Genomic DNA, 55,854 nt, shown 5'->3' on the forward strand with positions numbered 1-55,854 from the left:
TGGCGCTCGCCGGCCCGGTCGCCGACGGCGACGTACCGGCCTGGGCGGTCGGCCTGCTCGCCCTGATCGGCTGGCAGGTGGCATACTCCCTGGACTGCGCCGACGGGCAGCTGGCCCGGGTGACCGGCCAGGGCAGCGCGGCCGGCGCCCGGATCGACATCCTCTGCGACGTGGCCGCGCAGATCGCCCTGGTGGCCGCGCTCGCCGCGACCGCCGTGGCGCAGGAACCCTCCACCCCGACCTGGCTGGTGGCGACCTTCGCGGGCACCTGGATGGTCAACCTGGTCACCTCGGTGATGCAGGCCGGCCCGAACGCCGCCAGCATGGTCACCTCGACCTCGCTGCCGGTCCGCCTGGTGAAGCTGATCCGCGACTACGGCGCGGTGATCTTCGTGGCCGCTCTGGTGCTGGCCGTGGCCCCCGCGCTGGTGCTCTGGGTGATGGTCGCGTTCACCATCGTCAACGGCGGCTTCCTGCTGGCGAGCATCGCCTTCTCCGCCCGCGCCTCCCTGCGCTGACCGCCACCGCCCAGAACCCGTCCGCACGCGCCACCCGCGCCACCCGCGCCGCTCGCCCGCACAGGCGCGCCGCTCGCGCCGTTGGCCCGCTCGCCCGCACGTCGCACGCCCGCACGCCCGCACGCCCGCACGCCCGCACGCCGCACGCCGCACGCCGGCACGCCGCACGCCGCACGCCCGCACGCCGCACGCCGCACGCCGCACGCCGCAAGATCCACCCAACTTCCCCGAAGTTGCTGCCTCGGACTCGCGTGACACCCCAACATCCCTGATGTTGCGCGGATCTTGCCGGCAGATCCGCCCGCTTCTACGGTGCGGCGCGGTGCGGCGGGGTGGGGTGCGGCGGGGTGCGGCGCAGCGCGGCGCGGTGCGGCGGGGTGCGACCCGGCGCGGGTCCCAAGATCGTGCGGAAGCGTCAGGTGCAGGAGCGTCAGGTGCGGCGGTTCAGACGTGGTTGGGGTTGCGGGCTACGCCCGCGTAGATGTCGATGAGCTGCTTGGTGACCACGTCGGGGTGGAAGGTGCGCTCGTAGCGAGCGCGGGCGGTCAGCGCCAGCCCGGGGCGCCGGCCCGGGCGACCGGCAGGGCGGCGGCGAGCGCGGCGGGCTCCGGTGCGACGACCCAGCCGGCATCGCCCAGACCGATCCCGTCCGGCATCGGCGACCCACCACCACCGCCGGCGACGGCGGAGGCGACCTGCGCCGGGCCGGTGCCGGCGGGCTCGTGCGGGGCGTCGGCTCCGACCAGGTAGGGGATGCCGCCCAACGCCGTGCCGAGCACCGGCCGGCCGCTGGCCAACGCCTCGATGATCACGGTCGGCAGTACGTCGTGCCACATGGAGGCGGCGATCACCACCGCACTCGCCTCGACGGCGGCCCGCACCCCGGCACGGTCGAGTTGACCGAGGTAGACGACGTCGGCCCGCTCGGCGGCGGCTGCCTCCACGAGCGGGCGCAGCTCGCCGTCGCCCGCCATGCGCAGCGTGCCCAGCGCACCCACCGGGTGCCGGCGCCAGGCGTCGAGCAGCAGGTCGACACCCTTCTCCGGGGAGAGCCGGGCCATGTAGAGGAACCCGTCACCAAGCGGCGTCGGCCGGCCCGGGTCGGGCACCGAGTTCGGCTTCACCACGATCCGTTCGTCCGGTATGCCGTAGTCACGGAGGTGATCGGCGATCGCCGAGGTGAGCGCGACGTACCGGTCGACGGAGCGCCAGGTGCCCCGGTGCACGGCAAGGGTGGTCGCCATCAACGCGCTCTGGGCCGCCGAGTCGCGGTAGCAGCGGTGCTTGATCGCCGGCACACCCAGCGCCCGGCCCTTGCAGTCCTGGCAGATCACGCCGTCACGGAAGTAGATCCCCGAGGAGCAGACCTGCCGGTAGTTGTGCACCGTCTGCACCACCGGCACGCCGTGGCGGTGCGCGGTCCGCACCACCCACGGCGACAGCAGGGGGTACGGGTTGTGCAGGTGCAGGACGTCCGGTCGGTGCTCGGTGAGCAGTCGGCTCAGGTCGTGCTGGGCGCGCGGCGCCCAGATCGGCGAGATCGGCAGCAGCGCCTTCGCCACCTTCGACATCGACGGGATCTCGTCCGAACTGCGGATGAACGGCAGCACCTCGACGCCGGCGGCGGTCAGCTGAGCGATCTCCGAGTCGACGATCGTGTTCTCGCCGGAGGGCTGTGCTTCCCGGTACCGGTTGTGCGCCACCACGATTTTCACGGAGCCTTGCCTTTCGTTCGCGGCCGTGCCGGCTTCTGCCCCCCGCCTGCGCGAAGGCTCGCTAGATCACGTCTGCGGGGCTCGCAGGCTCACGCCTCGCGCTCGCGACAGGGACTCGCGAGCTGATTCCGCACGCTCACCGGAAAGAAGGCTACCGTTGTGTCGTGCCCGAGCTACCGGAGGTTGAGGCGCTCGCGGGTTACCTGCGACAGCGCGCGGTGGGGCGGCGTGTCGACCGGCTGGAGATCGCCGCGATCAGCGCCCTGAAAACGTACGAACCGGCACCGACAGCGGTTGCCGGTCGAGCGGTGGTCGATGCCAGCCGGCACGGCAAGTTCCTCGACGTGCTCTTCGAGGGCGACCTGCACCTGGTGGTGCACCTGGCACGGGCTGGCTGGCTGCACTATCGGGAGGCGTTCCCGTCCACCACCCCGTTGCGTCCCGGCAAGGGCCCGATCGCGGTGCGCGTACGCCTCGACGACGGGTCCGGCTTCGACCTGACTGAGGCCGGCACCCAGAAGAAGCTGGCCGCATACCTGGTCAACGACCTGGCGACGGTGCCCGGGGTGGCCAAGTTGGGCCCGGACGCGCTCTCTGCGGACCTGCCCACCTTCGCCGAGCGGCTGCGGAGCCGGCGGGGGCAGGTCAAGGGGGTGCTGACTGACCAGTCGGTGCTGTCCGGGGTGGGCAACGCGTACTCCGACGAGATCCTGCACGCCGCGAAGCTGTCCCCGTTCGCGATCACCAACCGGCTCACCGACGACCAGATCGCCACCCTGCACGCGGCCACCCGGCAGGTCCTCGGTGACGCGGTCGAGCGGTCCCTCGGTCAACGGGCGGCGGAGCTGAAGGGCGAGAAGCGGTCCGGGTTGAAGGTGCACGCCCGCACCGGGCTGCCCTGCCCGGTGTGTGGGGACACCGTGCGTGAGGTGTCGTTCGCCGATTCGAGCCTTCAGTACTGCGCGACGTGCCAGACCGGCGGCAAGCCGCTCGCTGACCGACGGTTGTCCCGTCTCGTACGGTGAGTAGCCCCACTCGGCGACTACGGAGCGGAATCGCCCTTACTGAGCGGAAGCTCCGGTCCGCCATTCTGGCCACGCGCGCATCCATCGGTATAGTGGCCCGGTCCCCGGCTTCTGAAATGGTGCGGAGCCGGCCAGATCCCGCCGGCACCATCGGTCGCCAATCTCCTTCGGGGCGGCGACCGGTCGGAGCCCGCGTGGGAGACTGGGACGGTGGGCGACCCGGGCCCTCACTGCGAGTGAGCGGCCCGTGTCATGCGGGAGGACATGGGTGAGGTGACGGCAAGCCTCCAGCGCCCGGTATCCAACGAAGGCCGGAGCAGACTCGTGCGGCACGTCGACAGCTTCGAGATCCAGCCGCCGACGCCGTCGTCACACAACGGCGTCCCCCGGTCGGCGTGGACCAGGGCGCGACGTCGTGTCTCCCGTTGGCACCGCCCCTACATCGCGATCCTGCTGCTGCTCGACTTCGGCGCGGCGGCGTTCGCCAGCTGGATCGCGATCCAGCTGTTCGACCAGGCCGCCTCCGGTTTCTCCGGCACCCAGCAGGACCCGACCTGGTTCCACACGGTGTCCTACCTGCTGCTCCCGCTCGCCTGGGTGGTCATCCTCTGGAGCAACCGGGCGTACGACCGGCGCTACCTGGGGCTCGGCCCGGACGAGTTCAAGCGGGTGATCCGGGCGTCCGTGACCGTCGCCGCGACCGTCTCCTTCCTCGCCTTCTACACCAAGACTGAGCTGTCCCGGTACTCCGTCGGCACCGCGTTGCTCGGTGCGGCGCTGCTGATCCTCTGGGGCCGGTTCGTGGCCCGTTGGGCGCTGCACTACATCCGGCGGCGGGCCGGTCAGGCCGCTCACCGGATGGTGCTGGTCGGCACCCTGCCGGAGTGCCTGGAGGTCTACGCGGCGGTCACCCGCAACCCGAACGCCGGGCTGGTGCCCGTCGCCATCCACATCACCGACGGCTATGCGGCGGCCCGGGGCATGCCGACCCCGGTTCCGATCTACGCCGGTCGCGACGTTCTCGCCCTGGTCCGGGAGGTCGGTGGCGACACGATCGCCGTCTGTGGGTCGGCCAGCGCCGAGCCGGGCGAGCTGCGCCGGCTGGCCTGGCAGTTGGAGGGCTCCGGCGTCGACCTGGTGGTCGCACCGCAGTTGACCGACATCGCCGGCCCCCGGGTGCACATCCGGCCGATCGAGGGTCTGCCGCTGCTGCACGTCGAGGAACCGACCCTCTCCGGGCCGGCGCTGCTTGCCAAGAACCTGATGGACCGGGTCGCCGCCGGCCTCGGCCTGCTGCTGCTGATCCCGCTCTTCGCGGGCATCGCCGTGGCGATCACGATCTCCGACCGGGGTCCGGTCTTCTTCCGCCAGCCCCGGGTGGGGCACGAGGGGCGCACGTTCCGGGTGTGGAAGTTCCGGACCATGTACGTCGACGCCGAGGACCGGCTGGCCAGCCTTGTCGACCGCAACGAGACCGACGGCATGCTGTTCAAGATGAAGCAGGACCCGCGGGTCTTCCCGGTCGGTCGCTTCCTGCGGGCCACGTCGCTGGACGAGCTGCCGCAGCTGATCAACGTGCTCTGGGGTGAGATGTCGCTGGTCGGGCCCCGCCCGCTGCCGGCCGACGACGGCGACTTCCTGGGCGACGTGCGCCGCCGCCTGCTGGTCCGCCCCGGCATGACCGGGCTGTGGCAGGTCTCCGGCCGCTCCGACCTGTCCTGGGACGAGTCGGTCCGACTGGACCTCTACTACGTCGACAACTGGTCGCTGGCGTACGACCTCAGCATCCTGTGGCGCACCGTCGGCGTGGTGCTCGCCCGCAAGGGCGCGTACTAGGGGCTTGGCGCGCAGGCCCGCAGGGGCAAGGATCGCTGCGTGGCTGCCAACCTCTCCGCCGTGGTCGGCGTCGTCTCGCTCGTCACCGCGCTGACCGCCGCCCTGTTGGCGGTGCTGCGTCTCCGGGCTCGCCGGGGCATCGCCACCGCCACCCAACGGGCCACCTACGAGGTGCTGCACACCGCCGGTCTGGCCGCCGAGCCGCTGCGAGCCGGGCTGAGCGAGGCGGGCGCGGCGAAGGCCGTACGCCATCTGCGGGCTCTGGTGGGCGCGGCCGGGCTGGCGCTCGCCGACGCCGACCGGCTGCTGGCCCTCGACGGGCGCGGCACGCACCACGGCGAGCAACTGCTCGCGGCGGCCCAGCGGACGGTGGACACCGGCCGCTCGACGGTGCTCGGTGAGCAGGAGCTGCACTGCGACCGGGTCGACTGCCCGATCCGAGGGGCGGTGGTCGCGCCGTTGCAGGGGGCGGACGGCCGGGTGGTCGGCGCGTTGGTTGCCATCGCCGACGGCCCACCACCGCCGGGGTTGGTGCAGGCCACCCTGGAGACGGCGCACTGGGCCGGTAACCAGCTCGCCCTGGCCGAGCTGGATTCGTCCCGCGAGCGGCTGGCCCGCGCCGAGATCCGCGCGTTGCGGGCGCAGATCAGCCCGCACTTCATCTACAACGCGCTGACCGCGATCGGGTCGTTCGTCCGCACCGACCCGGAGCGGGCCCGGGAGTTGATCCTGGAGTTCGCGGAGTTCACCCGGTACTCCTTCCGGGCGCACGGGGAGTTCACCACCCTCGCCGAGGAGCTGCGCTCGATCGACCGCTACCTCACCATCGAGCGGGCTCGATTCGGCGACCGGTTGCAGGTGCGGTTGCAGATCGCCCCGGAGGTGCTCCCTGTGACGTTGCCGTTCCTCTGCCTGCAACCGCTGGTGGAGAACGCCGTTCGCCACGGGTTGTCCCGCAAGCCGGGCACGGGCATGGTGAGCATCGAGGCCCGGGACGCGGGTGCGGAATGCCACATCACGGTGGAGGACGACGGAGTGGGAATGGATCCGACCACGCTGACCGCCGGCATCGCCGAGCTGGCCCGCGGCACTGGCGACCCGGGCGACGACACGGGCCAGCACGTCGGTCTTTCCAACGTCGACGAGCGGCTGCGGTCGGTCTTCGGGGACCGGTTCGGCCTGGTCGTGGAGACCGGGCTGGGCTCGGGCACGAAGGTGAGCATGCGGGTGCCGAAGTTCCACCCCGGCGTACGGGCAGGGTCGTGAGCGAGCGAAGCGGGACGGGTGCGGTGAACGCGTCCGGTTTTCTGCGAGTGCTGGCGGTGGACGACGAGCCGCCCGCACTCGACGAGCTGGCGTACCACCTGCGGGCCGACCCCCGGGTGGCCCGGCTGCACACGGCCGGTGACGCGACGGAGGCGCTGCGGCTGCTCCGGGACGGTGACGTGGACGTGGTCTTCCTGGACATCCGGATGCCCGGGCTGGACGGGATGGAGCTGGCCCGGGTGCTGCGCCGGTTCGCCCGGCCGCCGGCGATCGTCTTCGTCACCGCGTACGACGACGGCGCGGTGGATGCCTTCGACCTGGGTGCCACCGACTACGTGCGCAAACCCGTTCGCGCCGACCGGCTGGCCGAGTCACTGCGTCGGGTGATCGGGTCGCGGGTGGTGCCGTCGCACCCGGCGGCGCTGGCCCGCGCCGAGGAGGACCCGACCATCCCCATCGAGTTGGCCGGCACCACGCGGATGCTGCCCCGCTCGGCGGTGCGGTGGGTGGAGGCGCAGGGTGACTACGCCCGGTTGCACACCGCCGAGGGGTCGCACCTGGTGCGGGTCTCGCTGGCCACACTGGCGGAGCGTTGGGCGGATGCCGGTTTCGTCCGGGTGCACCGGTCGTACCTGGTGCAGTTGAAGTTGATCGCAGAGCTGCGGCTGGTCAACTCCGGCTACGTCGTGGTGATCGACTCCACCGAGCTGCCGGTGAGCCGGCGGCACACCCGGGAGCTGAAGGACAAGCTGGTCAGGGCCGCGAAGCAGGACTGGAGTCGCTGATCCGGGAATGAGACGACAGCTGCCGTACGTTGTACGCTAGTCCGTACGACTTCCGGAGGCTGCCGTGACTGATTCCCCGTTCGACGCCGAGACCGAGTTCGACCGTCAGGTCGACCGACTGGTCCAGCTCGGCTACCCCGCCCTCGCCGGGCTGCCCGAGAGCGCCTTCCGCGAGAGGGTCGCGCCGCTGCGCGCGAGGGCGATCGAGGGTGCCGACGGGCTGTCCGCCCCCACCGACGCCCGGGTGCCCTTCCTGCTGGTCATCACCCGCGACCTGGTCGGTGTGCAGGAACGACTGGAGCTCACCACGCTGGCCGGCAAACGCAAGCCAGGCGTCCTGGACCGCCACTACGCCGAGGACGATCTGCCGCGCTTCGACCCGATCAAGGAGCTGGAGGTGCCGGCCGGACCGGCGTACCTGCTCTTCGACGTCGACCGGGGCGAGGAGTTCCGCAACCTGGCCCCGGCCACCGCCATGGAGGGGATCACCGCCCAGGGTCGGCTGCCGCTCACCATCGACGAAGGTCTGGCCTTCGTCACGCTGCACCCGGCCGCGCTGGCGAGCAACCGGTGCTTCTCGCTCGTCGGGTCCCGCTGCGGCGACAAGCGGGTGCCTGCGCTCTGGATCAGCCAGGGCGCGCCGAAACTGGGCTGGTGCTGGTACGGCAACCCGCACACCTGGCTCGGCTCCGCGTCGGCTCGGCCGGAGCGAGTCGGCCTGGAGTGACCGTCCGCTGAGGAGGGATGACCGGCCGCGCGGTTCCGCCTGACCGGCCCTCCCGGCTGACATAGCCGATGGCCTATTCTCCGAGTGCCGATTCCGTTACGGGGCGCAGGGTCGGTGTGGGCGGAGCCTGCTCAGGCCGCCCCGCCACCCTCACGTGGGGAAATCCATGAAGCTGTTCCCAGCCCGCCGCGCCCTGCTGGCCGGTGCCATCGTGGCGGCACTCGTGCTGCCCGGTGCCACACCGGCACAGGCCGCGGCAACGGGTGCCATCAGCGGACGACTGACCGCCAGCACCGGCACACCCGCCGCCGAGGTCCAAGTGCTGGTCTACGAGACTGAGAGCTGGAACTACGTCGACGACACCAGCACCAACGCCGACGGCAACTACACCTTCTCCGGGTTGCCCGCAGGCTCGTACCTGGTGGGCTACTTCCCGCTCGAGCAACCTGGGCAGTATTACCGCCAGCATTCGACGATCTGGGACGCCACCCCGGTGACCGTCACCGCCGGTGGCACCGCAAGGGCCGACGATCAGCTCTTCAGCACGGGCACCATCAGCGGCCAGATCGTCAACGCCGCAGGTGACCCGTTGCCCGACCTGGCCATCGACGCCCGAGAGGTCGACACGGACGCCTTGGCCGGGGGTCGCACGGACGACCAGGGTCGGTTCACCTTCGTCACGCGGCCGGGCCGCTACATCCTGAGCCTCCAGCCGATCCAGGGCTCCGACCAGGTGCAGTACGTGCCCGGAACGACCGACCGGGAGAGCGCCAGCGTCTTCGACGTGAAAACGGACGAGACGACCGTGGTGAACGAGACGGCGCTGCCGGCGGGCGGCCTCAGCGGCCGCTTCACCACTGCCGCCGGTGCCCCGCTCGCCGACGCCCAGGTCATCGTCAGCGCCACCACCGGTGCCAGCGGCGCCTACCTGCAGACCGACGCGAACGGTGAGTTCAGCGCGCAACTGCTCCCGGGCTCCTACATCGTCGGCCTGTTCGCCGGCGACCGGCAGCAGTACTACCGCGGCAAGTTGACGTCCGAGGAAGCCGACCACATCGAGGTGCGGGGCGGTCAGCAGACGACGATCACGGACTCACTGCTGGGCACGGGCTCGGTCACCCTGCAGGCGGTCGACTCGGTCACCGGCGCGCCCATCGCCGACTTCTGCGCCGAGTCGGTGTGCAGCAACGGCACGGGCACGGTGACCGTCACCGACCTGCCGCAGGGTCGCCACACCCTCTACCTGGACGCACCGGACCGGCTCCACTTCAACCGCGAGGTGACCGGGGTGCGGGTGAAGGCGAACGGCGACACCAAGCTGACCGTGAAGATGCGGCCCGGCGCGGTCATCAGCACCACCATCGTGGATCGGCAGAGCGGCGCACCGGTGGCGGACATCTGCCTGGACACCTTCCTGCCGAAGCAGGCGTCGCTCGGGGACGGCTACGGCGACTGCAGTGACCGCAACGGCAAGATCCAGGTGGGACCACTCGCCGCCGGCAACTACAAGCTCCTCGCGGTGCCGCGTAACGACACCTACGGCCGCCAGTGGGTCGGTGCCGACGGCGGCACCGGCGACGAGCGGCAGGCGGTGGCGGTCACCGCGACCGCTGGCCAGGTCGTCACCGGGCCGCAGGTCAAGATGGACCGGGCCGGCACGATCACCGGCACGGTCACCGATCCGACGGGGCAGCCGGTGCCGAACGCGGGCGTGTCGGTGTTGACCGCTCACCCCGGTGTCGGCGCCGAGGACGCCACCACCGACGAGCACGGCGTCTACACGCTCAAGCGGCTTGGCCCGTACGCGTGGCCGCTGGTGGTCGCCGCCAACCCGTACGCCAGTGAGTGGTCCGGTGACAAGACCAGCCGGTTCACCGCCACCCCGGTGACGGTGACCGCCGGGGCGGCCGCCACCCACAACGTTCAACTCGACCAGGGCGTCGAGCTGACCGGCACCTTCCGTACGCCGGACGGCACGCCCTTCACCAGCGGTTTCATCATCGCCCGCAGTGCCGACACGGGCGACATCGCGGGCAACGTGTGGCTCACCGACGGGCAGTTCAGACTGCGCCTCAAGGGACCGCAGCGGATCTTCTTCACATACAACACATCGCTCGGTGAGAAGCAGTTCGACGGTCGCTACCTGGTCACCCAGCCGGACGGCACCCGCAAGCTGGGGCTTTTCACCGTCCCGGCCAGCGGCAGCATGTCCGTGGACCTGGTCGTACCGACCAGCTGACGGTTCGACGTGGCGGGGCCGGCGGCGCGTGCCACCGGCCCTGCTCCGTGCCCGGGGAAGGCAGGTTCTGGCAGCGGCCAGCCGGCATGGTGGCGGAGTTATCCACAGCCGTGAACCGTTCTCCACAGGTTATTCACAACGCCACCCACTGATCTCCACGGCGGCTCCCTACAGTCGAGACCCATGACGCAACGCCGGGTACTGGTGGTCGAGGACGAACGGACCATCGCCGAATCCATTGCCGCCCGCCTCCGCGCCGAGGGCTTCAGCGTGGAGATCGCGGCGGACGGGCCCAGCGCGGTCGAGCAGTTTCGCAGCGGCCAGCCGGACCTCGTCGTCCTGGACGTGATGCTGCCCGGCTTCGACGGCCTGGAGGTGTGTCGGCGGATCCAGGCCGACCGTGCGGTGCCGGTGCTGATGCTCACCGCACGCGACGACGAGACGGACCTGTTGGTGGGGCTCGCGGTCGGTGCGGACGACTACCTCACCAAGCCTTTCTCGATGCGGGAGCTGGCCGCGCGGGTGCACGTCCTGCTGCGCCGGGTGGATCGGGCCGCCACCCCCGCGCCGCCAGCTATCCGCCTCGGCGACATCGAGATCAACGAGGCTGAGCGGCGGGTCCGCCGCGACGGCGCGGACGTGCACCTCACGCCGACGGAGTTCGACCTGCTGGTCCACCTCGCCGGGCGGCCCCGCACGGTGCTTCCCCGCGAACGGCTGCTCGCCGATGTCTGGGGATGGGTCGACGGGAGCGGCACCCGCACTGTGGACAGCCACATCAAGGCCCTACGCCGCAAGCTGGGCGCCGATCTCATCCGCACCGTGCACGGGGTCGGCTACGCCCTGGAGCTGCCGTCGTGACCGCCACCCTGCCCACCCGCCTGGACCGGGTGCTGGAACTGCTGCCCCGCCCGCTGGATCCGGTGCGCTCGATCAAGCTGAAATTGGGCGTGCTGCTGGTCGTCTCCGGTGCGGCCGGCCTCGGGTACTTCTCGTACGGCATCGGCTGGCCACCACCGGTGACCTCGGCGACCGCCATCGCCGTCGCCCTGCTCACCTCCCAGGTCCTCGCCCACGGGATGACGTCGCCGCTGCGGGAGATGACGGCGGCGGCCGGCGCGATGGCCCGGGGCGACTACACACGACGGGTCCGCGCCACCTCCCGCGACGAGGTCGGTGAGCTGGCCCAGGCGTTCAACAAGATGGCCGCCGACCTCCATGCCGCGGACCAGCGCCGGCGTGAGCTGATCGCCAACGTCTCGCACGAGCTGCGTACGCCGATCACCGCGTTGCAGGGCGTGTTGGAGAACATGGTGGACGGGGTGGCCGATCCCGAGCCCGCGGCGCTGCGCTCGGCGCTGGCCCAGACCGAACGGCTCGGACACCTCGTCGCCGACCTGCTCGACCTGTCCCGCCTCGACGCCGGGGTGGTGCCGCTGCGGCGGGTGCGGATGGGCGTGTGGGACTTCCTCGACGAGGCGGTGGAGCACGCGACGGCCAGCGCGTCCGGCGCCGGCATGGACGTGCACTTCGAGCTTCGCGAGTTGCTGACACCGCTGACGGTCGACGCGGACCCGTGGCGGTTGCACCAGGTGTTCGCGAACCTGCTCGACAACGCGGCGCGGCACAGCCCACCCGGCGGCGTCGTGCGGGTCAGCGCCGAGGAACACGGTGACCAGCTCCGGTTCGAGGTAAGCGACGAGGGCCAGGGCATTCCGGCGGACGAGCGTTCCCGGGTCTTCGAGCGGTTCACCCGCGGCGACCGGGCGGCCGGCGGCGGGACAGGTCTCGGTCTGGCGATCGCGCGATGGGTCGTCGAGTTGCACGGCGGCCAGATCCGGGTCCTCGATCCGGTCGGACCGCACCGGGGAGACCAGCCCGGCTGTCGCATCCAGGTCACCATCCCGATCGACGGGCCACACCGAAAAGAGGCCGCATGACCAGCCCTGGCAGCGTTCCCGTTCCGGCCACCGGGCCGACCGGAGCGCAGATCCCCCCACCCGTCAGACCCGGCACGGTTGCCCCGGCGGCCACCGGTCGGCCCCAACCGTGGCCGGTCACGCCGGCCCTGCCCAGGCCGCCGTCACTGATCGCGCGCCGCTGGCCAGGGCCGTCCGGCTCCGCCCGACCTCTGGTCCTGGCGGCCTTGACGGCAGCGACCGTCGTCGGCGCGTCCACGCTCACGATGGTTCGTCCCGGTCTCGGCTGGCTGGTGGCCGCGCTGGCCAGCACCGCCGCCCTCGTCACCGCCGCGCTGAACACCACCGCCACGCCTCCGACGAACACCCCCACGGCCGCGGTGCCACCCGGGCCGACGAACACCCCCACGCCTGCGGCACCATCCGGGCCGACGAGCCCCGGGACGGTCGCCGCGACACCGACCGCCACGCCGGCTCCGCCAGCCGCGGCGACCACCGCCCGTCCCGGTGCCACGGGGGCACCGGGGCGGGCGGCACAGGTCGCCTGGGCTGCCGCGACGGTCGCCTTGGTCGCCGTCGGCACGGTCCGGGCCGCCGGCTGGCTCTTCGCCCTCTGCCTGCTCGCGGCCGCGGTGACCGGGACGCTCGCGGTGACCGGTGGGCGAAGCCCGCTCGGGATGCTGGTCGCCGCGACGCTGCCGCCCGCCGCGACGGTACGGGCGCTCCCCTGGGCGGTACGCGGGCTGCGGTTCGGACAGCCGGCCACCTCCGGTATCGCGGTCGGACGCATCCTGACCAGCCTGGCGATCTCGGCCGGCCTGCTGCTGCTGTTCGGTCTGCTCTTCTCCTCCGCCGACGCGGTCTTCGAGAACCTGGTCACCGGCCTGCTGCCGGACGTCTCGTCGGTCGGAGTGCTCGGCTGGCTGGCGCGGCTGGCGCTGATCGGCGGAGCCCTCCTCGGTGGCGCGTTCCTGGTCAGCCGTCCACCCGATCTGGAGGGGCTGCGCACGACACCACCCCGACCGGCTCACCGGTTGGAGTGGACCCTCCCGCTGGTGTTGCTGGTCGCACTGTTCAGCGTGTTCGTGCTGGTCCAGCTGACGGTGTTGTTCGGCGGAGCGGGGCACGTCCTGCGCACGGCCGGGCTCACCTACGCCCAGTACGCCCGCGGCGGGTTCTGGCAACTGCTCGCCGTCACCGCACTCACCCTGCTGGTGATCGCGATCGCCGCCCGCCGGGCACCGAAGGCCACCCGGGCGGACCGCCTGCTGGTGCGCGTCCTGCTCGGCACGCTCACCGGGCTCACCCTGGTGATCGTCGCCTCGGCGCTGTACCGGATGCAGGTCTACGCGGACGCCTACGGCGCCACCCGGCTACGGCTCGTGGTGGCGACCATCGAACTCTGGCTCGGGTTGCTCTTCGTGCTGGTCGGGGTGGCGGTGGTGCGGTTGCGGGCCGACTGGCTGCCCCGGTTGGTGATCGGCACGGCGGTGCTGGCCCTGCTCGGACTGGCCCTGGTGAACCCGGACCGGTTGATCGCCGACCGGAACGTCGACCGGTACCTGCAGACCGGCCGGCTGGACGTCACCTACCTGTCCGGGCTGTCGGCGGACGCCGTACCGGCACTGGCCCGGCTGCCCGAGCCGATGCGCGTCTGCGCGTTGGGGCAGATCGCCGCCGAGCTGCCCTCGGACGGCCTGTGGGGGACGAACCTCGGCCGGGATCGGGCGCGGCGTGAACTCAGCAGCATCCCGCTGACCGCGCGGGCCGACTGCAACGGTGGCCGGTCCTGGTGACCTTCGCGGCTTGACAATCCCGCGCGGCGGGCGAGACTGCCGGGGTGGCCAAGCAACTCCCTGACGTGGGGTCGGGCGGTGCGGTACCGCCGCCCCGGCGGGCTCGGATCGTGCTGGCCGAGATCACCCGGCAGGACACCCGCGCCGAACGGACCCGCGCCGAGCTGGCCCAGCAGACCCAGGTCGGTGAGGCGCTGGTCCGCGGCCTGGTCCGGGCCCAACTCGCGCTGGCGTTGCGGCTCTCGCTGGTGGTGGTCATCGGGTTGGGTGGGCTGCCGTGGCTGTTCGCCATCGCGCCGTCGCTGGGCCGGACCACCATCGCCGGCGTCAACCTGCCGTGGCTGCTGCTCGGGGTTGCCTCCTTCCCGTTCCTGATCGGGGTGGGCTGGGCGTACGTGCGGCTGGCCGAGCGCAACGAGCAGGACTTCAGCGACCTGGTGCAGCGGCCGGAGCGCTGAGGTGAGCAACGATTTCGTGGTTCCGGCCATCGTGGCGGTCACCCTGGTCACCGTCGGGATCGGCTTCTACGGGCTGCGGCTGGCCCGGACCACGTCGGACTTCCTGGTCGCGTCGCGGGCGATCAGCCCGACGTGGAACGCGGCCGCGATCGGCGGGGAGTACCTGTCGGCGGCGAGCTTCCTGGGCATCGCCGGCCTGGTCCTCAAGGACGGCGTGGACGTGCTCTGGTACCCGGTGGGGTTCGCCGCCGGCTACCTCGCCCTGCTGCTCTTCGTGGCGGCACCGCTGCGCCGCTCCGGCGCGTTCACCCTGCCCGACTTCTGCGAGCTGCGGCTGGGGTCCCGCCGGCTGCGCATCCTGGCCACCGCCTTCGTGATCTTCATCGGTTGGCTGTACCTGGTGCCGCAGCTCCAGGGCGCCGGGCTGACGCTGGCAACGGTGGCCGGCTCCCCGTACCCGGTGGGCGCCCTGCTGGTGGCCGCCGTGGTCACCGCTAACGTGGCGCTGGGCGGGATGCGGGCGATCACCTTCGTGCAGGCGTTCCAGTACTGGCTCAAGCTGACCGCGCTCGCCGTACCGGTGATCTTCCTGGCGTTGCAGTGGCAGGCCGACGGCCGCCCGGCGGTGACCCCGCCCGACGGGCCGACGTTCCGGGTCGCGACCACCGTCGTGGTCGAGCACCGCGCGACCCTCACCCTGCCCGACGGCGAGATCCGGGAGGTACGCCCCGGCGACGAGCTGACCTTCGCCGCCGGCGACCCGGTGCCGGACGTGTCCGGGGTGGCCGCCGACGCCAGCGACTGGTTGCTGCCCAGCGCCGCGGGTGACGACGACCGGGGGCTCTTCGGGACGTACTCGCTGATCCTTGCCACGTTCCTGGGCACCATGGGCCTGCCGCACGTGCTGGTCCGCTTCTACACCAACCCCGACGGCGCGGCGGCCCGCCGGACAACCCTGGTCGTGCTGGCCCTGGTCGGTGCCTTCTATCTGCTGCCCACCCTGTACGGGGTGCTCGGCCGGATCTACACCCCGCAGTTGCTGGTCAGCGGGCAGACCGACGCGGTGGTGGTGCTGCTGCCCGGCGCGGCCCTCGGCGACGGGACGGTCGGGCGGCTGCTCACCGCGCTGGTCTCGGCGGGCGCGTTCGCGGCCTTTCTCTCCACGTCGTCCGGGCTGCTGACCAGCGTCGCCGGGGTGATCTCGACGGATGTGCTCGGCCGCGGCTCGGTACGCGGCTTCCGTCTGGCCACGGTGATCGCCGGAGCGGTGCCGACGGTGCTGGCGCTGCACGTCTCCGGACTGGACGTGTCGCAGGTGGTCGGGCTGGCCTTCGCGGTCGCCGCGTCGAGCTTCTGCCCGCTGCTGGTGCTCGGCATCTGGTGGCGTGGCCTGACCGACCTGGGCGCCGCCGCCGGTGTGCTGGTCGGCGGCGGGGCGGCGATCGGCGCGGTGCTGGTGACGGTGCTGGGCCCGCCGCTGTCCGGCTGGCCGGCCACGCTCACCACCCAGCCGGCCGCCTGGACGGTGCCGTTGGCCTTCACCGTGATGGTCGCGGTGTCCATGGCCACCCGCCGCCGCGCCCCCGCCGACGTCGCGGCGACCATGCTCCGCCTACACACACCGGAAGCCCTCCGGATGTAGAGCGCTCTGAGGTGCCTGTCCACCTCGGGGATGATCTCGGGTCCGCCCGTCGCGGGACGACAGAGCTGCCGATCGGCGGATAACGTCGGCGCATGACTGTTGAGCACCCCGCGCTCGCACTGCGTGGCCTGGCCAAGCGGTTCGACGGCACGATCGCGGTGGCCGGCGTCGACCTGGACGTCCCCGCCGGCTCCTTCTACGGCCTTCTCGGCCCGAACGGCGCCGGCAAGACGACGACCCTGTCGATGGCGGTCGGGCTGTTGCGCCCGGACGCCGGCTCGGCCCGGGTGCTCGGGCAGGACGTCTGGCAGGACCCGGTGGCCGCCAAGCGGCTGCTCGGCGTGATGCCCGACGGTGTGCGCCTGTTCGACCGGCTGACCGGTGCGGAGCTGCTGGCGTACAACGGTTTGTTGCGGGGGATGGACCCGGCGGTGGTCGACCAGCGGGCCGCGGAGCTGCTGGACGTGCTGGCGCTCGGCGACGCCGGTCGGACGCTGGTGGTGGACTACTCGGCGGGCATGAAGAAGAAGATCGGCCTGGCCTGCGCGCTGCTGCACGGCCCTCGGGTGCTGGTGTTGGACGAGCCGTTCGAGGCGGTCGACCCGGTCTCCGCCGCGCTGATCCGGGACATCCTCACCAGGTACGCGGCCGGCGGCGGCACCGTGGTCTTCTCCAGTCACGTGATGGAGGTCGTCGAACGGCTCTGCTCGCACGTGGCGATCCTGGCCAGCGGCACCATCAAGCGGGTCGGGACGATCGGCGAGGTCCGTGGTGACCGCTCGCTGGAGCAGGTCTTCGTCGAGGTGGTCGGCGGGCGCACCGCGACGGGTGAGGAGCTGTCGTGGCTGTCCCGGTGAGCACGGACGCCGCTCCCGTACGCACGGTCTCCGCCCGGCACTTCGTACGACTCAAGCTGCGCGTGATGGGCAACAACTTCCGTGGCCAGGGCTGGCGGATCGCGTTGTTCATCGGTGGCGTGTTCCTCGGCCTCTGGTTCGCCGCCAGCGGCTTCTTCCTCTTTGCCCTGCCCGGCCTGACGGGTGACGGCCAGTACGCGGTGCTGGTCGCGGCGGCGGGCGGTGGGCTGCTGGTGCTCGGTTGGCTGCTCCTGCCGCTGGTCTTCTTCGGTGTGGACGAGACACTGGACCCGGCCCGGTTCGCGCTGCTGCCGCTGCCCCGCCGCACCCTGGTGACCGGCCTGTTCGCGGCAGCTCTGGTGAGCGTGCCGGTGTTGGCGGTGCTGATCGCGTCGTTCGGGCTGGTGCTCACCGCCTGGTCGTTGGGCGGTTGGTCGGCGGGGCTGGTGGCGGTGGTCGGTGTGATCGCCGGGCTGCTGCTCTGCGTGGCCGCCAGCCGGGCGGTGACGAGCGCCTTCGCGACCATGTTGCGGTCCCGTCGGGTCCGCGACCTGGCGGCCGTGCTGCTGGCGGTGACCGCCGCGCTGCTCGGTCCGTTGCAGGTGTTCGGTCTCGCCGCGTTGCGGGAGGCCGACTGGACCCGGTTGACCGGCGTGGCGACGGTGATCGGTTGGACGCCGTTCGGCGCGCCGTGGACCGCCGGCATCGACGTCGCCCAGGGGCGGGTGTGGGCGGCCCCGGTCAAGTTGCTGATCACGGTGGTGGCGCTCGGCGCCCTGCTGGCCTGGTGGTCACGGTCGCTGGAGTCGGCGATGGTGGGTGCGGCGAGCGCCGGTAAGGCTCCGGTGCAACGCGGTGTCACCGGCGGCGCGATCGCCCAACTCTTCCCCAAGGTCGCCGGCTGGGCCCGTCGGGACCGGTTCGGCGCACTGGTCGCCCGGGAGGCCCGTTACTGGTGGCGGGACGCCCGCCGCCGGGCCAACCTGATCACGATCGCGGTGGTCGGCATCTTCGTGCCGGTGTTGATCAACGTTACGGGCGGGGACTTCGCGTTCGAGGACGGTGCCGGGGTCACTGCGGCCGCCAGCGACAGCTCACCGGTCGTGGTCACCATCTCCATGCTCCTCGTGGGTGTGCTCGCCGCCGTCACCCTGGCCAACCAGTTCGGCTTCGACGGCAGCGCGTACGCGACGAACGTGGTGGCCGGGGTGCCCGGCCAGGTCGAGTTGCGGGCCCGGATGACAGCCTTCTCGCTGTACGTGCTGCCGATGTTGGGCGTCGTCGCGGTGGTGTTGTCGTTTCTGCTCAGCCGACCGGAGTGGATCGGGCTCACCATCGGCGGCCTGGTCGCCACCTACGGTGCCGGGCTGGCGGTGAACAGCCTGATCTCGGTGCTCGGGGCATACTCGCTGCCGGAGACGAGCAACCCGTTCGCGATGAACAGCGGCGCGGGTATGGCGAAAGGGCTGCTCACCCTGCTGGCCATGCTCGCCTCGGCGGTCGCGGCGGTGCCGATGGTGGTGGCCGCTGCGCTGCTCGGCGACGCCTGGCTCTGGCTGGCCCTGCCGGTGGGTGCGGCGTACGGGCTGGGGGCGGCGCTGCTGGGCGCGTACCTGGCCGGTGACGTCCTGGACCGCCGCCAACCGGAACTGCTGGCCACGGTCACCCCACGCCGCTAGCCGGTCTGCCGGCTGGGGGCCAGGGCAGCGTCGGCGACGAAGCCACGCCAGGCGGCCGGAGCGAAGGTGAGGGTCGGGCCCGAGCGGTCCTTGCTGTCCCGAACCAGCACGACGCCGGGCAGATTGTCCGCCACCTCGACGCAATTGCCGCCGGAGTCGGTCGACCGAGTGGAGGTGCGCCAATGTGGTTCGTTGAGCGTCATGGTGTCACCTTCAGCTTCCGGATCAGATCCATTGAGGCGCTTGTGGAGAGTGCTTCGCCGAGGAGGCTATCCCATTTGCGATCAATCAATCGGAGTATCTCCGGGTCGTCAATAACGTGTCCGCGAGCGGCATTCTCCAGGTAGAGCACCCTGTCCCCGTCTGGCAGATCGGCGAACACGAAGCCGCCCCCGAAGCCGACATGCTCCCCGACGCTCAGTGGGATGACGTGCAACCGGACGAACGGCAGGTCGGCCACCTCAAGCAATCGGCCAAGCTGGGCATCGAGCACGGCCGGGCCGCCCACCGGCCGGTAAAGGCCCGTCTCGTCCACCAGGAAAACGCAATACGGCGGCATACTCCGGGACAGCAGCAGTTGGCGTTCCAACCGAACCGCAACAAGCTCGTCGACCACAGCCGGCGGATGCAGTCCACCGGCCGAGATGACAGCGCGGGCGTATTCCTCGGTCTGGAGAAGACCGGGCACGAGGCATGCCTCGAAGGCACGTAGGCGCGTCGCCTGCTGCTCGTATCCGCGCCACGGGACGAACCAGGATGGGCCGCGCTCCTGGTCCGCAGCCTTGAGGAGTTCGGCGAGGAGGCCGCCGGTGGCGAGGGCCTCGTCGGCGGCGACCGCGAATTCCATTGTCGGCCGACGCCGCCCGGTCTCGATGGCGGCCACCGTGGACGGACTCCACTTGGTCAGCGAAGCCATAGCCTCCTGGGACACCTCGGCACCGGCTCGGGCGGCCTTCAACGCCCGTACCCACATCTCGACGTTCATCCTTACCTCTCCGGTAAGTACGTGACCCCGCTGCGTAGTAAGCCCTGGCATCCTCCCCTCTCCGCGCCTCTCGGTCCAGGGTGGATGACACGCGGCCCGGCCGGTGGAGGCGATGTCCCGGCGTCCGGTCCTGCGTTCGGGCCGCCCTGGTCATCCCCCCGATCGGGGCGGCCCTCGTCGATCGGGAGGAGATCCGCCATGTTCGGGTTCATCCGTGGCAGGAACGGGCACGGCGCCGTCCGGAAGCGTCGTGCCACCGGCGCGGCCGCCCGCGCCAGGTGCTCGTGGCCAAGATCCGCGCAACATCAGAGTTGTTGGCGCCTCCCGCGTGTCGGAGGCAGCAACATCCGGGAAGTTGCTCGGATCTTGGAGCGTGACGTGGAGCGTCACCGGTGAGCCGCCCGCACCTGCCGATGCGGCCGCTGTGGCGGTGTCGGGGCTGCGGCGCGCTCTGGCCGTGCCAGCCCGCCTGGCGCTGCTCGCCGAGTACCGGCACGACCGTGTGGGGCTGCTGGTCTACCTGGGCTCGGCGATGGCGGAGGCGGGCGATCAACTCGCCCGCCTCAACGAGCGCCCCGCCGACCTGCACGAGCGCTTCCTTGGTTGGGCGAGGGCCCGGGGCGGCACAATGTTTCACGTGAATCATGAGCCGGGCGCCGAGATCCATTCCACCGATCCGTTCGCGGTGCCGAGCGGGCAGCGATCGCCGGTACGTCGACTGCGCGGCCGGCTCGCCGCGCCGGTGACTCTCTGGACGGCCCCCGGCCCGGCCGGGCTCACGGTGTCGTCCACCCTGGTCGCCGAGGGGGAGCCGGACCGGCTGGTCGGGCTGATCGACGCGGAGTCCGACTTCTGGGCGGCAGCCGAGGAGGCGGGCCGGTTCGCTGTCACGCCGCTCGGACCGCCGCACCGGCAGCTCGCCGACCGGTTCGCCGGCCTGTTCCCCTCTCCGGGCGGGCTCTTCGCCGCGGACACCTGGATCGAGACGCCCTACGGGCCGGTGCCGGCGGACGCGGGCGGTTGGGCCGCGTGCCGGCTGGACACCGCCCGGGAGTACGGCTGGGGCCTGCTGGTGGAGGCCACCATCGAGGCTGTCGACCTGGCCGAGGAGGCCGCTCCGCTGCTGCACTATCGCGGTCGGTACCACGAGCTGCCGAGCTGAACGGGCGACCCCCGGGGACCGACCGGTCACCGGGGTGATCTGAGTCACTCGGCGCAGCCAGGCAACCGCTCGGCGCACTCGACGACCGACGTCGATCTCGGCCTTCCCCGTCGGGGAGCGCGCTCTTTACGGTGCGCGAAACTCCCTCTGACGCCTGTGAAGGTGGTGATCCACAGATGTCCACGGACACACCCGCTCCGGCCGCTTCCCAGTCGGACAAGTACCTGGCCGTACAACGGTCGGACGAGTTCGCCGGGCTGCGGCGTGCGCTGCGCGGCTTCGTCTTCCCGATGACCGTCGCGTTCTTCCTGTGGTATGCGCTCTACGTCATTCTCTCCGCGTACGCCCGGGACTTCATGGGCACGAAGCTGTTCGGCAGCAACATCAACGTCGCGCTGGTCTTCGGCCTGCTCCAGTTCGTCTCCACGTTCCTGATCGCCTGGCTCTACTCCCGGTACGCGGACCGGAAGATCGACCCCATCGCCGACCGGATCCGCGCCGAGATCGGGGAGGTGACCCGTGAAGACGGTTCACGCGGTTGAGACGTTCCTCGCGGCTGAGGCGGGCAATCACACCGCCCGCAACCTGACCATCACGCTGTTCCTGGTCTTCGTGGCGGTGACCCTGGCCATCACGATCTGGGCCAGCCGGCAGACCAAGACGGCAACCGACTTCTACGCGGGCGGCCGGTCCTTCTCCGGTTTCCAGAACGGCATGGCGATCGGCGGCGACTACATGTCAGCCGCGTCGTTCCTCGGCATCGCCGGCATCATCGCGCTCTACGGCTACGACGGCTTCCTCTACTCGATTGGCTTCCTGGTCGCCTGGCTGGTGGCCCTCCTGCTGGTCGCGGAGCTGCTGCGTAACTCGGGCCGGTACACCATGGCCGACGTGCTGGCCTTCCGGATGCGCCAGCGTCCGGTGCGTACGGCGGCGGCGGTCTCCACCATCACGGTGTCGATCTTCTACCTGCTGGCCCAGATGGTGGGCGCCGGCGCGCTGGTCGCGCTGCTGCTCGGCATCAAGCCGGGCACGACCTTCCTCGGCATGGACGCGGCCACCGCGAAGATCGCCACCATCATCATGGTCGGCGCTCTGATGATCATCTACGTCACCGTGGGTGGCATGAAGGGCACCACCTACGTGCAGATCGTCAAGGCGTTCCTGCTCATGGGCGGCGCGCTGCTGATGACGATCCTGGTGCTGGCGAAGTTCAACTTCAACCTGTCGGCACTCCTGGGCCAGGCCGCCGAGGCGTCCGGCAAGGGCAGCGCGTTCCTCGAACCCGGGTTGCGGTACGGGGTCGAGGTCGCCGGCAACTCGACGCAGACCTTCTACAACAAGGTGGACCTGCTGTCGCTGGGTATCGCCCTGGTGCTCGGCACCGCCGGTCTGCCGCACATCCTGATCCGCTTCTACACGGTGCCGACCGCGAAGGCGGCCCGTAAGAGCGTGCTCTGGGCGATCGGCATCATCGGCACCTTCTACCTGCTCACCCTGGCCCTCGGCTTCGGTGCGGCGGCATTGGTGGGCAGCGCGGCGATCACCGCGCAGGACAAGGCCGGAAACACCGCGGCGCCCCAGCTGGCCGAAGCGCTCGGAATCGACTTCTTCGGCGGCGAACTGGGTGGTGCGGCGCTGCTGGCGATCATCGCGGCGGTCGCCTTCGCCACGATCCTGGCGGTGGTCGCCGGCTTGACGTTGGCCTCGTCGTCCAGCCTGGCGCACGACTTCTACGCCAACGTCATCAAGCGGGGTGACACGTCGGAGCGGCAGGAGGTACGCGTCGCCCGGATCTCCGCCCTGGTGATCGGCGCGGTGTCGATCGCCCTGTCGATCTACGCACAGAACCTCAACGTGGCGTTCCTGGTGGCGCTGGCCTTCGCGGTCGCCGCCTCGGGCAACCTGCCGGCGATCCTCTACAGCCTCTTCTGGCGGCGGTTCAACACCTCCGGCGCGGTGTGGGCGATCTACGGCGGTCTGGTCTCGGCCGTGCTGCTGGTGTTCTTCTCGCCGGTGGTCTCCGGCGCGGCGACGTCGATGTTCCCGGACCACGACTGGCAGTGGTTCCCACTGTCCAACCCGGGCATCCTCTCCATCCCGTTCGGTTTCCTGTGCGGGTGGATCGGCACCGTCATCTCCAAGGAGCACGACGAGGACAAGTACGCGGAGCTGGAGGTGCGGGCCCTCACGGGCTCCGGCGCCCACTGATCCGAGCGCTCGTCACGAGAGGCCCCCTGTGCTCAACAGGGGGCCTCTTCGTGCAAACGGGGGTCGGTAGGCTGACCGGCATGAAGGTTGCTGAGCGCTTCGGTTCCGGTCACCGCGTTCTCGTCACCGGCGGCGCCGGTTTCGTCCCGTCGCACCTGGTGGATTCCCTGATCGCCCGGGGCTGCACGGTGGTGGCGCTGGACAACTTCGTGACCGGCTCCAAGGAGAACGTCGCCCACCTGCTGGACCGGCCCACCTTCACGCTCGTCGAGGCGGACCTCTCCGACGGCCTGCCGACCGACCACCCGGCGCTGGCCGAGCGGTTCGACGCGATCCTGCACATGGCCTCGCCGGCCAGCCCCACCGACTTCGCGCAACTGCCGGTGGAGATCCTCCGGGTCGGCTCGGTGGGCACCCTGCACCTGCTGGAGCGCGCGGTCGCCGACGGCGCCCGGTTCCTGATGGCCTCCACCTCCGAGGCGTACGGGGACCCGAAGGAGCACCCGCAGCGCGAGACCTACTGGGGCAACGTCAACCCGATCGGGGTCCGCAGCGTCTACGACGAGGCCAAGCGCTTCTCCGAGGCCGCGACGATGGCGTACCACCGCTACCGCGGGCTCGACGGGGCGATCGTCCGGATCTTCAACACGTACGGCCCGCGGATGCGCCCGGACGACGGCCGCGCCATCCCCACGTTCATCTCCCAGGCGCTGCGCGGGGAGCCGATCACCGTGCACGGCACCGGCAACCAGACCCGTTCGATCTGCTTCGTCGAGGACCTGGTGCGGGGCATCCTGCTGCTGCTCGACTCGACCGAGACGGGCCCGGTCAACTGCGGCACCGAGCACGAGCTGACCATGCGGCAACTCGCCGAGTTGATCGTGTCGCTCTCCGACAGCAGCTCCGAGGTGACCTACGTCACCCGCAGCTCGGACGACCCGGAGATGCGCCGCCCCGATCTCACGCTCGCCCGTGAACTGCTCGGATACGAGCCCACGGTCGCGCCCGAAGATGGCCTGCGACGCACGATTGAGCACTTCCGGGCACGGCTAGGGTAACCAGTTCACCGCGTACCGCCTGCCGCTGAGTGTCGCCTGAAGGCGGCGGTGGCTCCCGCTACGTACCCTGAGTTACATGTCCGCGACTTCGTCTGCCGGCGTCCCGCATCCGTACCTGCACCGCAGCGCCGGGCGCGCGTCGGTGCCCGGCCCCGACCGGGGCGCCTCCGGGCGTGCCCGTCCGACCGAGGCACGCTTCTACCCGTCGTACGACGAGGAGGAGCCGAGGCCCGGCGGCCCGACGGGGCCACGTGGGCCCGGCGGCCCGGGTGGTGCCGGCGGCTCCGGGCGGCGTGGCCCGCGACCGCGCTGGGGTCGGATCGCCCTGGTGGCCGGGGTCGCGGTGCTGGTGCTGGCGTTGCTCGGCAGCGTGGGGGCCTGGCTCTACGCCCGCAACCTCAACAACGACCTGGCCCGCACCGACCCGTTCGCGGAGATCACCGGTGGCCGGCCGGTCAAGGCCGTCGACGGCGCGCTGAACATCCTGCTGGTCGGCAGCGACTCACGGGACCCGGACGCGCCTGTCGACACCAGGAGTGAGTGGCGCGCCGACACGGTCATCGTGATGCACATCCCGGCCGACCACCAGGAGGCCTACCTGGTCTCCATTCCGCGTGACCTCTACGTGCCGATCCCGGAGAGCGCCGGCGCGGACTGCGACTCCGGTGAGCGCGCGAAGATCAACGCGGCGTTCGCCTTCGGCGGGCTGCCGCTGGCGGTGCGCACCGTGGAGTGCTTCACCGACGTGCGGATCGACCATGTGATGGCGATCGACTTCGGCGGGTTCAAGGAGGTCACCGACGCCCTCGGCGGGGTGGACCTGAAGGTGGAGCGGACGGTCACCTCGATCCACAAGCCGTACCGGACGTTCACCAAGGGCACCAACCACATGGACGGCGCGGAGGCTCTGGACTGGATCCGGCAGCGTAAGCAGTTCCCGGATGGGGACTTCGCCCGGATGCGGCACCAGCAGGAATTCCTTCGGGCGCTGATGGACAAGGCGGCGAGCAGCGGCACGCTGGCGAACCCGAAGAAGCTCAACGATTTCCTCCAGTCGGTGACCGCGGCCGTAACCGTTGACCAGGGTTTCTCGGTTACAGACATGGCGCTGCAGTTCCGCAACCTGCGCGGCCAGAACCTCACCTTTGTGACCAGCCCGAACTCGGGCAGCGAGACGAGAAACGGCGAGTCGGTGGTCGTCTCGGACCGGGAGAAGGCGCTTGCCATGTACAAGGCCATGTCGGCGGACACCATGGCGGACTGGGTCAAGGCCAACCCGCCGAAGGGCAACGCCGGCGGCTGACCGTGACGGGCACCCCGCTGCCGACGGCCCGGCGGCGAACCCGCCGTTCGGGTCATCGAGTGGCGACGATCGACTGAATCCGGGAAGATCGACATCCGATTGATCCGAGATGAACTCGCCAAGTCGTTTTCATGTCCGTACAGTGGTGCCGCCCCCTCCTGATCACGAGCTGGAGCACGAATGCCGGTTCAGGCCAGTCGTCGCCCTTCCTCCTCCGGGTCTGCCGCGCCCAGCGGCCGGATCTCTGCGGCCATACCAGTGCAGCCACGCCCCGCGGGCGGTGGACCGGGCGGTCGTCCACCCGGCGGTGGCGACGGCGGCAGTTCGGGTGGGGGTGGCGGCCGCGCGGGTGGCGGTGGGTCGGCGAAGAAGGGGACCAAGCGCAAGGACCCCCTCTGGGCCCGGCTGACAGTGGTGTTCGGGGCGGTGCTGATGCTCAGCAGCGGGGCGGCCATCGTCGGCAGCAAGGTGGTGATCGGGCAGGCGACCGGCGGCATCGCCCAGCGCGACCTGCTGGGTGGGGCCGGCAAGTCCGACGCCGAGGGCGGGGCGAGCCTGGACGGGCCGATCGACATGCTGCTGCTGGGCGTGGACGCCCGGGAGCGCTGGGCCGCCGACGACGTCCGCTCGGACAGCATCATCATCCTGCACATCCCGGCCACGCACGACCAGGCGTACCTGATCTCCATCCCCCGGGACACCGAGGCGCAGATCCCGGCGTTCCCGAAGAGCGGCTTCACCGGCGGCACCGACAAGATCAACGCCGCGTTCCAGGCGGGTGCCCGCAACGGTGGCGGCTGGGAGGGTGGCGCGCAGTTGATGGCCCAGACGATCAAGCGCCTCACCGGGATCAGCTTCGACGGCGCGGCGATCATCAACTTCGGTGGCTTCAAGAACGTCATCGACACCCTGGGCACGGTGCGCATCTGCGTCAGCCAGGAAGTCAAGTCGCTGCACATGTCGTACGTCGACGGCAAGCCGATGTGGAACGCCGACGCCAAGAAGACCGGCAAGGCGCGCACCCCGGTGGTGCACAAGAAGGGCTGCCAGGAGATGGAGGGCTGGGCTGCACTGGACTACTCCCGGCAGCGCAAGACCCTCCGCAACGGCGACTACGACCGCCAGCAGAACCAGCAGCAGCTGATCAAGGCGATGGCCAAGAAGGCCACCGACCGCGGGATGCTGACCAACCCGGCCAAGATCAAGCAGTTGATCAAGGCGGCCGGCGAGGCGTCCGTGCTGGACACCGGCGGCGTGCCGATCGAGGACTTCATCTTCACCATGCGCGGGGTCACCGGCAACGAGCTGACCATGCTCAAGACCAACAACGGCACCTTCCACGCCAACGGCAACAACACCGAGGGTCTGAACGAGGAGACCAAGGAGATGTTCCGGGCGGTCAAGCAGGACAAGCTCGCCGAGTTCGTCTTCACCCACCCCGAGGTGATCTCCAACCGCAAGTGACGGCCGGGAGTCGCGAAAACCCAGCGACGGCATCGTCACCGCCCGTAGCCTGACGTGAGCAGGTTTCACGTATCGGCTGCGGGGAGGCGGTCACGTCCAGGTGGGGACGGAACGCGGCGGACCGGGCCGGAGCGGCCCCGTCGGCCCGAGCACACCGCGCCCGCGGGTCGCGGATCATGCTCGGCGTCGGCCTGGTCCTCGTCCTGCTGGCCGGGCTCGCCCTGGCCGGGATCCGGACACTGAGCAACCGGTACGAGCGAACGGTGAGCAAGGAGCAGTTGCTCGACGCCGACTCCCGCACCGACCGCACCGACCTGGACGGGCCGCTCAACTACCTCCTGGTCGGCTCCGACCGCCGCCCCGGAGGCAGCGGGCCGGACCAACGCTCCGACACCATCCTCATCGTGCACGTACCCGCCGGCCAGCGGGAGGCCTACCTCGTCTCCATTCCCCGAGACCTGCTGGTCCCCATCCCCGCCGGGAACGGCTTCGGCGGCGGCCAGGACAAGATCAATGCGGCGTACGAGCACGGCGGCGGTGGGCAGGCCGGCGCCCAACTGCTCTCCGCCACGCTGACCCGGCTCACCGGCATCCGGTTCGACGGTGCCGCACTGATCGACTTCTCCGGCTTCCGCAAGGTCATCGACCTGCTCGGCGGGGTGCAGATGTGCGTGGACACCGAGGTCCGCTCGATCCACACCAACCGGGTCTTTCCCGTCGGCTGTCAGCAGATGGACGGGGCACAGGCACTGGACTACGTCCGGCAGCGCTACGACCTGCCCGGCGGCGACTACGACCGGCAGCACCACCAGCAACAGTTGCTCCGGGCGATGCTGGACAGCGCCGGCAGGGCGGACCTCCGCAGCAACCCGATCAAGCTCGACCAGGTGCTCCGGGCGGTCGGCGGGTCGTTGACCGTCGACACCAACGGCGTACCCCTGGAGGACCTGCTCCTCGCGCTGCGCGCGCTGCCGCCCGACGGGATGCGCGGCGTCCAGGTGCCCTCGTCACCGCAGACCATCGACGAGGTCTCGTACGTCGTGCTGGACAACGGGGGCAACGGGCTTTTCGAGGCGGTTCGCGGCACCCGGGTGCCCTCCTGGGCGCAGGCCAACCCCCGCTGGGTGACCCGGTTGTGACGGTGTCGTCGGCCGGGTCGGTGCCGAACCGGCCGACGAGGATCTAGTGTTGCTTCCTGTGTTCGGACCCCAGGTTCCCACCGTGCCCGTGACCGAGATCGCCGACGAGACCTACGTGCTGGATGTGCGGGAGGACGACGAGTGGGCGGCCGGCCACGCCCCCACCGCTCACCACCTGCCGATGATGGAGTTGCCGGCACGGCTGGCCGAGGTGCCCACCGACCGGGAGGTGGCGGTCGTCTGCCGTTCCGGCGGCCGCTCCGCCCAGGTCGTCGCCTACCTGATCAACAACGGCTGGGAGCAGGTGCGCAACGCCGACGGCGGGATGCGCCAGTGGGCTGCCGTCGGCCGACCGGTGGTCGACGCGAACGGGCAGCCCGGCCAGGTCATCTGAGGCGGACGGCATGGGCGGGCCACTGGTCTTCGCGCACCGCGGCGCCTCGTACGACCTTCCCGAGCACACCCTCGCCGCGTACCTTCGCGCTCTCGACGAGGGCGCCGACGGCCTGGAATGCGACGTCCGGCTGACCCGGGACGGGCACCTGGTCTGCGTACACGACCGCCGACTCGACCGCACCAGCAACGGTCGCGGTCTGGTCAGCGCGCGTACGCTCGCCGAGCTGGACGCACTGGACTTCGGCTCGTGGCATCCGGGCGGCGCACCGAGCGGCGACCTGCCGCCGGACGACTCGCACACCCGGCTGCTCACCCTGGCCCGGCTGCTGGACGCGGTGCTCGACGCCGGCCGGCCGGTCCGGCTGCTGGTCGAGACGAAGCACCCGTCCCGCTACGGCTCGAACGTGGAACGCCGACTGGTCAGCCTGCTGCGACGCTACGGGTTGGCCGACCCGGCGCCGGACGACAGGGTGCAGGTCACCGTGATGTCGTTCTCCCCGCTGGCGGTCCGCCGGGTGCGCGAACTCGCCCCGACGCTGCCCACCGTGCTGTTGCTGGAGGTGTTGCCGCCCTGGCTGCGATTGGGCCGGCTGCCGTTCGGCTCCCGTATCGCCGGGCCGGGCATCGGCCTGGTCCGGGGCCGTCCGCAGCTGCTGCCCGCGCTCCAAGCGGCCGGCAACGAGGTGTACGTCTGGACGGTCAACGAGCCCACCGACCTGGAGCTGGTGCTGTCCGCCGGGGTGGACGGGATCATCACCGACCGGCCGGCGTACGCCCTCGCCCGGCTGGGCCGCTGACGGGCGGGGGTGCCCAAATCCGGGCCGACGGGGCAGACTCGCCCCATGCCGGAGCGTATTGACTTCCCCGCTCTCCTCGCCGGCCACACCGTCGTGATCGAGATGATCAATTCTGGGGACGCCGGCCTGCCGGTCCTCACCCAACTCCTCCGGGTGGCCCAGCCGGCACTCGGCGCGACCGGTATGGCGTTCGTCGAGTTCGGTCCGACCGGTGGTCGCGTGATCTCCGCGACCGGCGCGGCGGAATGGGCCCTCGGTCGTCCGCTGGCCGCCGACGACCCGGACACCGTCTGTCTGCTCGCCGGGCCACGGGTACGCCAGGTACGGGTGGACCACCTCAACGGCAAGCTGGCCGGCGAGCTGAGCGGCAGCGACCTGCACTGGATGGTGGTCTCCCGGGCGGAGATCGGCGGCCACATCGTCGGGAGCATGCACGCGCTCTACTCGGACGACGACGAGCCGGGCCCGGACCAGCAGGCGGTGATCGGCTACCTCGCCTCCTGCGTCGCGCACACGTACGGCGACCAGAGCGGCCTGCCGGTGCACGGCGACGGCCCGGTGGTGGCGGCACTCGCCGACGGGCTCGCCGTCGTCGACCGGGACGGGCACGTCCGACTCTGGAACCCGGCCGCCGCCCAGGTCACCGGGCGGTCGGTCGAGCAGGCGCTGAGCGCGCCGTTGCCGTTCCCGCTGCCCCCCTCCGGCCAGGTCCGGGACCACCGGATGCCGGACGGCCGCTGGCTGCGGATCACCTCCGGCGAGCTGCCCGGCCCGGGCACGTTGCGGGTGGTCACCTTCCGCGACATCACCGACCAGCAGCGCCGCGACCACGACCGGGAACTGTTCGTCGCGGTGACCAGCCACGAGCTGCGCACTCCGGTCACCGTCATCAAGGGGTACGCGGACACCCTCACCGACCACTGGGAGTCGCTCACCGAGGTGGACCGGCGGCAGGCCGCCCGGGTGATCGGGCAGCGTGCCAACGAGTTGGCCCGGTTGGTCGACCGTCTCCTCTCCTCGGCCGCCGAGACGGGGCCGGGGGACGACCCCGCGACCCCGTTCGACCTCGGCGAGGCGCTGCGCTCCTCCATCGGCGACCTGCCGGCGGACCTGCGTCGCCGGCTGGTGCTGCTCGTCCCTACCGACCTGCCCAAGGCGCTCGGCCACCGGCCCAGCCTGGCCACGGTGTTGACCGAGCTGACCACCAACGCCGGCAAGTACTCGGCACCGGACTCGCCGATCGAGATCACCGCCTCGGTGGACGGTCAACTGGTGGCGTTCCGGGTCAGCGACCGGGGCATCGGCATCCGACCGGAGCACGTGGAGCGGGCCTTCGACCGATTCTGGCAGGGCGAGTCCGGCGACCGGCGCGGCTATCCGGGGGCAGGGCTCGGCCTCTATCTCGTCCGCCGGATCGTTGAACAACAGAATGGATGGGTATCCCTACGTCCGAGGACCGGCGGCGGTACGGTCGCAGAGGTGCGGCTACCACGCGGTTGACCGAGGTGGCGCGACGTGGAGGCGACGGTGGCAGCGGCAGCGAGGGAGCGGGCGTGGTGCGTGGTGGTTCCCCACCACCCGGTCGGGGCACGGCTGGCCCGGCACCGGCTCGCCGGCGAGTTGGCGGACGTCGTACCCCCGACGCTTCTCGCGGATCTGATCGCGGTGCTCGCGGAGCTGGTGGGTAACGCCGTGCGGCACGCCCGGCCGCTGCCCGGCGGAGTCATCCGGGTGGCCTGGCACCTACGCCCCTCGGCCGAGGGCGCCCTGATCCAGTTGCGGGTCACCGACGGCGGTGCGAGCACCGGGCCGCGGATGCGGACGGCCAGCCTCGACGCGGCGGACGGGCGAGGGCTGCACATCGTGGCCGGTCTGGCCACCCGTTGGGGAGTCGAGCGCGACGGCATGGGCCAGCGCGTCTGGGCCGAGTTCGACCCGGTGCCGGCACCCCGACCCGACCTGGTGCCGGCACGCTGACCGTCCTTGATCCTGACCTCGTCGCCGGGACCGGTGCTCGACGGGCTCGGGATGGGTGGGTCCCGCCCACGGAAAGCCGGTCGGGGCTCTAGGCTGTGACGCCGTGAGCAAGCGTCGAAAGAGCCAGCGCACCGCAGCCGACACCACCCCCCGCCGGGAGAAGGTGCGGGACATCTTCGTGCCGCGTCCGTTCGACGGGCTCGTCGACGAACCCGAGTGGATCGCCCTGCGCGAGTTGGTGCCGGCCGCCTCCGCGCCGCTGCGACTGGCACCCGCCCTGGTCGAGGAGTTCGGCGACCGGTCGGCGACGCTCGCCACGGTGCTGCCGATGGCCGCCCCGGCGATCAGCAAGCCGGACGGTCGGGTGCTCATCGGCCTCCAGCGCCACCAGCAGTCCGGTGACGTCTCCCGGGACCTGGCCGAGGCGCTGCTCTGCGCACTGCGGACCGAGCCGGGTGGCCAGGTGGCCGTGCCGCCGCTGCCCGGCCCCGGCCCACGCCTCCAGGACATCCTCGCGGACGGTCCACTGGACATCACGATGCACGAGGGTTTCGAGTTCTGGCTCGACCCCGGGGCCGGCGATGATCCGACCGTCCAGGCGTCTCTGGAGCGGGCGAACGCGGCCATCTACCCGACCGTGCGGTTGACCGCCGCGAAGGCCGCGTACTGGTGTCAGGTCCCGGAGAAGGCACACGTGCGCTGGGTGTTGCCCGAGGACGAGGACGCCGCCCTGGACGCGCTGGCCCGCCTCGGCGCGGCCGGTTCGCTGACGCTCGGCGAGCAGACCAAGTTCGCCGGCATGTTCCGCGCGCACGGCCGTCTGGTGCCGGTCTGGGACCTGCCGGAGGAGACTCCGGCGGCCGACTGGGAGGACCCGGTGGCGCAGTTCGCGAAGCGGTACGCGGAGGCGCTCGCCGCCACCGACCCGCTGGACGCCGCCGGCCGACGCGCCCGTCAGGGGCTGCTCGGCCGCCAGCTCACCCTCCGCTGAGCCCGGCCCGGCCCGTTCCGGCCGGCAACGGCTCGCGGGTGATCGGGCAGGACATGCAGCGCGGCCCTCCCCGGCCGGACCCCAGCTCGGAGCCGGCGATCGGGATCACCTCGATGCCGGCTCGCTCCAACTGTGCGTTGGTCTCGGTGTTGCGCTCGTAGCCCACGCAGAGCCGGGGCGCCAGCGCGAGGGTGTTGTTGCCGTCGTCCCACTGCTCGCGTTCCGCGGTGACCGGGTCCAGCCCGGTGTCGATGACCCGGAGCAGGTCGAGGTCCATCGCGTCGGCGGCGGCCCGCAGGAACGGCGCCGGCCCGTCCACCCGCGGGTCCTCACCGTCCGCGCCGGCGATGACGGTGTACGCCGACAGCGTGCTCGCGATGTTGGGGTACATCAGCACGGCGTCGACGTCGACCATCGTGCAGACGGTGTCGAGGTGCATGGTGGCGCGCTTCTGGGCGATCGGCACCACCAGGATGGTGTGGGCCAGGCCGGCGGCGAAGACCTGCCGACCGAGGCGTTCGGCGCCGGCCGGTGTGGTCCGCTCGCCCACCCCGACCGCCAGCACCCCGGGTGCGAGCAGCAGGACATCCCCGCCCTCGAGGTGTTCGAGGTTGGGGCGGTAGACGAACTCGGTGCCGGCGAAGCGCGGGTGGTGCCGGTAGATGGCGTCGGTCAGCGTGGTCTCGCGGCGGCGGGCGGGCATGGCCAGGCTGGTGACGCCGACCCGGTCGCCGATCCAGAGCGACGAGTCTCGGGTGAACAGCAGGTTGGGCAGCGGGTCGATGACGAAGTCGTGCCGATCCATCAGGGTGTAGACCAGCCCGCCGGGCCGCTCCGAGCTGATCCGCAGTTCCTCGTGGGCCAGCCCGGCGGTCAGCACGTCGGCCAGGGCCGCCGGGTCCAGGTAGGAGAGGTGGTCGGCGACGCGGGCCCGCAGGGTGTCGCCGAGCCGTCGGGAGCGCAGCACCTGTTCGGTGAGCTCGGCGCGGGCGTCCGCGACGGCAAGCGTCTCGGCCAGCAGGGTGGCCAGGTAGAGCACCTCCACCCCGCGCTCGCGCAGGGCGGCGGCGAACGCGTCGTGCTCCTCCTGGGCCCGCCCGACCCAGGGGATCGCGTCGAACAGGAGCGAGTCGTTGTTGCGTGGGGTGAGCCGGGCCAGTTCGGGGCCGGGCCGGTGCAGCAGTACGGTGCCGAGCCGCCCGACTTCACTGTCGACGTAGTGGGTCACTCCCGCAGCGTAGGGCAGGGTTTGGCGGCATCCGAGAAAAGAACTGTGGATGAATATGGCATTCATCCACAGTCATTCCGGCGCTCCGGCTTGCCGAACCCCGGTAGTGGCAACGTAGGGTAGTGGGGACATAACTTCGAGGGACCTTTTGCCGGAGGTCGACGACGATGACTGTCTTTCCCGCACGACGAGCCGTACCGTCCGCTCGGGCACTGCCGCCCGTCGCGGTGCCACACCCCCGTGCCGAGTCGACGGGGGTTCTCGAACCAGTCCGTCCGACACCGCTCGAATGGGCCCGCCGCCGTCGGGCCGAGCGGGGGGCGCGCCGCCTGGAGGCGGCCGGGGCGCGGGCGCTGGGGCAACTCGATCACCTCGGGCCCGCCTGGCACGTGATCGAGTGGCCGCGCACCGACGTGACAGACATCCTCGACCGCGGTCAGGACGAGCGCGCCGGGTTCCTCGCCATCGGGCCGAGCGGCCTCTTCGCCGTGACCATCGCCGACCACGGCCGGGCCAGAGTGCTCGTCGCCGGGGACGTCGTGCAGATCAACGGCAAGCGACCGCCGTACGTGGCGGAGTCCCGCCGGGACGCCAAGCGGGCCAGCAAGGCCCTCTCCGACGCGGTGGGGCTGCCCGTCCCGGTGACGCCGGTGCTGACCTTCGTCGGCTCCGGCGTTATCAGTGTCTACGGCCTTCCGAAGGACTGTCTGATGGCCACCCACCGCGAGCTGGATCGGCTTCTCGTGGCCGGTGGCAGTCGGATCAGCCCTGCCACGGCCGAGAAGCTGTCCCGGGTCGCACAGCACCCTGGCACCTGGCTGAACGGCACGTACCGTCCAGCTGCCGACTACCGGTGGTATGACGAGGGCCGAACGGCCGCTGACAAGCCGGCCAGTCGCCGGTAACGTCACCGGCGACGCCACGCGGCTCCGGTCCCCCCGTCCACCTCACCGGCTTCCCGCGCCGTCACCGGCCGCCTCGGTTCAGGCTGTGCGGCCAGGGTGACCAGGTGCGCTCGGTGATTCGTCGGCGACCCGCTAGCGTGGACAGTCGATCGGTGCACATAGGAGGCGCGGTGGCCCACGTCGAACTTTCGCTCTCGGAAGCGTTCGTGCCGGCGGCGCGGGCCTCGACAGAGCCGGAGTCCGACAATGTCGGCCAATGGTCCTCGACAGTGTCCCGGGCGGACGAGCCGTGTCTGCTGATCGACGCCGACACGAGGGTGGTGGCGATCTCCACGGCCGGCTGCGAGCTGCTCTGTCTGGGCGAGCCGGGCGCTCTGATCGGGCGACCGCTGCTCGACGGAGGGCTGCGCCTGCTCGATTTCACCGCCAACCGGGGCGAGCTGACCGAGGCCGAGGCCGACAAGATCCCGCCCCTGCTGGCGCTCTCCTCCGGCCGACTCGCTCGTGGGCTGCTCCGGGTGCAGGCCGCCTCGGCCGACAACTCCGACGCGACCGTCGACGCGATCTCCACTCCGGTGCTCACCGACGGCACCGTCGCCGGTTCGCTCACCTTCTTCTCTGAGGTCTGACCTGCGGCGGAGTGTGTTGTTCACCGCACGCGGCGTTGCTGGGATGAGCCCGCGCGCAGGCCGTAGGGTGCCCTCATGCTCGATATCGCGCTGCTGCCGGGGGACTACGCCGTGTGCCGTCTGGCCGCCGGCACCACCCTGCCGTACGCGTTGTCCAACGGGCTTCGCGACACCGACGTGGTCACGGTGAGCTGGACCTCCGACGGGATCTCCGTGATCTGCCCGACCGACCGGGCTCCGGCACAGGCCGTGGTGGAAACCGTGTGGCGCTGTCTGCGGGTCACCGCCCCGGTGGGGATGGCCGCCATCGGCAGCCTGGCCGCGCTGGTCGACCCGCTGGCCGAGGCACGGGTCAGCGTGGTCACGTTCTCCACCTTCGACACCGACTATCTGCTGGTGCCGGCCGTCCGGCTGACCGAGGGCACTGCCGCGCTACAGCGCGCCGGGCACCGCGTCACCGGCTGAGCTTCACCCCCACCGGCCGCTCACCCTACGATGGGCTCGGCCACCCCGGCCGCGACGAATTCTCCGATGTCCCGAGGATCGGCCCGTGCCGTTCACCCCACCCCGCCCCGCGTCTCCCCCATCGCGGGCGACGATCCACATCTCACCGGCGACTCGTGGCCGGTCGACCGGTCGCGTCCCCGTGCGGACCGCCGCCCGGGTCCTGCCGGTCGCACTCGCGGTGTTCGTCGTCACGGTGCTGGCCGGCTGTGGCGCCCCACCCGAGCTGAGTGAGCCGACCGCCCTGCCCACCCACACCGCAGCACCGACGCCACCTGGCGCGAGCACCGCTCCCGCCACCCCGCAGGTGACCGCACCACCGCCCGTCGCGGTCGCGCCCACCGCCGATGCCGGTCTGGTCGCGACCGCATGCCGCAACGGGCCGACCGGGCAGCGGGTGGTGCAGCTGTTGCGCGGGCGGGCGGGAGTCCTCCCGGCCAACGTCCGGGTCCAGGTCCGCACCGGCCCACTCTGCGCCGCCGATTGGCAGTTCACCGTGCTGGAGGTGACCGGCCACGAGGAACTCCAGGTGGTAACCCGGGGCCAGGCGGCCGCACCGACGCTGGTCACGGCCGGCACGGACGTCTGCACCATCGAGGTACGCGCCACCGGCCCCGCCGGGATCCGCGCCCTCGCCTGTGAGGCCGGTCCGGCCGCCGGCCCGGGTGCGTAGGCTGATCGGCATGCCGGGAACACCGCCGACACGTTTCGTCTACCTCGGGCCGGAGGGCACCTTCGCCGAGCAGGCCCTGCGTTCCGTCCCCGCCGCCGAGCGCGGCACCCGTACGCCCGCCCGCAGCGTCGGTGAGGCACTGGACAGCGTCCGTGACTCCGACGCCGATGCCGCGCTGGTGCCGCTGGAAAACTCGATCGGCGGCGCGGTCGGCGTCACGCTCGACGAGATGGCCGAGGGCGAGCCGCTGGTGATCACCCGGGAGGTGATCCTGCCGGTGGAGTTCGTGCTCGGCGCCCGACCCGGCACGTCGCTGACCTCGATCCGGACGGTGGCGGCCCACCCGCAGGCGTCCACCCAGTGCCGGGGCTGGCTACGCGACCACCTGCCCGACACCGTCGTGGTCGACGTGCTGTCCAACGGCGCGGCTGCCGCCGGCGCCGGTGCCGGCGAGTACGACGCGGCGATCTGCGCACCGATCGGGGCGACCCGGCACCGGCTCGCGATACTCGCCGACAAGATCGCGGATCATCCCGACGCGGTGACCCGGTTCGTGCTGGTGTCCCGCCCAGGGCCGCCCCCGCCGCCGACCGGCGACGACCTCACCTCGCTCGCGGTCTACATCGCCCACGACCGTGTCGGCGCGCTGCTGTCGGTGCTGATGGAGCTGGCCGTCCGCGGAGTCAACCTGACCCGCATCGAGTCCCGCCCGACCGGGGAGGCGCTGGGCCGGTACGTCTTCTTCCTGGACTGCACCGGTCACGTGGCCGACGTACGCCTGGGCGAGGCGTTGCAGGGGCTCCGCCGGGTCTGCGCCGACGTCCGGTTCCTGGGCTCGTATCCCCGGCACCGGTGGGCCGAGTCGGCGGGCGAGCGGCCGGTGCCCGCACCGGCCGGCCTCTCCGACGTCGACTACGCCGACGCGGCGGCCTGGCTGGCCCGACTGCGCACCGGCGAGTTGACCTGACCAGGCGCGGGACGCCCCCAAACTCGGGAGCGCCCGCACCGCTGCGTCAGCTCAGCAGACCGCCGAGCAGACCGCCCTCCTGCTGCTGCTGGCCACTGCCCAGGACCGGCGGCTCCTCGGACGGCTGCACCACCACGAAGCCCTGGCCGGCGAAGCTCATCGTGAACGACTCACCGGTGCGTCGGCCGAGCAGCGTGCCGAGGCCCATCTGCTCGGCCCGGTGGTAGCCGGTCTGGAGGTTGGCCGACCAGCAGACCGCGGCCTGCGGGTCGACGTACGTCGGGGCGTCCACGTTGAGCACGACCGGCGTGCCCTTGGTGGTGATGGCGATCCGGCCGTAGCCGCTGAACACACAGTTGAACAGGCCGGACGACGAGGCCATCCCGGCGCCGCCGACCATCCTGATGTCGTACTGCAGGGTCGAGTCGAAGGCGAGCACGCTGGAGCCGTTGATGGAGAGGGCGTCGCCCGGCTCCAGGTCGATGATGTGCACGTCCTTGGCCAGCTCGGCGAGGAAGACGTCACCCTGGCCGGAGACCTTCATCAGCGGGACGCCCTCGCCGGTGAGCTTCTGCTTGAGGAACTTGCCGAGCCCACCCGAGCCCAACGCCTGGAACTGCACATTTCCCTGGTAGGCGACCATCGACCCGACCCGGGCCATCGCCTCACCGTTGAGCTCGATCTTCAACATCTTGGAGTTCTGCAGCCGCATGCCGGGCTGTGCGGACTCCTTTTCCAGATTCTCCGAGGAGAACAGCTCGCTGCGCATGAAAGGGTGCCTCCTGACAGGGTTGCGGTCGCTGCACCGAAGGTAGGCGACCCGGGCAACCACGTGCCAGCGGCCGCGCTGCGAGGACCGGCTGCCGCTGATCGGCGGCGCTCAGCCCCAGCCCAGCGCGTGCAGCCGCTCGTCGTCGATGCCGAAGTGGTGGGCGATCTCGTGCACCACGGTCACCGCCACCTCGTCGATGACGTCGTCGTCGTTGTCGCAGATCCGCAGGATCGGGTGTCGGTAGATGAAGATCCGATCCGGCAGGACGCCGGAGTAGTCCCAGCCGCGGCTGGTGAGGGCGTGACCCTCGTAGAGACCGAGCAGATCGGCCTCGCCCGGCGGCGGGTCGTCCTCGACGAGGATCACCACGTTGCTCATCAGGCCGAGCAGTTCCTCGGGCACCTCGTCGAGGGCATCGCCGACCAGTTCCTCGAAGCGCTCGCGGGTCATCTCCACCGGCACCTCACCCATTCTGCCCGATGCGGGGTGCGCCCGGCCCGGTCAGTTGGAGCACCGCAGGGATCCGCGGGGCCACGGAGAGAGTGATTCCCGAGGTGGGCGAGGACTCTCTCCGTGGTCGAGCGGTTCGTGGGGTCGACCGGCTCAGGAAGCCAGGCGGGCGTTGAGGGTGATCTCGGCGCCCGGCGAGAGCAGGCGGGAGATCGGGCAGTTGGCCTTGGCGGCCTCGGCGAGCTTCTGGAACTCCGCGTCGTCGATGCCCGGGACCTGGCCGACGGTCTCCAGGTCGATCCGGGTCACGGTCATCCCGGCGTCGGTCTTGTCCAGGTGGACCTTGGCGGTGGTCTCGACCGAGGTGGCCGTCGAGCCCGCGTCGGCGAGGGCCTTCGAGAACGCCATCGAGAAGCAGCCGGCGTGCGCGGCGGCGATCAGCTCCTCGGGGTTGGTGCCCTCGCCCTCCTCGAAGCGCGACTTGAACGAGTAGTTGCCCGACAGGCCGCCCTTACCGGTGCGGACGGTGCCGGCGCCCTCGGTGAGATTGCCCTGCCATTGTGCTGAAGCGGTACGGATAGGCATGGGGAGAACGCTAGCGGAAAGGTGACCGCCGAGCGACCGACCGGGGCGGACGCCCGCCCTGCGATCCCCGTCACGCACAGCTGGCTGTGCCATGATGCGACCCAGGTCCGTGACCGGACGGAAGGATGACCGATGTCCGAGGAGCTTCCCATCCCACGGCAGGGCGACCGCTCCGACGGTCTGGCCGTGATCGAGTGGGGTGCCGACGACGACCCGGCCCCGCGCCGCCGGTTCGGTTGGTCCCTGGCCGGGCTCACCCAGGACCCTCGGCTGCCCCTGCTACTCGCCGGTCTGGGCGCGGTGGCCGGGGTCGCCTCGATGGTCGGTGAGTGGCTGGTGATGAGCCTGCCGAACGGCGGGCCCGAGGGGGACGCCACGATCGAGGTGCCCGCCGGGGTGTCCGAGGTCGGCGGCTTCGGTGTCGGCTACCTGGTGGGGCTTCTCGCACTGGTCTGCACCGTGGTGTTGGCACTTCGCGGCACCGCGTCCGTGCGGTCGAATGCCCGGCTGACCGGCCTCACGCTGGCCGGTGCCCTGCTGGCGTTGCTGATCGCCGCCACGGCCACCCTCAACGATTCCGGTCAGCGGACCTTCTTCTACTCGGCACAGGACGGCTTCAAGGCCGAGTACGGTCGCGGCCTGATCATGGCCTTCGCCGCCTGTGTGCTGCTCGGTGCGGCCCTGCGGCTGGCCCCGGCCGGGACGCCGGAGGACGACCAGCCCGGGGACGCGCCGGCGGCCCGTGCCTGGCGCCGTCGCCGGGACCGCGACCCGGTGCAGGAGGACGGCCTGCCCGCACCGGCCGACCTGACGGTCACCCCCGCCGCGCCTTTCGCGCGCCCCGACACCCCGTCCTGAGCTGCGCGGATCCCGGCAACGGCTGTCCTCGCCGCGCCGCGACCGACGGACACCGGAGGGGTGCCGCTCGTTGGCGTCCGATTCGCCTGGAAGCCATGGATGCGACCCGTTCCGCGAGGTACGGTTGCTGCCCGCCGTTACGCCGGGCCTCGGCTTTTCCGACCGCACGGCAGGCTGCGACGGCGGCGGGCGAAGGAGGAACGATGACCCGCCCGGGACTACCCAAGCTGATCGCGACCGACCTCGACGGGACACTGGTCCGCGGCGACGAGACCGTCTCCGCGTACACCCATGGGGTGCTCGACCGGGTGCGGGCCGCCGGAATTCCGGTGGTCGGCGCGACCGGTCGCGGCCCCCGGTTGACCGAACTGACCCGAAACGACATCCGCGCCGCCGACTTCCTGGTGATGGCCGGCGGCGGACGGGTGGTCGACCAGAGTGACCCCTCCGGCCCGCTGGTGCTCCGCGACGAGCGGCTGCCCGCCGAGGTGCTGGCCCGGCTGCTCGCCGACCTGGAAGCCGAGGTCGGCCCGCTGACGGTGATGGTCGAGGCGTCCGACGAGCATGACGCGCCGCTCTGGGGTGACTACCACGAGAGCTGGCCCTACCAGGACCGGTTCGAGGCGCGGACCCGCGCGGAGTGCCTCTCCTGCGATGTGATCAAGGCGTTCGCCCGGACCGCCGACCACCACGTGGACGAGCTGCTGGCGGTGGCCCGCCGGATCGTCTCACCGCAGGTCGCCACGCTCACCCAGGCCGGGCTCGGCTTCATCGAGATCTGCCCGCCCGGCGTGGACAAGGCGAGTGGGCTGACCGTGGTGGCGCAGACCCTCGGGGTCGACCCGGCCGACGTGCTGGTCTTCGGTGACATGCCCAACGACCTGCCGATGTTCGAGTGGGCCGGCTGGGCGCGGGTGGCGGTGGCCAACGCGCACCCGGACGTCCGGGCCGCCGCCGACGAGGTGACCCTGCGCAACGACGACGACGGAGTGGCGGTGTACCTCGACCGGCTACTGTCCCGGTGATGCAAGAGACACCCCGCCTGATCGCCACCGACATCGACGGCACGCTGATCCGCGACGACCACACCGTCAGCCCACGCACCGCCGACGTGCTAGCGCGGATCTCCGCGCAAGGCACGCCGGTCGTCCTCGTCACCGGCCGTCCGGTCCGCTGGCTCAAGATGGTGTACGACCAACTGGCCGAGCCTCTGCCGGCCGTCTGCGCCAACGGGGCAGTGGTCTACGACCCGTTCTCCGACGAGGTGCTGCGGGCTGACCCGCTGGCGCCGCAGCACCTGGCCGAGGTGGCCCGGAAGCTGCGCGCCGAGGTGCCCGGCATCAGCTTCGCCGTCGAGATCCTCAACAGCCGGGAGATGCGACACGAGGCGCACTACCCGCTGCGTTGGGACGCCGACGCCGCCGGCATCCGACCGGTCGAGTCTCCCGAGGAGCTGCTCTCGGCCCCGGCGGTGAAGCTGCTGGCCCGGGCCGGCGAGCAGGACCCGGACGCGTTCGCCGAGCTGATCGCGGCAGCGGTGGCGGGGCTGGCGGAGGCCACGCACTCGTCGTCGTCCGGCCTGGTGGAGATCTCCGCCACCGGGGTGACCAAGGCCGCCGGCCTGGACTGGTACTGCGATCGACTCGGGGTGAGCGCCGCCGACGTGCTGGCCTTCGGCGACATGCCCAACGACGTGCCGATGCTCACCTGGGCGGGGCGGGGCGTGGCGGTCGCCAACGCGCACCGCGCCGTCCTGGCGGTCGCCGACGACGTGACGACGGCGAACACCGAGGACGGCGTGGCGGCGTACCTGGAGAAGGTCTTCGGTCTGGACTGAGCGGGCCGCGACCGGTCGGTCAGAGGTACTGACCGGTGTTGTGGCCCTCACCGCCGCCCGGCTGGGCGATGCCCGGCATCCCGGGGACCATCCCGCCGGGGCCGCTGGGCAGCGCCTGCCGGCCGCCGCGCATCTGCTCCAACTGGACCCGGGCGGCCATCTGCTGGGCCACCAGGGCCGCCTGGATGCCGTGGAACAGGCCCTCCAGCCAGCCGACGAGCTGGGCGTGCGCGATCCGCAGCTCGCCCTCACTGGGGGCCTTGTCCTCGGCGAAGGGCAGCGAGATGCGCTCCAGCTCGTCGCGCAGCTCGGGGGCGAGGCCCTCCTTCAGCTCGACGATCGACCGCTCGTGGATCTCCCGCATCCGGTTGCGGCTGGCGTCGTCCAGGGGTGCGGCCTTCACCTCCTCCAGCAACTGCTTGATCATGCTGCCGATCCGCATCACCTTGGCCGGCTGTTCGACCAGGCGGGTCGGGTCCTCGCCCTGGCCCTCGTCGGTCTGCATCGTGCCGATCGGCCGGCCGTCCGGGCCGACCACCACAACGGTGCCGGAGTGGCCGGAATCGTCGGGGCCGGGCTCGTCGTCTTGTCCAGCGGAGCGCGCTTCGGTCATGGGGTCCATCTTTACCCAGCGAGCGCGACCCATGCCGCCCGGGACCTACTCCCGGAGCCGAAACACCCGGGCGGGGCGCGCTACCGTCGCGCCATGCCTGTCGACCCGCGCGCCGTGCTGACCCGACCCGCGCCGGAACCCGACCGGACCATCGCGTACGGCGACCACCCGGATCAGGTGGCCGACCTGCGCTTCCCGGCGGGGACCGGCCCCGCGCGACCGCTGGTCGTCGTGGTGCACGGCGGTTTCTGGCGGGCCGAGTACGACCGGCGGCACACCGGCCCGCTGGCGGCCGCTCTCGCTGCCTGCGGCTACCCGGTGGCGCAGCTGGAATACCGGCGGACCGGGCAGCCGGGAGGCGGTTGGCCGGGCACGTTGACCGACGTGCTGACCGGCGTGGCCGAGCTGCCGGTGCTGGCCGCCGAGGCGCTGCCCGGCCGGGTGACCCGGGGCGCGCCGATCCTGCTCGGGCACTCTGCCGGCGGCCACCTGGCGATGTACGTGGCGGCCAGCGCCCCGGCGACGGTGGCCGGGGTGCTCGCCCTGGCCCCGGTGGCCGACCTGGGCGAGGCGTACCGGCGGGACCTGGACGCGGGCGCGGTGGCGGCGTTGCTCGGCGGCGGCCCGGCGGAGGTGCCGGACCGGTACGCGGCGGCGGATCCACGAATGTTGGTACCCATTCGAACACGCACCGTAGTCATTCACGGCTCGGAGGATCAACAGGTTCCAACGGAGATGAGCCGCGACTTTGTCACAGCAGCCCGTGGCGCAGGATCCGATATCTCCCTTGTTGAACTGCCCGGATGCGAGCATTTCGGGCTGATCGACCCTGAGTCGTCCGCCTGGCCTCAGATTCTCGACGCTTTGCGGGCCCTACACGATGATCTATAGCCATTGACGCAGCGTCGCGGAGCAGGTAGAACGCCGGAGGGGCGGTGTTCGGCCCTGCAACGCTCCTTGGAAGGAACTCGGTGTCGCAGATGAATCGCAGGCGGGCGCTCCAACTGTTGGCCGCGCTCGGTACCACCGGGTTCGTCGCCGGGTGTGGCTCCGACACCGACGCCCAGCCGGCCGCCGACCGCAGCCCGGTCAAGATCGGGTTGATCACGCCGCAGGGCGGCGGGTTCAAGAGCATCGGCGACGACATCACCAACGGCTTCCAGGTCTTCCTCGACCTGCACGACCAGCGGCTGGGCGGCCACCCCGTCAACCTGCTGACCGCCGACGAGGGTGACACCGCCAAGACCGGCAAGGCCGCCGTCGAAGGCCTGCTCAAGCAGGGCGTGCTGGCGCTCACCGGCGTGGTCAACTCCGCGGTGATGGTCGGCATCCGCGACACCGTCGAGGAAGCCCGCGTCCCGCTGATCGGCTCCAACGCCTCACCGAGCAGCCTGCAGAGCGTCTTCTACATCTGGCGGACGTCGTACGTGCTGGACGAGGCCGGCCGGGCGCTGGGCCGCTACCTGCGCGACCAACTGCCGGCGAACGGCCGCGTCGCGATCATCATGCCGGAGAACGTCGGCAGCCCGGACGTGGTGCGCGGCTTCCGGCAGGAGTTCGGCGCGACCGACCCGCGCATCTCCGACCCGGTGACCTACACGAACGCCACCAACAACCCCGGCAAGACGACGTACGCCTCGGACATCACCAAGGCACTGGCCAAGAAGCCCACGGCCGTCTTCTGCTTCTTCGCCGGGGCTGCCGCTGTGGAGTTCATCAAGCAGCTTCGGGAGAAGTTCGCCGGCCCGGTCTACGCACCCGGCTTCCTCACCGAGGGCTCCGTGCTGGAGAACCTGAGGGACAACGCGCTGGGCATCCAGACCGCCCTGAACTACTCGGCCGACCTGAACAACACGTCCAACCGGGTCTTCGCCTCGGCCTACCGCAAGAAGTATCAGGTCACCCCCACCACGTACGCGATGGCGTCGTACGACGCCGCGCAGGTCCTCGACCAGGCCATCCAGCTGACCGGCGGGAAGCCCACGCCGCAGCAGGTCAACCTGGCCCTCGGCAAGATCGGCCAGATCGACAGCCCGCGCGGCATCTGGCAGTTCAACCAGCCGCGCACGCCCCAGCAGAAGTGGTATCTGCGGGAGGTGCAGCGCGACGGTCAGGTCATGTCGAACGTGCTGATCAACGAGCTGGCCACGCTGGGCTGAGCGCCCACCCGGAGCACGATTCGGGGCCGGTCTCCCAGCGGGAGGCCGGCCCCGAGGCGTTCGCGGGTCAGTGCCGCAGCTCGGCGATGCAGCACTTCACGCTGCCGCCGCCCTTCTTCAGCTCGGCCAGGTCGACCGCCACCGGGTTGTATCCGGCGGCCTTCAGCTTGCCGGCCAGCCGGGTGGCCTCGCTGTTGAGCACCACGTTGGCGCCGTCGCTGACCAGGTTGAGCCCGAAGGCCATCGCGTCCTCGTCGTCGGCGATCACCGCGTCCGGGAAGAGCTGGGTGAGCACCCGCTGGCTGGCCGCGGAGAACGCGCCCGGGAAGTAGACGACGTTCGAGTCGTCGATGGCCGCGAGCGCCACGTCCAGGTGATAGAAGCGAGGGTCGATCAGCCGCAGCGACACCACCGGCCGACCCAACGCCTCCTGAGCCTCACCGTGCGCCGGAAGCTCGGTGCGGAAGCCGTGCCCGGCCAGGATGAGCCCGCCGTGCGCCTCCGGCACGTACGCGAAGTCGCCCTCGCCCTCGTTGGTCTCGCTCGGTGCGATGAACCGCCAGCCCTGCGACTCGTAGAAGGCGTGGTGAACGGCGGCTTCGCCGGCCCGCTGCTCGTGCTTGAACCGAGCGCCGTACACGCTGCCGTCCACGGTGAAGCCGCCGTTGGCGGCGTAGACCATGTCGGGCAGGCCCTGCTCGGGGGTGAGCAGGTGCACCTCGTGACCGAGGCCGACCAGCGTCTCGCGCAGCCGGTCCCACTGTTTGACGGCCAGGTCCCTGTCGACCGGGGTGGTCACGTCCATCCACGGGTTGATCGCGTACTCAACCGCGAAGTGCTCCGGCGAGCACAAGAGATATGTCCGCTTTCGCGGGACTCGGTGCTGGTTCACGGTCACCAAGAGTAGGTACCGTTGAACTTTGGTAACAGCCACAACCGTTGCTTCCCAGAGGCGGAACGTTGCAGATAGACGCGGTAGACCAGCGGATCATTGCGTTACTCGTCGCCGACGCCCGTGCGTCGTACGCCGACATCGGCACGCGGGTGTCACTCTCCGCCCCGGCAGTCAAGCGTCGCGTCGACCGGCTGCGGGCCACCGGCGTGATCAGGGGATTCACCGCCGTCGTGGACCCGGCCGCCGTCGGGTGGACCACGGAGGCGTTCGTCGAGCTGTTCTGCGCCGGCCGGACCACCCCCGCACAGATCGGGGTGGCCGCACGCCGACACCCCGAGGTCGTCGGCGCGTACACGGTCTCCGGGGAGGCGGACGCGCTCGTGCACCTGCGCGCCGCCGACATCGCCCACCTGGAGGCGGCGCTGGAGCGGCTGCGCGCCGAGTCCTTCGTGACCTCCACCCGCAGCACCATCGTGCTCTCCCGGCTGGTCGAATCCCCGGGCGTGGGTCCCTCCACCCGACCTTGACCTCAAGCCCGCTTCAACAGGTGCAATGGTCGTGGCGTGGCACGAGGCCCGCCGAGGCCGAGGGGGACCACATGCGGGCGATCTGGTTGCGGGAGTTCGGCGGGCCCGACGTGCTGGTGCCGGGCACCGCCCGCGACCCGACGCCCGGCCCCGGGCAGGTGCTGATCGACGTCGCGCACGTGAACATCACCTTCGTCGAGACGCAGCAGCGCTCCGGTCGCCCCGGGCCGTTCCAGGTCACCCCACCGCTGATCCCCGGCAACGGCGTCGGCGGGACGATCACCGCCGTCGGGCCGGACGTCGACCCGGCACTGATCGGGCGACGGGTGGTCAGCGCCACCGGCGGCTCCGGCGCCTACGCCGAACGCGCGGTGGTGGACGTGTCCGCACCGATCGAGGTGCCCGCCGGGTTGGCGCTGGACGACGCGGTGGCACTACTGGCCGACGGGCGTACCGCCACCATGCTGATCGAGGCGGTGGGCGTACAACCCGGTGACCGGGTGCTCGTGGAGGCCGCCGCTGGCGGCGTGGGCAGCCTCCTCGTGCAGCTCGCGTCCCGGGCCGGCGCCCGGGTGGTCGGCGTCGCCGGCGGGCCCCGCAAGGTGGAGCTGCTGACCGGCCTGGGCGCCGACCTGGCCGTCGACTACCGCCTGCCCGACTGGGCCGACCGCATCCGAGCTGCGACGGGTGGGGTCGACGTGGTGCTCGACGGGGTCGGCGGGGCGGTGGCCCGAGCGGCATTCGAGCTGCTGGATCCGGGTGGCCGCATGGTCAGCTTCGGATTGGCCAGCGGGGAGTGGTCGCCGGTCTCCGGGGAGGCCGCCACGGCACGGCAGGTCACACTGATCCGGCCGGACGTGCCGCCCGCACGGCTGCGGGCGTACACCGAGCAGGCCCTGGCGGACGCGGCGGCCGGCCGCCTGCGACCGCTGATCGGCCAGCGATTCCCGCTGGACCGCGCCGCCGACGCGCACGCCGCCATCGAGGCGCGCGCGACGGTCGGCAAGACCCTGCTGGACGTGCGCTAGGGCGCGTTTCGGAGGTGTCGGTCGAGCCCAGCACTTCCGAAACGCGCCCTAGAGATACATGCCGGTGCGGTGCTCCGAGTCGTCGCGTCGGACCGGCTTGTCGCCCTCACCGAAGAACCGTTTGCCGCCGAACTCGCCGTGCAGACGGTCGTCCAGCTCGTCGGCGAGACCGGTCATCACCTGCACCGCCAGCATCAGGTGGGTGGCCTGGAAGTTGCGGCCGAAGACCGGGATCGACGCCCAGACCGTGTCGTCGGCGCAGTAGAGACGGCCGATCGGCATCCGGTTGGTCAACTCGGAGAGCTTGACGTAGAGGCGTTCGGTCGGCTCCACCTCGGTGAGAACCGGGGAGAAGACGTCCACCAGAGGTGGATTGTCCCGCACCCGCACGAAGACCATCGCCGAGCCGGCGCGGATGGTGATGTCGCCGTCCGAGTCGATCTGCAACCGGTCGGTGTCCGACTTCAACATCGTGGAGACCACGGTACGGACCCGATCCGCCAGGTCGAGCACGTCGTCCCGCTCGACCTGCGCGGCGGCCGCCTCGGCGAGCGCCTCCTCTAGGTCCGCCTCGACATCGGCGTCCGGGCCGAACTCGCTGCGCGCGGTGCCGAGCGGTTCCGAGGACAGCGGTTCGCCCTCGGCGTCGTGCACCAGATAGACCAGGAAGGCCGGGTGCGGAGCACCGTAGACGTCGCGCAGCGTGCGGGAGAGCAGCGTGGCGACCCTGGTCGACTCGCCCGTCGTGGCGTTCAGCCCGAAGGAACCACCGGAGCCGGGGACCACGCCCGGCGGGGACCAACCGAGCGCGACCATGTCCGCAACCGCGCCCCGGTCCAGTCGGTAGCCCGCCGGCAGGGCGGCGTTTCCCACCGCACGGGCGGACAGCACGCGGTCGGCGTCCACGTCGACGCTGATCGAATAGACAGCGTCTCCGGTGCCGGAGGCGGTCGGGTCCAGCGTCACGTCGAGATGCGCCCCCACCGGAAGGTCCCGCAGTCGCACGGCGAGCGCGCGAGCGAACTCCTGCCACGCCTCGGTCACCTTCGCCCGCAGGTCGGTGGTGCTGGGCTCGTCGAGCAGGATCGATTCCGCCGGCTCAGCCGTAGCGCCAGGCAGCTCACCGTGCGGCGCCGAGGGGTGGTCAGCCGTCATGATCGCCTCCGTCCGTCACGATCACCCTACCCACGCCGCCCGTGGGCCGAATCAGCCCGGACCGGGATCGGACAACGGCGGTCAGGGCGCCGTCGGGTCCGCAGGGTCGGCGCCCAGCTCGACGGGCCAGGTGCCCGCCAGCGCGCTGACCCGGGCCGCGGCGTCGGCCGGGTCCGCCCCTCGACCAACCGCCAACCCCAGGAGGTACGCGGTGACCGGCGCCCCGGGCCGCAGCACCTGGTGGGCGACGTCCCGGGCCAGATCCAGCACCGCCGGCACGGGCACACCGGCCGGGTCCAGATCCAACTCCGTGCACACCGCCGTGACCCAGTCGTCCATCACCGTCATCGCGCCCACTCCTCCGCCCGGCGTACGTCCTCGTCAGTGTCGCAGTCGAACCAGGGCGGCGGGCCGTCGCCGGACCAGGGCACCTCCCGTACGACGAGCCCGGCCAGCAACGCCCGGACCGGTGCCCCGCTCAGGCTGCCGCCGCGCTCGACCGCCAGCCGGTCCAGCCCGGCGCGCAGCGCGGCGACGTGCCAGACACCGCAGAGCGACTGCCGCCGCCCGTCCCCGTCGACGAAGCAGGCCCCGTCGGGCCGTCGCTCGCCACCGCCTGCTGCGGCCTCCTCGGCGACGTGACCCAGCAACTTTCCGATCGCGGAGCGGGTGAGCAGCGGCAGGTCGGCGGCGAGCAGCGCGACAAGTGCCGTGTCGGGATCCAGCAGCGCCAGGCCGGCAGCCGCCGCGGCGACCGGCCCGCCGCCGGGTGGCTCCTCCCGGATGACCCGCACGCCTGCGGGGACGGCGTCGGCCGAACCGACCAGCACCCGGAGCGTGGCATCGCTGACGGCGGCCAGCACCCGGTCGCGCATCGGCCGGCCACCGACCGGAAGCGCGGGTTTGTCGACTCCGCCCATCCGTCGGGCGGCCCCACCCGCGAGCACCACGGCGGCGTACGTCCCCATCCGGCCACCGTAGCCGTGTGGACGCCCCGGCGGCGCTGGCCGTGTGGATGCCCAGACGCGCTCGCTGCCGGTGCCTGGTGGCCGGTGGCCGTGCGGGCGTGCCGGCCTGGGGTGGAGGATGGCGGGATGGGACGGGCAACTGATCGACGGGGCGTACTCCGGATCGACCTGGACGCGGCGACTGACGGACGCGGGTCGGTCCGCCGACCCGACACGCTCGCGGTGGAGGAGCCGCTGGAGATCCGGGTCGGTGCGGCCGGTCCCGGCCGCCGGCGACCGCTCGCCGTCACGATGCGCACCCCGGGCGACGACCTGGACCTGGCCATCGGGTTCCTGCTGACCGAGGGGCTGATCCGGTCGACCGATGACGTGTTGACCGCGCAGCTCTGCGCCGGCGCGGAGACGCCGAACACGTACAACGTGGTGGACGTGGTGCTCGCGCCCGGTGTGCCGGAACCGACCACCGATCCGTCCCGGAACTTCTACACGACCAGTTCCTGCGGGGTCTGCGGCAAGGCCAGCATCGACGCGGTCCGCACCCGGTCGCTGTTCCCGGTCTTGGAGGATCCGCTCAGCGTGCCGGCCGCCCTCCTCACCGAACTGCCGGACCGGCTGCGCGCCGCCCAGCGCGGCTTCGATCGGACCGGCGGACTCCACGCGGCGGGGCTGTTCACCCCGGACGGTGAGCTGGTGGTGCTCCGGGAGGACGTGGGCCGGCACAACGCCGTGGACAAGGTGATCGGCTGGGCGGTGCGGGAACGGCGGCTGCCGCTGGCCGGGCACCTGTTGCTGGTCTCCGGGCGGGCCAGCTTCGAGTTGACCCAGAAGGCGTGGATGGCGGGGTTGCCGCTGCTGGCTGCGGTGTCCGCGCCGAGCACCCTCGCCGCCGAGTTGGCCGAGGAGGCCGGCATGACGCTGGTCGGCTTCCTGCGCGGCAACACCATGAACGTCTACGCCCGTCCCGAACGGGTCACAGTCTGATCACCAGATCGTCGAGCAGCCCCAGCCGGATCACGGCATCGCGGGCAACCAGGAAACCGGCGATGCCGAGGACCCAGCCGAGCATGCCGCCGGAGTGGCGTGCGATCCAGCCGTTGAGCCGCACCAGCACCGGCTCGACCAGCCTCGGCCACGCCATTCGCGCCCCGAGCAGCAGCACCGCAGGCAGGACCATGACCAGGCAGTAGGCAGCGAGCAACCCCACGATCTCCGCAGCACCGATCCCGGAGGTGGTCAGCAGACCGACCGCACCGAGGTACGGCAGCATCGTCGCCACCTCCGCGAGCGCGGCGAGTAGCGCCAGACCCACCAGCCAGCGCATCGAGGAGTCACCGGCGGTGACCCGGTCCCGCCACCGCAGCACCCCGCCGCCGCGTGGCCGTCGTTTCCCGTCGTACCGGAAGCTGAGAGCGAACAGGGCAACGCCGAGAACGAGCTGCGCCCAGAGCACCGGCCGGTTGTCCATCGCCCCGCCGAGGACGTCGGCCAACTGGCTGCCACCCACGGCGAGCAGCAGCCCGACGGCGAAGTAGAAGAGGGCGATGGTGCCCAGGTAGACGAGGATCCGCCGCGCGTTGACCGTGCCGGGCGCGAGCAGCAGCCAGATCGGGATGAAGAGGGTGCCGATGCTGGTGCTGTCGATCAACGCCAGCCCGGCCAGCGGCAGCAGCAATTCGGGGGTCACGAGATCATTCTCCGGTGGTTGTGGCGCTGCCGCGTCGGCCGTGGACAGGAGCACCGCCTACATCCTTCGACGGATGCCCTGGACCTTCGCGCACGGATCGGTGATCGACTCGGGTTCGTTGAACTCGGGGTATCGCGGAAGCGGGGACACCCCGAGTTCCGGAAAGCGGAGTCGATCAAGCCCGAGTCGATCAAGCCGGCCCGCCGCCCACCTGGACGCCGCACGCCGATGGCCTCGCCGCCGGGTCGCCAGGTCAGGCCAGGTCGAGGATGCTCCAGTTGGTCGGCAGCACCTTCGCCGCCAGCTTGGGCTGCACTGTCGCGTAGTGCGCCTCGTGGGTGAGTGCCGCACTGGCGGCCTGACCCAGCGAGATGTCTCCATCAACGGCACGGGCCAACGTGCCGGTGTCCCGCACCTCGGCTGCGTCGAGCGGCAGCAGACAGATCACCGGCGCGCTCATCATCAGGGCCAGCAGCGCCGCGCCGACCTCGTCGCCCGCGCCCGCGATGGCGGCCGCCAGACAGGCGGCCGGGACGGCAACCTGCCTGCCCTCGTCGGCGACCTCCAGCATCAGCTCCCCTACCGAGACGTTGCCCTCGATGTAGGCCGTCAACGCCGACGCGTCGAACACGGCCGCGATCTGATCGCTCATCCGGCCCGTCCCAGCATCCGGCGGCCCTCCGCCAGTGCGTCCGCCGGAATCGGTGTGGCCAGTCGCGCCCGCCACCGCGCCCGGCCCGCCTCGGTCGGCTCAATGCCGGCTCGCCGCAGCACCTCGTGAAGATGCCCGGCGGCCATCTGGGCACGCACCGCAGCGGTGATCGCGGCCGAGACGTTGGGCTGCTGGTCGAGCCACTCCGCGACGTCGTCGGGGAGGCTCACGGAGCGCTTCACGGTCATGCCCGGCAGCCTACCCACTCTGGTAGCACCCACGGTATTACCACGCTGGTCAGCGGCGGCCACGTCGGCTCCGTCTGCGGGGACGGACCACGCCCGGCATTCCGACCGACGGCCAGCCGTCCAGCTCGGACGGGGGCACGCCGCGGCGGAGCAGGTCGTCGAGCAGCACGGCGAGCGAGTAGTCCGGGTGCAGGCTCAACGTGCGTTCCAGTGCGACCGCCGCCAACGCCCCCTGCCCCGCTCGCCACGCCGCGAACGCCAGCAGCGCGCCCGGGGCGGCAACCAACTCCGGCTCGACCCGACGCAGCACGTCGGTCCAGAGGGCGATGTCCCGGTCCCGACCGTCGGTGCGTTCCCAGGCGTGGTCGCGGACCGGCAGGTGGGTCATCAGCAGGCTCAACCAGGCCACCTCGTCGTCGTCGAGCCGCTCACCACGTCGCTGCCGGCGCTGGGCCTCGCGGACCGCCGTCACCCCGGCGGAACGCACCGCACGACCGCCGAGCAGATCACTCTCGGGCGCCTGCTCGATCAGCTCGGCCAGCCTCAGCCGGGCCCGAGCGGTCGCCGCGCGCGCATCCTCCCGGGCCGAGCCGTCCACGGGTGACACCTGCGCCACGAGGGCGGCCCGGTCGGGGAGCGCGACCTGGCCGGCGAAGACAGCGGATGCGGTCAACGGATTGGCGTCGGGGTCGTAGCGCCGGCCCTCGGGTGGGCAGCAGTCGGGCTCGGTGCAGAGATAGGACCACCACCGGCCGTCGGTCACCCGCAGCGCGTCGAGCACGTCCATCCCGCCGGCGCTCAGTGCGGCGCGCACCGCGTCCACGGCCGGCGTCACCCGATCGGGTTGCCCGTAGCCGACCACGGTGGCGGCCTCCGCGCCCTGCCGGCGGATCACACCGGCCAGGTGCCGGGCCCGCTCGACCTGGTCGGTCGACGGGTCGGGCAGGTCCGCACGAGCGGCGAAGATGATCTGCCGACCGAGCAACGCCACGGCGACCACGCTGTCGGTGGGATGAAAGCCGAGCAGGTACGGCACCGCGGCGATCAGGTCGGCGGGTGAGCGGACGGCGAGCTGGGGGCGGTCGGTCGAGGTCATGACGGAAGCGTGCGGCGGGTCCGCCCGGATCGACAGCCCCTGTGGATGACACGCGGCTTATCCACAGCTACTCAGCGTGTTTTCCCTGTTCAGCCCGCACCTACGGGTTGCCGGAACGGTGTGGGTGTCCTCGGGCGGGACCGTGCTGTCGTGGGGAGCGGTTACGGTGCGCTGATGGACCTGGCGTACCTGCGCGCGTACCCGGCACACCTGCCGACCTTCCGGACCCATCAGCGGCTCCGGGAGACGCCGGTGGCCGGCGGAAACATCTGTGCTGCCGCCCGGCTCACCCTGGACGACGGCCACTCCGTCTTCGCCAAGTCCTGGCCGGAGGGGGCCGACCGACCGGCACCGGAGGGCTTCTTCGCCGCCGAGGCGGCCGGCCTGCGCTGGCTGCGGGAGGCCGGCGCTGTCGGCGTACCCGAGGTGGTCGTGGCATTGCCGGACCTGCTGGCGCTCGACTGGGTGGAGCCCGGCGAGCCGACGCCGGAGGCCGCGGACCGCTTCGGCCGTGAGTTGGCCGAGCTGCACCGGGCGGGTGCGGCCACCTTCGGCGCCGCGTGGACCGGTTTCATCGGGTCACTTCCCCAGGACAACACCCCGACCGACGGGCCCTGGTCGACGTGGTTCGCCGAGCGACGCCTCACCCCCTACCTGCGGCGCTCGGTCGACGCCGCTGCGCTGACCAGCGCCGACGTCACAGTGGTCGAGCGGGTGATCGAGCGGGTCGGTGGGCTCGGCGGCGACGAGCCACCCGCCCGCATCCACGGCGACCTGTGGCCGGGCAACGTGCTGTGGGGCGCCGACGACCGGGCCTGGCTCGTCGACCCGGCGGCGCACGGCGGGCACCGGGAAACGGATCTTGCCCAGCTCGCCCTCTTCGGCGGCATCCCCCACCTGGATCGGGTGCTGGCCGCCTATCAGGAGAGCTGGCCGTTGCCGGACGGCTGGCGCGAGCGGGTGCCACTGCATCAACTGCATCTGCTGCTCGTGCACACCGCCCTGTTCGGCGGCAGTTACCGAGATGTGGTGTTCCAGACCGCCCGTGCCGCCCTGGGCGGCGCCGAGCGCGCTACGGTCGACAGGTGAGCGCCGCCCCGGGGACCAACGGGGTCCTCGTCGACCGGTACGGCCGCGTCGCCCGGGACCTGCGCGTGTCCCTCACCGACAAGTGCAACCTGCGCTGCACCTACTGCATGCCGGCCGAAGGTCTGCCCTGGCTGGCCGGCCCCGAGTTGCTGACCGACGAGGAGATCGTCCGGCTGGTCCGGGTGGCCGTCGAACGGCTCGGTGTGACCGAGGTGCGGTTCACCGGGGGTGAGCCGCTGATCCGGCCCGGGCTGGTCGGCATCGTGACCGCGGTCGCCGCGTTGCAGCCCCGCCCCCGGATCTCGCTGACCACCAACGGCATCGGGCTGGACCGGCTGGCCCCGGCGCTGAGCGCCGCCGGCCTCGACCGGGTGAACGTCTCACTGGACACTCTGGACGCGGACCGGTTCACGCGGCTCACTCGCCGTCCCCGCCTCGACGCGGTGCTGGCGGGGCTCGCCGGTGCGGCGGCCGCCGGGCTCAGTCCCGTGAAGATCAATTCTGTGCTGATGCGCGGTGTCAACGAGGACGAGGCGCCGGCCCTGCTGCGCTTCGCCCTCGACCACGACTATCAGCTGCGAATCATCGAGCAGATGCCGTTGGACGCCCAGCACGGCTGGGACCGCAGCACGATGGTCACCGCGGAGGAGATCCTGACCTCCCTGCGGACCGCCTTCGACCTCGGTCCCGACCCGGCGGAGCGCGGCGCGGCACCCGCGGAGACCTGGCTGGTCGACGGCGGCCCCGCCCGGGTCGGTGTGATCGCCAGCGTCACCCGCCCCTTCTGCGGAGACTGCGACCGCACCCGGTTGACGGCGGACGGCCAGGTCCGCGCCTGTCTCTTCGCCACCGAGGAGTCCGACCTGCGTGCCGCGCTGCGCACCGGCTCGGACGACGACGAGCTGGCCCGACGCTGGCGCACCGCGATGTGGGGCAAGCGCGCCGGGCACGGCATCGACGACCCCACCTTCCTCCAGCCGACCCGGCCGATGTCCGCGATCGGGGGCTGAGCCGTGACCCCGGGCCCGCTGACCGTCCGCTACTTCGCGGGCGCCCGCGCCGCCGCCGGCCAGACCGAGGAGGTCCTGCCCGCCGGCCGGTCCCTCGACGACCTCACGGCCGAGTTGGTGCGGCGCCACGGCGACCGGCTCGCCGTAGTGCTGCGAGTGGCGAGTTTCCTGGTGGACGGCGTCACCTGTCATGATCGTCAGGCACCCCTGCCGGCCGGGGCCACGATCGATGTCCTGCCCCCGTTCGCGGGCGGCTGAGGGAGGCGCACGCATGTTGGCGGTTCTGGGGTTCGTGGCCGTCCTGGCCCTGATCACCGGCTTGATCCACCTCTACCTGTGGAAGCGGCTCGTTCGGGACACCACCACACCGGGCCGCTGGCGCCGGATCGGCGCGGTCGCCGCCCTGGTGCTGGCGCTGCTCGTGCCGGTCACCCTCGCCGGGACGCAGGCCGGGCTCTACTGGCTCGCCTGGCCGGGCTACGTGTGGCTCGCGCTGATGTTCTACCTGCTCGTCGTGCTGATCGTGCTCGAAGTGCCGATGCTGGTCACCCGGCTGGTGCTGCGTCGCCGGGTGGTCGCCGCGGAGCCGACCGCCCCCGCACCCGAGCCGGTGCTGGTCGGTGCCGCCGGGCCGACCGACCCGCCGGCCGCCGGCGCCGTCGCGGCACCGGATCACGACCCGGCCCGCCGGCTGCTGCTGGCCCGTGGGGCGGCCATCTTCGCCGGCCTCACCGCTGCCGGCACCGTGGGGTATGGCGTCCGCACCGCCCTCGGCCCACCACGACTCGACCGGGTGCAGATCCCGCTCGCCAAGCTCCCCCGCAGCATGGACGGCCTGCGCATCGCCACCGTCTCCGACATCCACCTCGGTCCGCTGCGCGGCCGCGCGCACACCGAGCGGATCGTCGCCGCGATCAACCGCCTCGACGCGGACCTGGTCGCGGTCGTCGGGGACCTGGTCGACGGCTCGGTCGCCGAACTCGGCTCGGCCGCGGCGCCGCTGCGCGACCTGCGCTCCCGTTACGGCAGCTTCTTCGTCACCGGCAACCACGAGTACTACTCGGGGGTGGAGGAGTGGGTCCAGGAGGTCGACCGTCTGGGCCTGCGGGTCCTGCAGAACCGGCGTCAGGAGATCCAGGCCCGGGGTGGCGTGCTGGACCTGGCCGGCGTGAACGACCTGGACGCCACCGGAGACAGCGGCCTGGCGGCCGGGCCGGACTTCGCCGCCGCGCTCGGTGACCGTGATCCGAGTCGCCCGGTGGTGCTGCTCGCCCACCAGCCGCTGGCCGCGGTTGAGGCGGCCCGGTACGGCGTCGACCTGCAACTGTCCGGGCACACCCACGGTGGGCAGATGGTGCCGTTCAACCTGGCCGTGCG

Annotated in this window: 58 protein-coding genes and 1 pseudogene (2 of these 59 running past the window's edge); 43 read left to right on the top strand and 16 right to left on the bottom strand. The window is 71.6% G+C overall.

Annotation, left to right across the window (positions count from 1 at the left end; all coding sequences use genetic code 11):
- On the top strand, nt 1-518 hold the 3' portion of the coding sequence (locus AC3CF1_RS18955) for a CDP-alcohol phosphatidyltransferase family protein (protein WP_354983286.1). The gene continues 205 nt to the left of window position 1, outside the view; only the last 518 of its 723 coding nucleotides appear in the window; its start codon lies off the left edge, out of view; its stop codon occupies nt 516-518.
- 444 nt (nt 519-962) lie between these two features.
- Here AC3CF1_RS18955 and AC3CF1_RS18960 read toward each other — a convergent pair.
- Nucleotides 963-2,233, bottom strand: a pseudogene (locus AC3CF1_RS18960) (glycosyltransferase).
- 164 nt (nt 2,234-2,397) lie between these two features.
- Between AC3CF1_RS18960 and AC3CF1_RS18965 the strand changes: the two are divergent.
- The 13 genes from AC3CF1_RS18965 to AC3CF1_RS19025 all read left to right on the top strand — a co-directional run bounded on the left by AC3CF1_RS18965 (nt 2,398) and on the right by AC3CF1_RS19025 (nt 18,462).
- Nucleotides 2,398-3,258, top strand: a complete 861-nt coding sequence (locus AC3CF1_RS18965; RefSeq protein WP_088950708.1) for an Fpg/Nei family DNA glycosylase — start codon at nt 2,398-2,400, stop codon at nt 3,256-3,258.
- Between the two features lie 264 nt (nt 3,259-3,522).
- Nucleotides 3,523-5,094 (top strand): sugar transferase, encoded by a 1,572-nt coding sequence (locus tag AC3CF1_RS18970; protein WP_355162061.1) that lies wholly within the window; start codon nt 3,523-3,525, stop codon nt 5,092-5,094.
- A 39-nt stretch (nt 5,095-5,133) separates the two neighbouring features.
- Entirely contained in the window at nt 5,134-6,360 is a 1,227-nt protein-coding gene (locus AC3CF1_RS18975; protein ID WP_141911837.1) for a sensor histidine kinase, read from the top strand.
- A 23-nt stretch (nt 6,361-6,383) separates the two neighbouring features.
- Nucleotides 6,384-7,145 carry a LytR/AlgR family response regulator transcription factor gene (locus tag AC3CF1_RS18980; RefSeq protein WP_088950711.1) on the top strand — a complete coding sequence of 254 codons (762 nt, stop codon included), beginning with the start codon at nt 6,384-6,386 and terminating at the stop codon, nt 7,143-7,145.
- 64 nt (nt 7,146-7,209) lie between these two features.
- A complete protein-coding gene (locus tag AC3CF1_RS18985) occupies nt 7,210-7,872 on the top strand; it encodes a DUF5701 family protein (protein ID WP_488450958.1) in 663 nt (220 codons plus the stop codon).
- A 166-nt stretch (nt 7,873-8,038) separates the two neighbouring features.
- Nucleotides 8,039-10,111 (top strand): carboxypeptidase regulatory-like domain-containing protein, encoded by a 2,073-nt coding sequence (locus tag AC3CF1_RS18990; RefSeq protein WP_488450959.1) that lies wholly within the window; start codon nt 8,039-8,041, stop codon nt 10,109-10,111.
- Between the two features lie 183 nt (nt 10,112-10,294).
- Nucleotides 10,295-10,972 (top strand): response regulator transcription factor, encoded by a 678-nt coding sequence (locus AC3CF1_RS18995; RefSeq protein WP_088950714.1) that lies wholly within the window; start codon nt 10,295-10,297, stop codon nt 10,970-10,972.
- Complete coding sequence (locus AC3CF1_RS19000; protein ID WP_488450960.1) at nt 10,969-12,051, top strand: HAMP domain-containing sensor histidine kinase; 1,083 nt, start codon at nt 10,969-10,971, stop codon at nt 12,049-12,051. Before AC3CF1_RS18995 ends, AC3CF1_RS19000 begins: the two co-directional genes overlap by 4 nt.
- A 206-nt stretch (nt 12,052-12,257) precedes the next feature.
- Nucleotides 12,258-13,826: a DUF4153 domain-containing protein gene (locus AC3CF1_RS19005; protein ID WP_488450961.1), complete on the top strand. Its 1,569-nt coding sequence runs from the start codon at nt 12,258-12,260 to the stop codon at nt 13,824-13,826.
- Between the two features lie 44 nt (nt 13,827-13,870).
- On the top strand, nt 13,871-14,284 hold the full coding sequence (locus AC3CF1_RS19010; protein WP_231927173.1) for a DUF485 domain-containing protein: 414 nt from the start codon (nt 13,871-13,873) through the stop codon (nt 14,282-14,284).
- A gap of 1 nt (nt 14,285) precedes the next feature.
- Nucleotides 14,286-15,926: a sodium/solute symporter gene (locus AC3CF1_RS19015; protein ID WP_210791646.1), complete on the top strand. Its 1,641-nt coding sequence runs from the start codon at nt 14,286-14,288 to the stop codon at nt 15,924-15,926.
- A 92-nt stretch (nt 15,927-16,018) separates the two neighbouring features.
- Nucleotides 16,019-16,783: an ABC transporter ATP-binding protein gene (locus AC3CF1_RS19020; protein WP_088950716.1), complete on the top strand. Its 765-nt coding sequence runs from the start codon at nt 16,019-16,021 to the stop codon at nt 16,781-16,783.
- Complete coding sequence (locus AC3CF1_RS19025; protein WP_354983281.1) at nt 16,768-18,462, top strand: ABC transporter permease; 1,695 nt, start codon at nt 16,768-16,770, stop codon at nt 18,460-18,462. The genes AC3CF1_RS19020 and AC3CF1_RS19025 overlap by 16 nt, the downstream gene beginning before the upstream one ends.
- Here AC3CF1_RS19025 and AC3CF1_RS19030 read toward each other — a convergent pair.
- Together AC3CF1_RS19030 and AC3CF1_RS19035 are read right to left on the bottom strand one after the other, a co-directional pair.
- On the bottom strand, nt 18,459-18,665 hold the full coding sequence (locus AC3CF1_RS19030) for a DUF397 domain-containing protein (RefSeq protein WP_210791660.1): 207 nt from the start codon (nt 18,663-18,665) through the stop codon (nt 18,459-18,461). The two genes, AC3CF1_RS19025 and AC3CF1_RS19030, sit on opposite strands and share 4 nt — an antisense overlap.
- The gene (locus AC3CF1_RS19035; RefSeq protein WP_488450962.1) at nt 18,662-19,447 is read right to left on the bottom strand and encodes a helix-turn-helix domain-containing protein; all 786 of its coding nucleotides are present in this window, start codon (nt 19,445-19,447) and stop codon (nt 18,662-18,664) included. Before AC3CF1_RS19035 ends, AC3CF1_RS19030 begins: the two co-directional genes overlap by 4 nt.
- 532 nt (nt 19,448-19,979) lie before the next feature.
- Here AC3CF1_RS19035 and AC3CF1_RS19040 point away from each other — a divergent pair.
- From AC3CF1_RS19040 to AC3CF1_RS19095, 12 genes are all read left to right on the top strand, one after another.
- On the top strand, nt 19,980-20,609 hold the full coding sequence (locus AC3CF1_RS19040; RefSeq protein ID WP_488452103.1) for a flavin reductase family protein: 630 nt from the start codon (nt 19,980-19,982) through the stop codon (nt 20,607-20,609).
- A 176-nt stretch (nt 20,610-20,785) separates the two neighbouring features.
- Entirely contained in the window at nt 20,786-21,151 is a 366-nt protein-coding gene (locus AC3CF1_RS19045; protein WP_088950720.1) for a DUF485 domain-containing protein, read from the top strand.
- A complete protein-coding gene (locus tag AC3CF1_RS19050) occupies nt 21,129-22,820 on the top strand; it encodes a solute symporter family protein (protein ID WP_210791664.1) in 1,692 nt (563 codons plus the stop codon). Before AC3CF1_RS19045 ends, AC3CF1_RS19050 begins: the two co-directional genes overlap by 23 nt.
- 80 nt (nt 22,821-22,900) lie before the next feature.
- Nucleotides 22,901-23,878, top strand: a complete 978-nt coding sequence (locus tag AC3CF1_RS19055; protein ID WP_355100171.1) for an NAD-dependent epimerase/dehydratase family protein — start codon at nt 22,901-22,903, stop codon at nt 23,876-23,878.
- A gap of 76 nt (nt 23,879-23,954) precedes the next feature.
- On the top strand, nt 23,955-25,181 hold the full coding sequence (locus AC3CF1_RS19060) for an LCP family protein (protein ID WP_354983277.1): 1,227 nt from the start codon (nt 23,955-23,957) through the stop codon (nt 25,179-25,181).
- A gap of 180 nt (nt 25,182-25,361) precedes the next feature.
- Complete coding sequence (locus AC3CF1_RS19065) at nt 25,362-26,645, top strand: LCP family protein (RefSeq protein ID WP_488450963.1); 1,284 nt, start codon at nt 25,362-25,364, stop codon at nt 26,643-26,645.
- Nucleotides 26,646-26,821: 176 nt separating this feature from the next.
- Nucleotides 26,822-27,784, top strand: coding sequence for an LCP family protein (locus tag AC3CF1_RS19070; protein ID WP_355160434.1), 963 nt, complete (start codon nt 26,822-26,824; stop codon nt 27,782-27,784).
- A 58-nt stretch (nt 27,785-27,842) separates the two neighbouring features.
- Nucleotides 27,843-28,178, top strand: coding sequence for a rhodanese-like domain-containing protein (locus tag AC3CF1_RS19075; RefSeq protein WP_354983274.1), 336 nt, complete (start codon nt 27,843-27,845; stop codon nt 28,176-28,178).
- Between the two features lie 10 nt (nt 28,179-28,188).
- The gene (locus AC3CF1_RS19080; protein WP_355160435.1) at nt 28,189-28,977 is read left to right on the top strand and encodes a glycerophosphodiester phosphodiesterase; all 789 of its coding nucleotides are present in this window, start codon (nt 28,189-28,191) and stop codon (nt 28,975-28,977) included.
- A gap of 45 nt (nt 28,978-29,022) precedes the next feature.
- Nucleotides 29,023-30,477: a PAS domain-containing sensor histidine kinase gene (locus AC3CF1_RS19085; protein WP_488450964.1), complete on the top strand. Its 1,455-nt coding sequence runs from the start codon at nt 29,023-29,025 to the stop codon at nt 30,475-30,477.
- Between the two features lie 60 nt (nt 30,478-30,537).
- Nucleotides 30,538-30,954, top strand: coding sequence for an ATP-binding protein (locus AC3CF1_RS19090; protein ID WP_354983342.1), 417 nt, complete (start codon nt 30,538-30,540; stop codon nt 30,952-30,954).
- Nucleotides 30,955-31,057: 103 nt separating this feature from the next.
- Entirely contained in the window at nt 31,058-31,945 is an 888-nt protein-coding gene (locus AC3CF1_RS19095; protein ID WP_357850183.1) for a DUF5926 family protein, read from the top strand.
- Here AC3CF1_RS19095 and AC3CF1_RS19100 read toward each other — a convergent pair.
- A complete protein-coding gene (locus AC3CF1_RS19100; protein ID WP_088950730.1) occupies nt 31,932-33,173 on the bottom strand; it encodes an arginine deiminase in 1,242 nt (413 codons plus the stop codon). The genes AC3CF1_RS19095 and AC3CF1_RS19100 overlap by 14 nt on opposite strands.
- A 167-nt stretch (nt 33,174-33,340) precedes the next feature.
- Between AC3CF1_RS19100 and AC3CF1_RS19105 the strand changes: the two genes are divergently transcribed.
- From AC3CF1_RS19105 to pheA, 5 genes are all read left to right on the top strand, one after another.
- The gene (locus AC3CF1_RS19105) at nt 33,341-34,078 is read left to right on the top strand and encodes a hypothetical protein (RefSeq protein WP_088950731.1); all 738 of its coding nucleotides are present in this window, start codon (nt 33,341-33,343) and stop codon (nt 34,076-34,078) included.
- Between the two features lie 170 nt (nt 34,079-34,248).
- Entirely contained in the window at nt 34,249-34,707 is a 459-nt protein-coding gene (locus AC3CF1_RS19110; protein WP_088950732.1) for a hypothetical protein, read from the top strand.
- A 75-nt stretch (nt 34,708-34,782) separates the two neighbouring features.
- Complete coding sequence (locus AC3CF1_RS19115; protein WP_488450965.1) at nt 34,783-35,172, top strand: ACT domain-containing protein; 390 nt, start codon at nt 34,783-34,785, stop codon at nt 35,170-35,172.
- A gap of 181 nt (nt 35,173-35,353) precedes the next feature.
- Nucleotides 35,354-35,884: a hypothetical protein gene (locus tag AC3CF1_RS19120; protein WP_488450966.1), complete on the top strand. Its 531-nt coding sequence runs from the start codon at nt 35,354-35,356 to the stop codon at nt 35,882-35,884.
- Between the two features lie 10 nt (nt 35,885-35,894).
- On the top strand, nt 35,895-36,851 hold the full coding sequence (gene pheA, locus AC3CF1_RS19125) for a prephenate dehydratase (protein WP_099856839.1): 957 nt from the start codon (nt 35,895-35,897) through the stop codon (nt 36,849-36,851).
- 46 nt (nt 36,852-36,897) lie between these two features.
- Here pheA and AC3CF1_RS19130 read toward each other — a convergent pair whose 3' ends face one another.
- The 3 genes from AC3CF1_RS19130 to AC3CF1_RS19140 all read right to left on the bottom strand — a co-directional run bounded on the left by AC3CF1_RS19130 (nt 36,898) and on the right by AC3CF1_RS19140 (nt 38,658).
- The gene (locus AC3CF1_RS19130; RefSeq protein ID WP_088950734.1) at nt 36,898-37,620 is read right to left on the bottom strand and encodes an AIM24 family protein; all 723 of its coding nucleotides are present in this window, start codon (nt 37,618-37,620) and stop codon (nt 36,898-36,900) included.
- 111 nt (nt 37,621-37,731) lie between these two features.
- Nucleotides 37,732-38,079, bottom strand: coding sequence for a metallopeptidase family protein (locus tag AC3CF1_RS19135; RefSeq protein ID WP_172862248.1), 348 nt, complete (start codon nt 38,077-38,079; stop codon nt 37,732-37,734).
- 147 nt (nt 38,080-38,226) lie between these two features.
- On the bottom strand, nt 38,227-38,658 hold the full coding sequence (locus AC3CF1_RS19140) for an OsmC family protein (protein WP_088950735.1): 432 nt from the start codon (nt 38,656-38,658) through the stop codon (nt 38,227-38,229).
- A 132-nt stretch (nt 38,659-38,790) separates the two neighbouring features.
- Here AC3CF1_RS19140 and AC3CF1_RS19145 point away from each other — a divergent pair, with 132 nt between their 5' ends.
- The 3 genes from AC3CF1_RS19145 (at nt 38,791) to AC3CF1_RS19155 (ending at nt 41,353) form a co-directional block, all read left to right on the top strand.
- Nucleotides 38,791-39,516, top strand: coding sequence for a hypothetical protein (locus tag AC3CF1_RS19145; RefSeq protein ID WP_354983271.1), 726 nt, complete (start codon nt 38,791-38,793; stop codon nt 39,514-39,516).
- Between the two features lie 203 nt (nt 39,517-39,719).
- On the top strand, nt 39,720-40,541 hold the full coding sequence (locus AC3CF1_RS19150) for an HAD family hydrolase (protein WP_330464635.1): 822 nt from the start codon (nt 39,720-39,722) through the stop codon (nt 40,539-40,541).
- Nucleotides 40,541-41,353, top strand: a complete 813-nt coding sequence (locus tag AC3CF1_RS19155) for an HAD family hydrolase (RefSeq protein ID WP_354983270.1) — start codon at nt 40,541-40,543, stop codon at nt 41,351-41,353. The genes AC3CF1_RS19150 and AC3CF1_RS19155 overlap by 1 nt, the downstream gene beginning before the upstream one ends.
- 19 nt (nt 41,354-41,372) lie before the next feature.
- On the opposite strand, the gene AC3CF1_RS19160 is transcribed toward AC3CF1_RS19155, so the two are convergent.
- On the bottom strand, nt 41,373-41,975 hold the full coding sequence (locus tag AC3CF1_RS19160; protein WP_088950739.1) for a bacterial proteasome activator family protein: 603 nt from the start codon (nt 41,973-41,975) through the stop codon (nt 41,373-41,375).
- A gap of 84 nt (nt 41,976-42,059) precedes the next feature.
- On the opposite strand from AC3CF1_RS19160, the gene AC3CF1_RS19165 reads away from it, so the two are divergent.
- Nucleotides 42,060-42,857 carry an alpha/beta hydrolase family protein gene (locus tag AC3CF1_RS19165; protein WP_354983269.1) on the top strand — a complete coding sequence of 266 codons (798 nt, stop codon included), beginning with the start codon at nt 42,060-42,062 and terminating at the stop codon, nt 42,855-42,857.
- A gap of 80 nt (nt 42,858-42,937) precedes the next feature.
- Entirely contained in the window at nt 42,938-44,125 is a 1,188-nt protein-coding gene (locus tag AC3CF1_RS19170) for an ABC transporter substrate-binding protein (protein WP_354983268.1), read from the top strand.
- 67 nt (nt 44,126-44,192) lie between these two features.
- On the opposite strand, the gene ddaH is transcribed toward AC3CF1_RS19170, so the two are convergent.
- The gene (gene ddaH, locus AC3CF1_RS19175; protein ID WP_354983267.1) at nt 44,193-45,026 is read right to left on the bottom strand and encodes a dimethylargininase; all 834 of its coding nucleotides are present in this window, start codon (nt 45,024-45,026) and stop codon (nt 44,193-44,195) included.
- 59 nt (nt 45,027-45,085) lie between these two features.
- Here ddaH and AC3CF1_RS19180 point away from each other — a divergent pair, with 59 nt between their 5' ends.
- Together AC3CF1_RS19180 and AC3CF1_RS19185 are read left to right on the top strand one after the other, a co-directional pair.
- A complete protein-coding gene (locus AC3CF1_RS19180) occupies nt 45,086-45,547 on the top strand; it encodes an Lrp/AsnC family transcriptional regulator (RefSeq protein WP_088950743.1) in 462 nt (153 codons plus the stop codon).
- Nucleotides 45,548-45,618: 71 nt separating this feature from the next.
- On the top strand, nt 45,619-46,575 hold the full coding sequence (locus AC3CF1_RS19185; RefSeq protein ID WP_488450967.1) for a zinc-binding dehydrogenase: 957 nt from the start codon (nt 45,619-45,621) through the stop codon (nt 46,573-46,575).
- Between the two features lie 48 nt (nt 46,576-46,623).
- Here AC3CF1_RS19185 and AC3CF1_RS19190 read toward each other — a convergent pair whose 3' ends face one another.
- From AC3CF1_RS19190 to mobA, 3 genes are all read right to left on the bottom strand, one after another.
- On the bottom strand, nt 46,624-47,730 hold the full coding sequence (locus AC3CF1_RS19190) for a T3SS (YopN, CesT) and YbjN peptide-binding chaperone 1 (RefSeq protein ID WP_488450968.1): 1,107 nt from the start codon (nt 47,728-47,730) through the stop codon (nt 46,624-46,626).
- An 81-nt stretch (nt 47,731-47,811) separates the two neighbouring features.
- Nucleotides 47,812-48,078: a DUF6457 domain-containing protein gene (locus tag AC3CF1_RS19195; protein WP_088952096.1), complete on the bottom strand. Its 267-nt coding sequence runs from the start codon at nt 48,076-48,078 to the stop codon at nt 47,812-47,814.
- Nucleotides 48,075-48,698 (bottom strand): molybdenum cofactor guanylyltransferase, encoded by a 624-nt coding sequence (mobA, locus tag AC3CF1_RS19200; RefSeq protein ID WP_488450969.1) that lies wholly within the window; start codon nt 48,696-48,698, stop codon nt 48,075-48,077. Before mobA ends, AC3CF1_RS19195 begins: the two co-directional genes overlap by 4 nt.
- Before the next feature lie 126 nt (nt 48,699-48,824).
- Here mobA and fdhD point away from each other — a divergent pair, with 126 nt between their 5' ends.
- Nucleotides 48,825-49,679, top strand: coding sequence for a formate dehydrogenase accessory sulfurtransferase FdhD (gene fdhD, locus AC3CF1_RS19205; RefSeq protein WP_488450970.1), 855 nt, complete (start codon nt 48,825-48,827; stop codon nt 49,677-49,679).
- Here the strand turns inward: fdhD and AC3CF1_RS19210 are convergent.
- From AC3CF1_RS19210 to AC3CF1_RS19225, 4 genes are all read right to left on the bottom strand, one after another.
- Complete coding sequence (locus AC3CF1_RS19210) at nt 49,669-50,382, bottom strand: GAP family protein (protein WP_354983262.1); 714 nt, start codon at nt 50,380-50,382, stop codon at nt 49,669-49,671. The genes fdhD and AC3CF1_RS19210 overlap by 11 nt on opposite strands.
- A gap of 253 nt (nt 50,383-50,635) precedes the next feature.
- Entirely contained in the window at nt 50,636-51,034 is a 399-nt protein-coding gene (locus AC3CF1_RS19215) for a hypothetical protein (RefSeq protein ID WP_088950749.1), read from the bottom strand.
- The gene (locus AC3CF1_RS19220) at nt 51,031-51,282 is read right to left on the bottom strand and encodes a hypothetical protein (RefSeq protein WP_088950750.1); all 252 of its coding nucleotides are present in this window, start codon (nt 51,280-51,282) and stop codon (nt 51,031-51,033) included. The genes AC3CF1_RS19215 and AC3CF1_RS19220 overlap by 4 nt, the downstream gene beginning before the upstream one ends.
- Before the next feature lie 49 nt (nt 51,283-51,331).
- The gene (locus AC3CF1_RS19225; RefSeq protein WP_099849427.1) at nt 51,332-52,378 is read right to left on the bottom strand and encodes a DUF4192 domain-containing protein; all 1,047 of its coding nucleotides are present in this window, start codon (nt 52,376-52,378) and stop codon (nt 51,332-51,334) included.
- A 174-nt stretch (nt 52,379-52,552) separates the two neighbouring features.
- Here AC3CF1_RS19225 and AC3CF1_RS19230 point away from each other — a divergent pair, with 174 nt between their 5' ends.
- The 4 genes in view from AC3CF1_RS19230 to AC3CF1_RS19245 are tightly spaced (at most 13 nt apart) and all read left to right on the top strand, a layout consistent with a single transcriptional unit that may run on beyond the window.
- On the top strand, nt 52,553-53,467 hold the full coding sequence (locus tag AC3CF1_RS19230) for a fructosamine kinase family protein (RefSeq protein WP_488452104.1): 915 nt from the start codon (nt 52,553-52,555) through the stop codon (nt 53,465-53,467).
- Nucleotides 53,464-54,477 (top strand): GTP 3',8-cyclase MoaA, encoded by a 1,014-nt coding sequence (gene moaA / locus AC3CF1_RS19235; RefSeq protein WP_488450971.1) that lies wholly within the window; start codon nt 53,464-53,466, stop codon nt 54,475-54,477. The genes AC3CF1_RS19230 and moaA overlap by 4 nt, the downstream gene beginning before the upstream one ends.
- A gap of 3 nt (nt 54,478-54,480) precedes the next feature.
- On the top strand, nt 54,481-54,735 hold the full coding sequence (locus AC3CF1_RS19240; RefSeq protein WP_488450972.1) for a MoaD/ThiS family protein: 255 nt from the start codon (nt 54,481-54,483) through the stop codon (nt 54,733-54,735).
- A gap of 13 nt (nt 54,736-54,748) precedes the next feature.
- Nucleotides 54,749-55,854, top strand: partial view of a metallophosphoesterase gene (locus AC3CF1_RS19245; protein ID WP_488450973.1) — the 5' portion only. It continues 142 nt past the right edge of the window; 1,106 of the gene's 1,248 nt are visible here — the first part of the coding sequence; it begins with the start codon at nt 54,749-54,751; its stop codon lies beyond the right edge, outside the window.

This window comes from Micromonospora sp. MGP-C2 (assembly GCF_057766525.1).

Bases quoted from the DNA above. Each gene is read 5' to 3' on its own strand.
- AC3CF1_RS18970 (WP_355162061.1), top strand. From the start codon at position 3,523: ATGGGTGAGGTGACGGCAAGCCTCCAGCGCCCGGTATCCAACGAAGGC.
- AC3CF1_RS18990 (WP_488450959.1), top strand. From the start codon at position 8,039: ATGAAGCTGTTCCCAGCCCGCCGCGCCCTGCTGGCCGGTGCCATCGTG.
- AC3CF1_RS18995 (WP_088950714.1), top strand. From the start codon at position 10,295: ATGACGCAACGCCGGGTACTGGTGGTCGAGGACGAACGGACCATCGCC.
- AC3CF1_RS19020 (WP_088950716.1), top strand. From the start codon at position 16,019: ATGACTGTTGAGCACCCCGCGCTCGCACTGCGTGGCCTGGCCAAGCGG.
- AC3CF1_RS19030 (WP_210791660.1), bottom strand. From the start codon at position 18,665: ATGACGCTCAACGAACCACATTGGCGCACCTCCACTCGGTCGACCGAC.
- AC3CF1_RS19035 (WP_488450962.1), bottom strand. From the start codon at position 19,447: ATGAACGTCGAGATGTGGGTACGGGCGTTGAAGGCCGCCCGAGCCGGT.
- AC3CF1_RS19040 (WP_488452103.1), top strand. From the start codon at position 19,980: ATGGCGGAGGCGGGCGATCAACTCGCCCGCCTCAACGAGCGCCCCGCC.
- AC3CF1_RS19045 (WP_088950720.1), top strand. From the start codon at position 20,786: ATGTCCACGGACACACCCGCTCCGGCCGCTTCCCAGTCGGACAAGTAC.
- AC3CF1_RS19055 (WP_355100171.1), top strand. From the start codon at position 22,901: ATGAAGGTTGCTGAGCGCTTCGGTTCCGGTCACCGCGTTCTCGTCACC.
- AC3CF1_RS19060 (WP_354983277.1), top strand. From the start codon at position 23,955: ATGTCCGCGACTTCGTCTGCCGGCGTCCCGCATCCGTACCTGCACCGC.
- AC3CF1_RS19065 (WP_488450963.1), top strand. From the start codon at position 25,362: ATGCCGGTTCAGGCCAGTCGTCGCCCTTCCTCCTCCGGGTCTGCCGCG.
- AC3CF1_RS19070 (WP_355160434.1), top strand. From the start codon at position 26,822: ATGCTCGGCGTCGGCCTGGTCCTCGTCCTGCTGGCCGGGCTCGCCCTG.
- AC3CF1_RS19080 (WP_355160435.1), top strand. From the start codon at position 28,189: ATGGGCGGGCCACTGGTCTTCGCGCACCGCGGCGCCTCGTACGACCTT.
- AC3CF1_RS19085 (WP_488450964.1), top strand. From the start codon at position 29,023: ATGCCGGAGCGTATTGACTTCCCCGCTCTCCTCGCCGGCCACACCGTC.
- AC3CF1_RS19105 (WP_088950731.1), top strand. From the start codon at position 33,341: ATGACTGTCTTTCCCGCACGACGAGCCGTACCGTCCGCTCGGGCACTG.
- AC3CF1_RS19115 (WP_488450965.1), top strand. From the start codon at position 34,783: ATGCTCGATATCGCGCTGCTGCCGGGGGACTACGCCGTGTGCCGTCTG.
- pheA (WP_099856839.1), top strand. From the start codon at position 35,895: ATGCCGGGAACACCGCCGACACGTTTCGTCTACCTCGGGCCGGAGGGC.
- AC3CF1_RS19130 (WP_088950734.1), bottom strand. From the start codon at position 37,620: ATGCGCAGCGAGCTGTTCTCCTCGGAGAATCTGGAAAAGGAGTCCGCA.
- AC3CF1_RS19140 (WP_088950735.1), bottom strand. From the start codon at position 38,658: ATGCCTATCCGTACCGCTTCAGCACAATGGCAGGGCAATCTCACCGAG.
- AC3CF1_RS19145 (WP_354983271.1), top strand. From the start codon at position 38,791: ATGTCCGAGGAGCTTCCCATCCCACGGCAGGGCGACCGCTCCGACGGT.
- AC3CF1_RS19150 (WP_330464635.1), top strand. From the start codon at position 39,720: ATGACCCGCCCGGGACTACCCAAGCTGATCGCGACCGACCTCGACGGG.
- AC3CF1_RS19155 (WP_354983270.1), top strand. From the start codon at position 40,541: ATGCAAGAGACACCCCGCCTGATCGCCACCGACATCGACGGCACGCTG.
- AC3CF1_RS19160 (WP_088950739.1), bottom strand. From the start codon at position 41,975: ATGGACCCCATGACCGAAGCGCGCTCCGCTGGACAAGACGACGAGCCC.
- AC3CF1_RS19165 (WP_354983269.1), top strand. From the start codon at position 42,060: ATGCCTGTCGACCCGCGCGCCGTGCTGACCCGACCCGCGCCGGAACCC.
- AC3CF1_RS19185 (WP_488450967.1), top strand. From the start codon at position 45,619: ATGCGGGCGATCTGGTTGCGGGAGTTCGGCGGGCCCGACGTGCTGGTG.
- AC3CF1_RS19190 (WP_488450968.1), bottom strand. From the start codon at position 47,730: ATGACGGCTGACCACCCCTCGGCGCCGCACGGTGAGCTGCCTGGCGCT.
- AC3CF1_RS19195 (WP_088952096.1), bottom strand. From the start codon at position 48,078: ATGACGGTGATGGACGACTGGGTCACGGCGGTGTGCACGGAGTTGGAT.
- mobA (WP_488450969.1), bottom strand. From the start codon at position 48,698: ATGGGGACGTACGCCGCCGTGGTGCTCGCGGGTGGGGCCGCCCGACGG.
- fdhD (WP_488450970.1), top strand. From the start codon at position 48,825: ATGGGACGGGCAACTGATCGACGGGGCGTACTCCGGATCGACCTGGAC.
- AC3CF1_RS19215 (WP_088950749.1), bottom strand. From the start codon at position 51,034: ATGAGCGATCAGATCGCGGCCGTGTTCGACGCGTCGGCGTTGACGGCC.
- AC3CF1_RS19220 (WP_088950750.1), bottom strand. From the start codon at position 51,282: ATGACCGTGAAGCGCTCCGTGAGCCTCCCCGACGACGTCGCGGAGTGG.
- AC3CF1_RS19225 (WP_099849427.1), bottom strand. From the start codon at position 52,378: ATGACCTCGACCGACCGCCCCCAGCTCGCCGTCCGCTCACCCGCCGAC.
- AC3CF1_RS19230 (WP_488452104.1), top strand. From the start codon at position 52,553: ATGGACCTGGCGTACCTGCGCGCGTACCCGGCACACCTGCCGACCTTC.